The sequence below is a fragment of the Quadrisphaera setariae genome (assembly GCF_008041935.1).
Taxonomy (GTDB): Bacteria; Actinomycetota; Actinomycetes; order Actinomycetales; family Quadrisphaeraceae; genus Quadrisphaera; species Quadrisphaera setariae.
Window position 1 is genome coordinate 1 of record NZ_VKAC01000003.1, and the last position, 56,381, is coordinate 56,381.

Below are 56,381 nucleotides of genomic sequence, written 5' to 3' on the forward strand. Positions count from 1 at the left end.
GCCCCCGCGGTGAGCAGGGCCAGGGCCCCCAGCCGGCGGCGTCTGCCTCGGTGGCGCGCGCAGTCCGCAGGCCGGGTGGTCGCGGGGGTGGGCACGGGGGCGGGGTGTGGTGCGGAGGGCATCGGCTCTGTCCTTCGACGCATGTGAGCGGCACCTTGCTCCACCGCTCAACACATCCATCGACTGACGACGTGGAGTTGTTGAGTCCCCCTTCAGGGGGTACGCCCAGCTTCGCAGGGAGGCAGGCCTGGCGCGGGAGCGCTCCTCGGCGCGGAAAGGGCAGCCAACCCCTTGTCCCCGATGGCACAGCACAGGCAGCGGCTCAGGCCGGCCGTTCAGCGGCCATCGCGGTGCCCTTGACCGGTGGAGGACTGGCCACCGGCAACGCAGGCGTCCCGCAGATGCCTCTGTGGAACACGCTGACCAGCACCGCCCGTAGGACCCGCTCGCGAAACTGCCCGGTGGAGGTGCCTCGAACGACACGGTCCTCGTGCCGCTCTGGCGTAGCGCTCCCCGCTCCGGCGGATCGGTCTTGATCGCCGCCGCGGGGTGTGTCTCGATGGGGGTGTGATCGAGGTCGGGAGGCGCACCAAGAACCAGCCTGCGCCGCCCTGGGCGGTGTTCGAGGCGCTCGTCGACCCTCACCGCGACCCCGCCCGCCCGTGGCTGGCGCTGCTGCACGACGAGCTCGAGCCCGAGGTGCTCGAGCAGGACGAGCTGCGCCTCGTCGTGTGGTCGTCGCTGTGGCTGCGCCGACCTGACGCGACGGTGCGCTTCGACGTCCTCCCTGGCGGGCCGAAGGGCGGCACCGACCTGCGGTGGACGCTCCTCGTCGAGGAGCCCCCACCCGACCTCGCGCTGGTCGGCCAGCTGTGCAAGCGCCTCAACCAGATCATCAACGCCGAGCTGCGGTACTCCTTCGGCCAGTGACTGCCAGCGACCCTTCGCCGAGGGAAGCCCCCGATGTGGCGCGCGGGCGCGTGATCGTGCCAGGAGGGGGGCGGGGAGGTGACGGGGTCAGAGGCGGGGGTCCACGGGCTCGGACTCCAGGGCGAGCACCGCGAACACCGCCTCGTGCACACGCCACAGCGGCTCGCCGTCCGCGAGGCGCGCCAGCGACTCGTGCCCGAGCGCGTGCTCGCGCAGCGCCAGGCTCCGCTTGCGCCCGAGCTGGCGCTGCTTGAGCCGCTCCAGGTCAGCGGCGTAGCCCGGTCCGTAGATGAGGCGCAGGTACTCCGCGCCGCGCACCTTCACGCCCGGCTGCACCAGCCCCTTCTGCCCGCGCAGCGCCGCGCCCGCGAACGGCTTCACGACCATCCCCTCGCCGCCCGCGCCCGTCAGCTCGGTCCACCACGCGGTGCCGGCCTCGCAGGAGGCCGCGTCCGCGGCGTCCACCCGGAAGCGCCGCGTGGTGCGGAACAGCGCCGGGGCTGCCTCGACCAGCCGGTCGGCGACCGAGAGGTGCCAGCCGTGGTCGCGGTCGCCGAAGGTGGATGCGCCCCCGGCTGTGCCAGCGGCGAGCACCTGGAACGGCGCCAGCTGCACCCCGTCGAGCCGCCCCTCGCCGACGCCCGTCGGCCACACGTACCGGCGGTACGCCTCGGTGAAGGCCGCCGCGTCGACCTCGCGCCGGCGGGTCCGCTCCAGCAGCGCCCCCACGTCGAGCCCCCGGGCTGCTGACTGCTCCAGGACGACGACGGCGGCCGGCAGCGCCGCCCGCGCTGCCGCGCCGACCGCGGCGTACTGGCCGCGCAGCAGCTCCTCGGCCTTGGCCGACCACGGCAGCAGCTCGGCGTCGAGCAGCAGCCACTGGTCAGCGGCGCCGCCCTCACCCGAGGCCCCGGTGACAGTGCCGCACAGCTCGTCCCACAGCCCCGCCCGCTCGGCCGCCGCCCGCACGCCGTCGAGCAGCGCCACCGTCAGCTCGTCGCCGAAGAACGACCGCCCGGTGCGCGTGTGCACCACCCCGCCGGCCGTCGTGCCCGTCCACGCGGCGAACCCCTCCTGCGAGCGCGCCACGAGCACCACCGCACGCGAGCCCATGTGCTTCTCCTCGCACAGCAGGTCCGTGACGCCCACCTTCCGGTACGCCTCGAACGCCGCCTGCGGGTGCTCCAGCAGGTCGGGCGCCTCCGCCCAGCCGCCGGCCGGCGCCATGGTCGCCGGGAGGTACCAGAGCAGGTGCGGGTCCACCGCGAACCGGCTCATCACCTCCAGCGCCCCCGCCGCCTGCTCCGCCGCGACGGCCACCCGCCCCGCCAGGCGCGTCTCCACGCCGCGGCCCGCGCCGTCCACCGAGACGACATCGGTCAGCGCCAGGTCGTCGTCGTCCCGCACGGCCTGCTCCGACGCCTGCGGCACCAGCGGCTTCACCGGCTCGTAGTGCACGGCCTCCGCCGGCACCTGCACGGTCTCGCGCTCCGGCCACCGCAGCGCCGACAGCTTCCCGCCGAACACCACGCCCGTGTCCAGGCACAGCGTGTTGTTGACCCACTCCAGCTCCGGCGTCGGGACGTGTCCGTAGAGCACCGTCGCCCGGCCGCGGTAGTCGCGCGCCCAGTCGAGCCGCACCGGCAGCCCGAACTCGTCGGACTCGCCCGTGGTGTCGCCGTACAGCGCGAAGCTGCGCACCCGACCCGAGGCCCGGTTGTGGTACGCCTCCTTCAGCCCCGCGTGGGCCACGACGAGCTTCCCCTCGTCCAGCACCAGGTGGCTCACCAGACCGTCGGCGAAGCCGCGGACGCGCTCGCGGAAGGCGCGGCGCTCGTCGTCGTCCTCGATGGCGGCGATCTGGGCGAGCGTGGTCTCCAGGCCGTGGCTGACGGTGACGTCGCGCCCGTCGAGGGCGCGGACGAGCTTGGCCTCGTGGTTGCCGGGCACGGCGAGCGCGTGCCCCGCCTCGACCATGCCCATGACGAGGCGCAGCACGCCGGGGGAGTCCGGCCCGCGGTCGACGAGGTCGCCGAGGAACACCGCGCGGCGCCCCTCGGGGTGGGTGGCGTCGACGGGACGGCCGCGCTCGTCGCGGACCACCTCGTAGCCCAGCCCGCCGAGCAGGGTCTCCAGCTCCGAGAGGCAGCCGTGGACGTCACCGACGACGTCGAAGGGCCCGTGCTCGTCGCGCCTGTCGGAGCGCAGCGGCGTCCGCACGACGCGCGCGGCCGCCACCTCCTCCACCGAGCTCAGCACGTGCACCGTGCGGAAGCCCTCCCGGCGCAGCGACCTCAGCGACCGGCGCAGCGCGTCGCGCTGGCGCTTCACCACGTGCCCGCCGAAGTCGCGGTCGGCGCGGGCGGCGTTGCGGTCCAGGCAGACCCGCTCGGGCAGGTCCAGCACGACCGCCACCGGCAGCACGTCGTGCTCGCGCGCCAGCGCCACCAGCTGGCGGCGCGCGTCGGGCTGGACGTTGGTCGCGTCCACCACCGTCAGGTTGCCGCGGCGCAGCCGGACCCCGGCGATGTGGTGGAGGACGTCGAAGGCGTCCGCGGTGGCGGCCTGGTCGTTGACGTCGTCGGCGACGAGCCCGCGGCAGTGGTCGGAGGAGACCACCTCGAACGGCCCGAAGTGCTGCGCCGCGAACGTCGACTTGCCGGAGCCGCTGGCCCCGACGAGCACCACGAGGCTGAGGTCCGGGACCTCGAGGAGCGTCGAGCTCATGCCGCTCCCTCCGTGACGTCGCTGGTCTCGCGCCGGGTGAACACGGCCATCTGCGTGGGTGGGCCCACCTCGCCGTCGTCCTGCCCCACCGGGCTGACGACGACGACGTAGCCGTGGCGCCCGGCCACCTCCGACGCCCACGCGGCGAACTCGGAGCGCGTCCACTCGAAGCGGTGGTCCGGGTGCCGGAAGGCGCCCGCGGCCAGGGCCGGGTAGCGCACGTTGTGCTCCGCGTTGGGAGTGGTGACGACGACGGTGCGCGGGCGAGCGTGCGCGAAGACGCTGCGCTCCAGCGCGGGCAGCCGCGGCGGGTCGAGGTGCTCGACCACCTCCACGAGCGTCACGGCGTCGACGCCGGCGAGGCGCTCGTCGCGGTAGGTGGCGGACGTCTGCAGCAGCTCCAGCCGGGCGGCCACGGTGTCGGGGAGCCGGTCCGTGCCGATGCGGCGGGCGGCCTTGTCCAGCTCGCGGGCGGAGACGTCCGCGCCGACCACGCGCGTGAAGCGCGGGTCCCGCAGCAGCTCGCGCACGAGCCCGCCCTCGCCGCAGCCGAGGTCGACGACGCTGGCCGCACCGGCCTCGCGCAGCACCGCCAGCACCGCCTCGCGGCGCAGCACCGCCAGCGGCTCCGCCCGTCCTGCGCCGGCCGTCGTGGAGGCGGCGGCGGTGTCGTCGACGAGGGCGGGGCAGGGGAGGCCCTCGACGTCGTCGAGGCGGGCGACGGCGTCGCGCACCAGGGAGCGCTGGTGGCGCAGGTAGCGCGTCATGACGAGCTCGCGGTCGGGGTGGGACGGCAGCCAGTCGCCGCCGGCGCGGACGAGCTTGTCCACCTCGTCGAAGCTCACCCAGTAGTGCTTGGCGTCGTCGAGGACGGGCAGCAGCACGTACAGCTGGCCCAGCGCGTCGGCCAGGCGCAGCGTCCCGCGCAGGTGGACGTCGACGACGCGGGACTCGCCCCACTCCGGCACCTGCGGGTCCAGCGGCTCGGTGCGCGCCTCGACGTCCCAGCCCAGCGGCTCGAAGAGGCGCCGCACGAGCGCGGCGCCGCCGCGGCTCACCAGCGACGGCACGTGCACCTCCAGCGGGAAGGGCTCGCCGGGCAGCTCGGGGCGGGCGTCGCAGCGCCCGGCGAGCGCCGTCCTGAACACCTTGCCGAGCGCCACCGACAGCAGCGACGACGCCGCGTACGGCCGGTCGTTGACGTGGTCGGCCAGCGCGAACCCCTCGGGGGTCTCCCGGCGGCCGCGGCTGCGCTGCAGGGCGGCGGTGTCGACGTCGAGCAGGAGCGCCGCGGTGGCTCGGGCCTCGTCCGCCTCCGGCCACAGCACGTGCGCGGTGCCGCCGAACACCTCGCTGGACTGCGCCCGGTCGGGGTGCTTGTGCAGCAGGAAGCCGAGGTCTCGCGCCACCGGCATCGCCGGCGACGCCGTCACGGTGATCGTGAGGAGCACCCGCCCATCCTGGCGGGCGGCCCGGCCTGGGCGGCACCGGGTTTCCCGTCGGCGTCGCTGGGCCTTGAGGGTGAAGCCACACAGCGCGTGCAGCCCGCTCCCAGCATCGCTGACGACTATCACCGTCGTAGTAGTTGAGATCCTGACGAGGAGCCGCGCGTGACCGCGACCGCCGATCCCGCCACGCGGCGCACCCGGCGCGACGCCGTCCCGTCACCGGCCCCCGTCCGCGCCGGCCGCAGCTGGGGCGGTGACGCCGCCGGCGCCGCAGCGCTCGGCAGCCTCGTCGTCGTCACCGCGCTGTGGCTGCACGACGGCGGCCTGCAGCAGCTGCTCGCCACCGGCTCGTACGGCACCGCCGACTCCCTCACCTCCGCCGGTCGCCTGCTGGGCCTGCTCGCTTCCGACCTGCTCCTGCTGCAGTGCCTGCTGCTGGCCCGCATCCCGTGGGTGGAGCGCACGTGGGGACAGGACCGGCTGGTCAGGTGGCACCGCTGGACCGGCTTCACCTCGTTCTGGGGGATGGTCGCCCACATCGGCGTCATCACCCTCGGCTACTCCTGGGCCGGTGACGCTGGCGCCGGTGCGCGCCTGCGGGCCCTGGCGGCCGAGGGGTGGGACCTCCTCGTCAGCTACCCCGGCATGCTCCTGGCTGCCGCCGGCACCGCCTGCCTCGTCATGGTGGTGGTCACCTCCGTGCGCGCCGCCCGCCGCCGCCTGCGCTACGAGTCCTGGCACCTGCTGCACCTGTACGCCTACCTCGGCGTGGCCCTCGCGCTGCCGCACCAGCTGTGGACCGGCAGCGACTTCGTCGGGAACCCGGTCGCCACCGCCTACTGGTGGGCCCTGTGGGCTGCGGCCGCCACGGCGCTGCTCGTCTTCCGCCTCGGCGTGCCCGCCTGGCACACCTGGCACCGCCGCCTGCGCGTGGCGGGCGTGGTGCAGGAGGCCCCCGGCGTCGTCTCCGTGGCCGTGCGCGGGCACCGCCTCGACCGGCTCGGCTGGCAGGCCGGGCAGTTCGCCGTGCTCCGCTTCCGGGACGGACCGGGCTGGACCCGCGGCAACCCCTACTCCCTCTCCGCCGCGCCCCACCCCGAGTGGATGCGCGTCACCGTGCGCGACGCGGGCGACGGCAGCGCCCGCGCGGCCCACCTGCGCCCCGGCACGCGCGTGCTGCTCGAGGGGCCGTTCGGGCGGCTGACCCTCCAGGCTCGCGAGGACCCGACGCGTCCCGTGCTGCTGGTCGGCGCGGGGGTCGGCACCGCCCCGCTGCGCGCCCTCTTCGAGGCCGTCCCACCCGCCGTGCCCGCCCTGCTCGTGCAGCGCGCCAGCCGCGAGGCCGACGTCCTGCACGGACAGGAGCTGCACGAGATCGCCGCGGCCTCCGGCGGCAGCAAGCGGGCCGCGGCGCTCGTCGGACCCCGCGCCGCCGGCTCCTGGCTCCCGCAGGAGTGGGCCCACCTCGACGACGCCGGAGCCCTGCTGCACCTCGCCCCCTGGGTGGCCGGCGCCGACGTCTACGTCTGCGGCCCCGGTCCCTGGGCGCAGGCCGTCGAGCGCGCCGCCCGGCGCGCCGGGGTACCGCGCTCGCGGGTGCACGTGGAGGGGTTCGCGTGGTGACGGTGCGAGGCGAGGAGGAGGACGCACGATGAGGCGGATCACGCTGTGGCTGGTGTCGACGCTCAGCGCCCTGGTGCTGCTGCTGTCCTACCGGACCAGCACGGCGGGCACCGGCGCTGACGAGGCGGCCGCCCAGCCGGCCCCAGGGACGACGACGTCGAGCGCGCCCCCGTCCACGTCGACGGGTGCAGGCGCTGAGCCGTCGGCGAGCGCCGCCTCGGAGCCGCCGTCGTCGTCCTCCTCCTCGAGCAGCAGCGGCACGTACACCGGCCAGAGCGCGGACACCCGCTGGGGCCCGGTCCAGGTGCGGATCACCGTGACGGACGGGAGGATCACCGACGTCGAGGCCGTCGAGTACCCGCAGGAGAACCACCACGACGTCGAGATCAACTCCTGGGCGCTCCCGCGGCTGCAGCAGGAGGTGCTCGCCGCTCAGAGCGCCCAGGTCGACGCGGTCAGCGGCGCCACGGTCACCAGCGACGGGTACCTGACGTCGCTGCAGTCCGCGATCGACCAGGCGCACCTGTGAGCGAGCTGCCCCGCCGCGCCTGGGTGCAGCAGGTGATGGGCCTGCCCGTCAGCGTGCACGTCCGCGGCGCCGCCCTGGAGGACGACGACGGCGCGCGCAGCGACGTGGAGGCCGCCGTGGCGGAGCTCTTCGCCGAGCTGCGCCGCCTGGATGCGCGCTTCAGCACGTACCGGCCCGACAGCGAGGTCAGCCTCCTGCGCACCCGTGCCGGTGCGCTGGGTGGCGACGGTTCGCCGGGGGAGCCGTCGCCGCTGCTGGCCGAGGTGCAGCACCTGTGCGCCGTCGCCCGAGGTGCCACGGGCGGCGCCTTCGACGCCGACCTGCCCGGCGGCTGGGACCCGTCCGGTCTGGTCAAGGGGTGGGCCGTGGAGCGGGCGGTGCGGCCGCTGCGGGCGGTGTGCTCCGAGCGCGGGCTCGACTGGCTGGTCGACGCCGGCGGTGACGTGCTGCTCCGCGCCGTGGACGGGCGCACGTGGTCGGTGGGCGTCGAAGACCCGGCCGACCCCTCCCGCCTGCTCGGCGCCCTGCGCCTGCGCGACGGTGCGGTGGCGACGTCGGGGTCGGTGCACCGGGGTGCGCACGTCGTCGACCCGGAGACGGGGCGGCCGGCGAGCACGTCCGCGCAGGCGACGGTGGTGGGACCGTCGCTGCTGTGGGCGGACGTGTTCGCCACCGCAGCCGTCGTCAAGGCCGGCGGGGGAGCGGAGGTGGCCAGGGCGTGGCTGGACACCCTCTCCGGCTACCGCGGCTCCCTGGCCTCCTCGCCGTGATCATGGGCGTCACGCCCATGATCACGGAGAGGGGTCAGTCGCCCTTGACGTTGACGACCTGACGCAGCTCGTGCCGGACCTCCACGAGGTCCGCCGCGTCGGCCATGACGACGTCGATGGGCTTGTACGCACCCGGGTGCTCGTCGAGGAACGCCGGCGAGGAGGCGTCCCACTCGACCCCGGCCATGCGCTCGACGAGGTCCTCCTGGGTGAAGGTCCGCCGCGCCTTCGCCCGCGACAGCGCCCGGCCGGCACCGTGCGGCGCACTGCTCAGCGCCACCCGGTTGCCCAAGCCCGCGACGACGTACGACCTGTCGCCCATCGACCCCGGGATGAGCCCCAGCTCGCCCGCCTTCGCGGAGATCGCCCCCTTGCGGGAGAGCCAGACCTGCCGGCCGAAGTGGCGCTCCTGCTCGGTGTAGTTGTGGTGGCAGGAGACCTCCTCGAGGCGCTCCAGGTCACGACCGACGAACTCCTCCACGCACGTCATCACCCGGTCGACCATCTCCGCCCGGTTGAGCCGCGCGAACTCCTGGGCCCACCGCAGCTCGCGGACGTAGGCCCAGAACTCGTCGGTGCCCTCCACGAGGTAGGCGAGGTCCGGGTGGGGCAGGCTGATCCACCACTTCGCGCACAGGTCGGCCGCGACGGCGATGTGCCGCTGGGCGATCTTGTTGCCGACGCCGCGCGAGCCGGAGTGGAGGAACACCCACACCCGCTCGGCCTCGTCGAGGGAGACCTCGATGAAGTGGTTGCCGGACCCGAGCGAGCCGAGCTGGAGGCGCCAGTTGCCGGTCGTCGCGCCCGGGTCGAAGCGGGCCTGCTCGGCGAGCGCCTCCAGGGCGGTGACGCGCGCGGCCGCCGTCGTCGTCAGCTGGTCGTTGTAGCGACCCGCCGACAGGGGGACGGCGGCGGCGATCGCCTCGCGCAGCGGCGCGAGGGATCCACGGGCGCGCAGGTCGTCAGCCACCAGCGGCGTGAGCACGGCACTCATCCCGCAGCCGATGTCCACTCCCACGGCGGCCGGGATGAGCGAGCGCTCGGTCGGGATGACGGAGCCGACGGTGGCTCCCTTGCCGAGGTGCGCGTCGGGCATGAGGGCCACGTGCGGGAACACGAAGGGCATGCGGGACGTCGCGAGGGCCTGCTTCCTGGTCTCCTCCTCGAGGATCGAGGCCCAGGACAGCAGCCGGTCGTTGATCTTCTCCACCCCTCCATCGTGCGCAGGGGTGCAACCGGATTGATCTCCCCCGCTCACCCGCTCCGCACTTTCCGGGGCAAGTGTGAGAAGGGGGTGCCCCTTCACGCACTCGCCGCGGAAAGTGCGTGAAAGGGGGTCAGGCGACGCGGGACAGGCTGCGCAGCAGCTGCGCCTCGAGGGAGGCGAGGTCGCCCTCGGACAGGCGGCGGGCCACGGCCACGAGGGCGGGCGGCAGGGCCTGGGCGGCCTCCCCGCGGCAGGCGGTGGCCAGGCCCGCGCCGTGGCGGGGGCCGGCCTCCAGCACGGTGCCGGACTCGGCCATCTGACGGGCCCAGTGCTCGACGTGGGTGGCGAGGGTGGCGGTCATGCCAGCGAGCATCGGCACCCGGCGGGGCGACCTTGACCGGCGCGGTGGGCCGATCCGGTGCACCTTGGTACCGGCAGCGCCTCCCAGGACCTCCACAGGTCGACGGGCTCGACGGGGAAGGCGCCGCCACCCTACGGTTGTCAAAGTTTCCACTACTACCTGACGTGTCGTCGAGATCGCCCGCCGGGCGACGCCGAGAGGGGCCACCCGTGAGCTCGAGCACCACCAGCACCCGTCGCGCCAGTCCCCGGTCCGCCGCACCGAGCGGCGCCCTGCGCCTGCTCCAGGCCGCCACCGCCCTGTCCGTCCTCGTGGTGCTGGCGCAGTTCGTCACCGCTGGCCAGCTGCTCAGCGGCGCACCCGGCGCCGAGGGGCTCCACGCCGCCGGGGCGATCGCTCTGCACGTCGTCCAGGGCCTGGTCGTGGTGGCCGCGCTGCTGCTGCAGCGCGCCACGCGCGGGCCGGTGTGGCCGACCGCCCTGGCGGCGCTCTCCTTCCTGGTGGGGTTCGCGCAGGCGTGGACCGGTGACCACGCGGGTCTCGCGGTGCACGTGCCCGGGGCCGTCATCACCACCGTCGTCACCGTCTGGCTCACCGCCTGGGCCTTCAGCGGCGCGCGCCGCACCGCCTGAGCCCCGGCTCGACGCCCGGCGCCGCCCGCGCCGCGCCCACCACCCCCGTCGCGCACGGCGGCGGGGGTGGTGCGGCGTGAGGTGGATCTCGGTGGCCGGGCCCGGTGTTCGAGCCACGGGGTCCGCCCGTGGTAGGACTCGAGGCGATCCGCCGACCGCACCGCCGCGCCCGTCCGCGCCGCCGACCCTCCGAGGAGCACCCCTCATGCCCACCACCCGTGGCGTGGACGCCCAGATCGCCCGCTCGTGGCTGCTCGTCAACGCCGGTCGCCCCGACGACTTCGAGCCCGCCGCTCGCTCGCGCGCCGACCAGGTCATCCTCGACGTCGAGGACGCCGTCGACCCGGCCAACAAGGCCGAGGCCCGCAAGGGCGTCATCGAGTGGCTGGAGACCAGCGGGCACAGCGCCTGGGTGCGCATCAACGACCACACGACCCCCTTCTGGGCGGACGACGTCCGCGAGCTCGCTGTCGCTGCCGCCTCCGGTGGGGGACTGGCTGGCGTCATGCTCGCCAAGACGGAGGCCCCCGAGCACGTCACCGAGACCTTCGACCGGCTCGGCGGCCACCTCCCGGTCATCGCCCTGGTCGAGTCGGCGCTCGGCATCGAGGAGGCCGTGCGCATCGCTCGCGCCCGCGGCGCCTTCCGCCTGGCCTTCGGCAGCGGCGACTACCGCCGCGACACCGGCACCGCCGCCGACGACCTCGCGATGGCGTACCCGCGCTCCCGCCTGGTCGTGGCCAGCCGCATCGGCGGACTGCCCGGCCCCATCGACGGACCCACCGTCGGTTCCAGCCACGCCGTGCTGCGCGAGCAGTCGGCGCTCACGGTGGCGCTGGGCCTGACCGGCAAGCTCTGCCTGCAGACCGAGCAGGTGCCGGTCATCAACGAGGTCATCAGCCCGACGCAGTCCGACATCGCGTGGGCGCAGGACTTCCTCGCCGACTTCGAGGCCCGCGGTCGCGTGGTCCGGGACGGCTCGGACCTGCCCCGCCTGGGCCGGGCCCGCAAGATCATGACCCTCGCGACCGCGCTGGGCATCGTCCCGTCCGTCTGACGCCCGCCCCGCGACCACCCGCCCCGGCCGCCACGGGCTGTCGGTGGCGGGTGCCACCGTGGGGACCGTGGACGACGACGACGGCGACCTGCCTGTTGCGCGGGGAGAGCTCCGCCTGGTGACGGTGCTGCTGACCCTGGCCGTCCCGGCGTCGGCCGACGCCGAGGACGCCGCCGCGCTCGCCGCCGACGCGGCGGCGTCCACCGCGCTGCACGTCGTGCACGCCACCGGCGTGGAGGGGCACCTGCCGGCGCCCGGCGCCACCGTGGTGCGCGCCGGGCGGCAGCAGCCGTGGACCGCGGAGTCGGTGGGGGTGCGCTCGGTGCGCCTGCGCGACATCGCGGGGGACGTGGTCGAAGCGCCGCGCGCCAGCGTGCTGCCCGACCCGCTCGACGCGGGTGCGCTCGCCGAGGGCGCCTGACCGGCGTGCCCGAGGGGGCCGGCCCGTCGCGGCCGCGCTGGGCGGTGTGGGCCTCTGAGGTGATGGCCCCGACCGTCCTCGCCGCCGTGGTGCCCGTCGTCGTCGGCTCCGCTGCCGACGGGTGGCGGGGTGCCGGCCTCGCGGCGGCGGGCGCGGTGGTGGCCGTGGTGCCCGGCCTGCTGCTGGTGCTGCACCTCGTGCGGCGGGGGCGCGTGGTCGACCACCACCTGCCCGACCGCGCCGACAGGCCCCGCGTGCTCGGCGCGGCGGGAGTGGGCGTGGTCGCCGCCGCGGCGCTCGTGGCGTCGCTGGGAGCCCCGCCGGCCCTGCGCGTGTTGTTCGCGGCGATGGTCGTGCTCCTCGCCGTGGTCGTGGTGGTGTCGTCGCGCTGGAAGGTGTCGCTGCACGCGGCGGCGGCCGCCGCCTCGCTCGGCGCGCTGCTGGCGGCGCTGGGGCCGTGGGCGCTGGTGGGCCTGCCGCTGCTGGTGGTGCTGGCCGCGTCGCGCGTGGTGCTGGGAGCGCACACGCCGGCGCAGGTGCTGGTGGGGCTGGCGCTGGGGGCTGCCGCGGCAGCGGTGGCGGCCCGGCTCGCCGGCTGACCGGCTGCCTCGCAGCCTCCGGGGCGTCCACGTGGGCGACGCGCTCTGCGCGGTCGTTGCGCTGAGCATCTTTCAGTACGATACTGTCTCGTACTGAAAGATGCTCCAAGTCCCGAGGAGGGTCGCGTGCCCGAAGACCCGAGGGTGGTGCGCTCCCGCGCCGCCGTCGTGACCGGAGCCGCCGAGCTGCTGCTCGAGGACGGCCCCGGGGCGGTCACCGTCGACGCCGTCGTCCAGCGGACCGGCGTCGCCAGGTCCACCATCTACCGCCACTTCCCCACGAGCACGGACGTGCTGCGCGCCGCCGTCGACGCGGTGCTGCCCGTCGCCGTGCCGCTGGAGGAGCTCGTCCCGCAGGGCGCAGCGGCCGCCCCCCAGCAGCTGCGCGCCGCGCTGGGGCGCCGTCTGCACGTCACCGCCGACCAGCTGTCCACCGCCGCCTGGACGCGCGCGCTGCCGGCGCTGCTGGAGCTGGTGGCCCGCGACCCCTCCCTGGAGGAGCACCGGGCGCAGATCGTCGCCCGCCACCGCGAGCCCCTCGAGGAGCTGCTGCGCGCCGTGCGCGACGCCGGGCTGCTCCCCGCGGACGCCGACCTCGCCGTCGTCGCCGCCCGCCTGCTCGGCCCGCTCTTCTACCGCCGCCTCATCAGCGGCGAGCCCCTCACCCACGAGCTCTGCGACCACCTGGTCGACGCCGTCCTCACCTCCGGAGACCCCCGATGAGCCACCAGCACGCCCACCGCCTCGAGCCCGAGCGCCCCACGCTGCGCGCCGAGCTGCGCGACGCCATCGCACCCCGCACGGTCGCCCTCGTCGTCGCCGTCCTCCTGCTGCAGCTGGGCTTCGTGCTGAGCTACGTGGGGGCCTTCCACGACCCGAAGCCGCACGACGTCGCCGTGACGGTGGTCGGCCCCACCCAGCAGGTGGCGGACCAGACCGCCGCCGCGCTCAACGGCATCGACGGCAGCCCGCTGGACGCCACCGCCTCCACCGACGCCGCCGCCGCGCGCGCCGACCTCACCGACGACGCCACCAGCGCCGTCCTCGTCATCAGCCCCACCTCCACGCAGGACCAGCTGCTCGTGACCACCGCGGGCGGAGCGTCCACCGCTACCGCCGTCCAGACCGTGCTCACCCGCGCCGAGGCCACGCAGGGCCGCACGGTGGCGGTGGAGGACGTCGTGCCCGCCGCCGGCGGCGACGCCCGCGGCCTGTCGGGCTTCTATCTCGTCACCGGCTGGGTGGTCGGCGGGTACCTGCTGGCCGCGCTGCTGGGCGTGGCCCGCGGTGCCCGGCCCGCGACCCTGCGCCGCGCGGTGATCCGTCTGAGCGCGGTGCTCCCGTACGCCGTGGTGTCGGGGATCGGGGGAGCGGTGGTGGTCGGCCCGGTGCTCGGGGCGCTCCCCGACGACGCGGCCACGTTCTGGGGCCTCGCCGGGACGGGTGCGCTCGTCGTCGTCGCTGCTGCGACCGTGACCATGGCGCTGCAGGTGCTCGCGGGCACGATCGGCATCGGCCTGGCGGTGCTGCTGTTCGTCGTCCTGGGCAACCCCAGCGCCGGGGGTGCGTACCCGCCGGCGCTGCTGCCGCCGTTCTGGGCGTGGCTGTCGGGCGTGCTGCCCAACGGGGCGGCCGTGGACGCGGTCCGCCGGATCGCCTACTTCGACGGCGCGGACGTCGGCCAGCGGTTGCTCGTGGTGCTCGCGTGGGCCGTGGTCGGTGCAGCGGTCGCCCTGGTGGCTGCGCGCTGGCACCAGCTCCGCACCGACGGCCGCGCCCGTGCCCGCACCGCCGACGCGGCCAGCGCGCCCGAGCCCTCCGCCGCCTGACCCCCGGCCCCACCCTCCATGATCACGGACGGGAAGGAGGGGGGACCCCCTACCTGGGGAGGGGGTCCCCGGGCGCGCCCGGCCACCACATCGGGCCCGCAGGAGGGCGCGCCCCGGGTGTGACGCGCCTAGCGTCGACGCTGTGATCGAAGCCCGGAACCTCGTCAAGCGCTACGGCGCCAAGACCGCCGTCAACGACCTCAGCTTCACCGTGACCCCCGGCCACGTCACCGGCTTCCTCGGCCCGAACGGCGCCGGCAAGTCGACCACCATGCGGATGGTCGTCGGTCTCGACCGGCCGACCAGCGGCGCGGTCACGGTCAACGGCAAGCGCTACACCGAGCACCGCACCCCGCTCGCCGAGGTCGGCACGCTGCTCGAGGCCAAGGCGGTGCACAAGGGCCGCAGCGCCCACGACCACCTCCTCGCCCTCGCCCAGAGCCAGGGCATCGGCCGCAAGCGCGTGGCCGAGGTCATCGACCTCGTCGGCCTGCACGACGTGGCCCGCAAGCGCGCCGGCGGCTTCTCCCTGGGCATGGGGCAGCGTCTCGGCATCGCCTCGGCCCTGCTGGGGGACCCGTCCACGATCATCCTCGACGAGCCCGTCAACGGCCTCGACCCCGACGGCGTGCTGTGGATCCGCACCCTGCTGCGGGGCCTGGCGGCCGAGGGCCGCACGGTCTTCGTCAGCTCCCACCTCATGAGCGAGATGGCGCTGACCGCCGAGAAGCTGGTCATCGTGGGCCGCGGGCGGCTGCTGGCCGACACCACCGTCGAGGACCTCATCGCCACCGCCACCGACCGGCCCGTGGTGGTCCGGTCGCCGCAGGCCGGCGAGCTGGGCCGGCTGCTGGTCAGCACCGGCGCCAGCGTCACCGACGTCGAGGTGGGGGAGCTGTCCGTGACCGGCACCACCGCCGAGCGCATCGGGGAGGTCGCCGCCGAGCGCGGCATCGTGCTGCACGAGCTGCACACCGAGCGCGCGTCGCTGGAGCAGGTCTACATGGCCCTCACCCGCGACTCCCGCGAGTACACCACCGACGACGACACCGACGCTGCCGACCAGCGCGCGCAGCAGGAGCAGGAGGTGGCGGCATGACCACCAACCCCTTGACCGACGGCACCAGGACGACGACGAGCGAGCAGCGCAGCGTCCCCGCTCCGCGCGAGCACCGCTCGAGCCACCGCGTCGACGCCGCCCCCTCCGGCGCCACGCTGCCGCGGGCCGTGCTGGCCGAGTGGACCAAGCTCCGCTCGCTGCGCTCGACGTGGTGGACGCTGCTCATCGCCCTCGGCCTGGCCATCGGCTTCGCTGCGCTCATCGCCGCGGTCCTGTCCAACCCCGAGAACGCGCAGCCGCGCGGCGGGCCGGGCGCACGGGGTCTGGCCGACCCCGTGGCCGCGGCGCTGGGCGCCACCGGCTTCTCCGCGCTCGTCCTCGGCGTGCTCGGTGCGCTGGTGGCCTCGGGGGAGTACGCCACCGGGTCGATCTCCTCCAGCCTGATGGCTCTGCCGCGCCGCTGGCCGCTCGTGGTGGCCAAGGCCTCGGTGCTGCTGGCGGTGCTCGTGCCGTTCACGCTCGTGCTCTCCCTCGGCGCCCTGTGGATCGCCCAGGTGGTCTACGGCGACAAGGCCACCATCGACTGGACGGCCAGCGAGACGGTCTTCGCCGTGCTCGGCAACAGCGCCTACCTCGTGGCCGTGGCGCTGTTCGGCCTCGGCCTCGGACTGCTGCTGAGGGCGACCGCCGGCGCCATCACGTTCCTCGTGGCGGTGGTGTTCGTGGCGCCGCCGCTGCTGCAGCTGGTGACGTGGGACTGGGTGCAGGCCATCGCGCACCGCTTCCCCGACGTCGCCGCGGCCTCGCTGCAGTCGACCACCGCGACCGGTGTGCTGTCCGACGTGGCCGCCTGGCTGACCCTGCTGGGCTGGGCCGTGGTGCCGGTGGCGCTGGGAGCCCTCGCCCTGCAGCGCCGCGACGCCTGACCCCGCTGCCGGAGCTCGGCATCGACCTGCGCGCGACGCTCGCCGCCCACCCCCGTCTCCGAGACGCGGGGTGGGCGGCGCTCGTGCTGCTCCCGCTGGTCCCCGACGCCTACCTCAGCGCCGGACCCCACGCCGTCCCGGTCGTGCTCGTCTCCGCCCTGCCGCTGTGGTGGCACCGCCGGGCTCCGCTGGCCGCGCTGCTGCTCACCTGCCTCCTCGTCGCTCCGGCCTGGGGCGCGCTCGGTGGTCGGCCGGCCTTCCCCGCGGTGCTGGTGCTGGCCGGCGTGGTCTCGCTCGCCCTGCACCGGCGCGGAGCGCAGCTGCGGGTCGGTGTGGCGGCCGCCGTCGTCGTCGTCCTCGTGCTGGCCGCCACCGACCGCCTGGCCCGGGGCGACGGCGCGGCGCCCACCTCCGTGTGGGCCTCGCCGGTGGTGGTGGGCCCGATGCTCGTGGCGGCGGTGCTGCTCGGCACCACGGTGCGGGCCCGGCGAGAGCAGGTGCGCCTGCTGCGCGAGCGCGCCGAGCAGCTGCGGGCCGAGCGCGACCAGCGCGCTCAGATCGCCGTGGCCGCCGAGCGCGCCCGCATCGCCCACGAGCTGCACGACGTCGTCGCGCACGCCCTCACCGTGGTGGTCAGGCTCGGCGACGGCATGACCGCCCGCGCCCGCCGCGACCCCACCGCCCCGCCCGACGCCGGCGCCCTCGACGCCATGACCGCCACCTCCCGCCAGGCCCTCGGCGAGATGCGCCGCCTGCTCGGCGTGCTGGAGCAGCCGGCCCAGGAGTCCGGCGCTGCACCGGAGCGGGCTCCCCTCCCCGCCGGTGAGGACGACGACGACGGCCTGGACGCCGTCGTCGCCGCGGTCCGCGCCGCGGGCGTGCCCGTCCGGCTCACCCGCACCGGCTCGCAGGACGGGTGGAGCCGCGCCACGCGGCTGGCGGTGCACCGCATCGTCACCGGGGCGCTCACCAACGTGCTCGACCACGCCGGTCTGGGGGCGCGCGCTGAGGTGTCCGTCCGCTGCGTCGACGGGCGCGTGGAGGTGGTGGTCGAGGACGACGGCGTGGGCGTCGGCGTGCCGCCCACCGACGGTGGCGGCGCTCCTGGCCGACGCCCGGGACGCGGACGCGGTCTGCCCGGCATGCGCGAGCGCGCCGAGGCCTTCGGCGGGGAGTTCTCGGCCGGCCCGCGCCCCGCGGGCGGGTGGCGCGTGAGGGCGGTGCTGCCCGTCCAGCCCCTGCAGCCCCGGCAGCCGGCGCCGCCGGTGCAGGGTGGTGCCCCGTGAGCGAGGAGCAGCCTGTGCTGCGCGTGCTGCTGGTGGACGACCAGGCGCTGGTGCGGCTGGGGTTCCGCATGCTGCTGGAGGCCACCGGGGCCGAGGACGGCGTGGAGGTCGTGGGGGAGGCCGGGGACGGCGCGACCGCCGTGCGCATGGTGTCCGCGCTGCAGCCCGACGTGGTGCTCATGGACGTGCGCATGCCGGGTGTCGACGGCATCGAGGCGACGCGGCGGATCGTGGAGTCCGGCTCGGCGGCGCGGGTGCTGGTGCTCACCACCTTCGACCTCGACGAGCTGGCGTTCGCCGCGCTGCGGGCAGGGGCCAGCGGGTTCCTCCTCAAGGACGTCCAGCCCGACGAGCTGGTGCGCGCCCTGCGCGCGGTGGCCGCCGGGGACGCCGTGCTGACGCCGAGGCTGACGCGCCACCTGCTGCAGCTGGCGGAGGAGCGCCTGCCCGGGCCTGCTGCCGGTGGGGCGGAGGTCGCGGTGGTCCGCCCCGAGCGGGCGCAGCTGGAGCAGCTGACCCCGCGCGAGCGCGACGTGCTGGTGGAGGTCGCCAAGGGCCTGTCGAACGCCGAGATCGCGGCGCAGCTGGTGCTGTCCGAGCCGACCGTGAAGGGCCACGTGGGCCGCTTGCTCGCCAAGCTCGGTCTGCGCGACCGGGTGCAGGTGGTGGTGTGGGCCTACCGCGCGGGAGTCAGCACCCCCGACGGCCCCGCCCCCCTCCGTGATCATGGGAGCTACCGCCACGACCGGCGGTGATCATGGGGGTCGCCGACGTCCGGTGGTGGCGACGTCCATGATCACGGTGGGTCCTGCTGGTGGAGTCCATGACCACGGCCAGGGTGGGGAGAGGGGGGGAGCGGGCGCCGCGTAGCGTCGTCGCCCGTGCCCGCGCTGCTCGTCGTCGCCGTCTCCGCTGAGGGCCGCGCGCCCGCCGTCGTCGGGGTCGACGAGCCCGTGGTCGCCGCTGACGACCTCGGCCTCACCCGCGGCGACGGCTGCTTCGAGGGCCTGCGCCTCGTGCGCGGCGGCTCGGGCGACGCCGCGAGCGAGGGCGCCGTGACGGTCCCCAACCTCTCGGCGCACCTCGCGCGGCTGCAGCGCTCTGCCCGCTCCCTGGAGCTCCCCGACGACGCCGCCGGCTGGGCGCGCCTGCTCGACGTCGCCGCGCGGGAGTGGGCGACGGGCTTCCCGGACGACGACGAGGCGGCGGTGAAGCTCTCCGTGACCCGCGGGCGTCCGGTGCCCGCGGGTCAGGTCCCGCGACCGACCGCGGTGGTGACGGTCAGCGCGATGGACGCCGGTTCGCTGCGCGCGCGCCGCGAGGGGATCGCCGTGGCGTCGATGACGCGCGGCTACGGGCCCGAGTCCTTCGCCGACGCGCCCTGGCTGCTCGGCGGTGTCAAGACGCTGTCCTACGCCATCCACACCGCTGCCCAGCGCGAGGCGGCCCGCCGCGGCGCTGACGACGCGCTGTTCACCGCCGCCGACGGCGCGCTGCTCGAGGCGCCGACCGCGTCCGTCCTGTGGGTGCCCGAGCCCGGCCTGCTGCGCACCGTGGCCCAGGGGGCCAACGGCATCCTGGGGAGCACCACCCAGCACCTGCTCTTCGACAGCGCCCGCCGCGCCGGGTGGCGCGCCGAGGAGGCCAGCGGCACCCTCGCAGACCTGCGCGCGGCCCAGCTGGTGCTGCTCACCAGCGCGGTGCGCGGGCCGGTGCGCGTGGTGCAGCTCGACGGCGAGCCGGTCAGCCAGCACCCGTCCGCCGCCGGGCTCACCGCCGAGCTGCAGGCCCTCGCCGGCTTCTGACGCAGCCGACCGGGTTGGATGGGGCGATGCCGCACCTGCTGCACCTCGACTCCTCCATCGGCCCCGCCTCCGGCCCGGGCGCCTCGCGCTCGCGCGAGATCACCGCGACCTTCGCCCGGGAGTGGCAGGCGGCCGCGGGCGCCGGCGCCACGGTCACGCACCGCGACCTCGTCGCCGACCCGCTCCCGCACCTGCTCGACCCGGACCTGCACTGGGCGCCGGCGCTGCGCCCGGAGGGGTCGACCCCCGACCCCGGCGCCGAGGCGCTGCAGGCCCGGCTGCTCGAGGAGCTGCTCGCCGCGGACGTGCTGCTGGTGGGTGCGCCCCTCTACAACTACTCGCTGCCGTCCACCCTGAAGGTGTGGCTCGACAACGTCCACGTGCCGGGCACCACCACGCCGTTCCCCGGCCACGAGGCGCAGCCGCTGGCCGGGCGCACCGCCGTCGTCGTCACCAGCCGCGGCGGCACCTACGACCCCGGGACGCCCACCGCTGACTGGGACCACGCCGTGCCGCCGCTGCAGATCGTGCTCGGGGACGCCTTCGGCATGGACGTCCGCGTCATCACCACCAGCGCCACGCTGTCCGAGCACGTCGAGGCGCTCAGCGCCGGGGCGGACCGCGCCAGGGCCGACCGCGCGGCCGCCCACGAGCAGGCCGCGGCCCTCGCGCACGAGCTCGCCGCCGCGAACCTGTAGGATCCTGCTCAGTCGCGTTCGCGCGGCGAGATGGTGGGCGTAGCTCAGCTGGTAGAGCGCCGCGTTGTGGTCGCGGATGTCGCGGGTTCAAGTCCCGTCGCTCACCCCACCGAACAGGCCCGGGCGGTCCCGCCCGGGCCTGTTCTGCGTTCGGCCCCCGGGTGCGCAGTGCGGTGCCTGCGCCGAGCGGGTGGTGCCCGAAAGTTCTGACCCGCTCCTGCCGATGATCCCTTCGACGAAGCACCGCACGGAGGCGGACTCCTGGAGGGAGCACACAGTGCAGCAGCGGCCGCGCCCGGACCTCGTGGTGGAACTGTCACCGGAGGCGAGCGTGATGCACCTCCTCAGGCAGGGCGTCCCCCTGTCGCTCCTCATGGACCTGTCGCTGCCCGGCGGGCCCGACTCCGAGGAGATCCTCGACCAGGAGCGCTGGCAGGCCGAGGGCTCCTGGGCCGATCGGCGCTGAGCCTCAGCCGCGGGTGACGCGCTCGGCGGCGGCCTTGGCCGTCGCCGAGTCGGGCCCGGGGTCGGGCACGAAGACGGCCTGGCGGTAGTACCTCAGCTCGGTGATGGACTCGCGGATGTCCGCGAGCGCCCGGTGGCCGCCGTTCTTGGCGGGAGCCGCGAAGTACGCGCGGGGGTACCAGCGCCGCGCCAGCTCCTTGATGGAGCTCACGTCGATGATCCGGTAGTGCAGGTGGTCGTCGAGCTCGGGCATGTCGCGCGCGAGGAAGCCGCGGTCGGTGCCGACCGAGTTGCCGGCCAGCGGCGCCTTGCGGGCCTCGGGGACGTGGCCGCGCACGTACTCCAGCACGAGGCGGTTGGCCTCCTCCAGCGTGACGCCGTTCGGCAGCTCCTCCAGCAGCCCGGAGGTGGTGTGCATGGTGCGCACCACCTCGCGCATCTGCGCCAGGGACTCGTCCGAGGGCTTGATGACGACGTCGATCCCCTCGTCGATGATCTCCAGGTCGGAGTCGGTGACGAGGACGGCCACCTCGACCAGGGCGTCGACGCCGAGGTCGAGGCCGGTCATCTCGCAGTCGATCCAGACGATGCGCTCGGCGGAGGGGCTCACCACCGGCGTCACTGTAGTGAGTGCTCCCGACGGTCCGCCGCGTCCTCCCGCGGAGGGGGACCCGGAGCCGACGCCGAGCCGGCCCCGGCACGGCCCGTCGCGGGGCCGCGAGACCGGGTCGCGGCTAGCGTGGCGGTCGTGGAGCCAGCCCCCGCCGTCGTCCTCCGCGGTGAGGGTGAGCCGCACCTGCACCTGCCCCAGCGGCGGGCGCGCCGCACAGGCCTCGGCCGGGTGCTCCTGCGGATCGCGCTCGTCGTCGTCATCGCCGGCTGCGGCCTGCTCACCGTGCTGCTCGTGGCCACCGACACCGGCATCACCGGCTTCGGGGTGGGGACGCTGCTGGCGCTGCTGCCCGTGGTGCCGGTGGTCGCGGCGATCCTCTGGCTGGACCGGTACGAGCACGAGCCGCCCCGCCAGCTGGTGTTCGCCTTCGCCTGGGGCGCCTTCGTGGCGACCTTCGTCTCGCTGGTGCTGAACACCTCCTCGATGGAGCTCATCCGCGCTGCCGGGGGGAACCCCGACTCCGCCGCCGTGCTCGTGGCGCCGGTCGTGGAGGAGACCACCAAGGGCCTGGCGGTGCTGCTGCTGTTCCTGTTCCGCCGCCGCGAGTTCGACGGCGTGGTGGACGGCATCGTCTACGCGGCCCTCGCCGGCGTCGGCTTCGCCTTCGTGGAGAACGTGCTCTACCTGGGGCGCAGCTTCTCCGAGGACGGCGGCGGGGTGACCGCCGTGACGTTCGTGGTGCGCTGCCTGTTCAGCCCCTTCGCGCACCCGCTGTTCACCGCGGCCATCGGCGTGGGCATCGGTGTGGCGGCCTCCCGGCGCAACCCCGCGGTGCGGGTCTTCGCTCCGATCCTGGGGTGGTGCGTGGCGGTGGCGCTGCACGCGCTGTGGAACCTCACCGCCTCGCAGGGCCTGCAGGGCTTCATCGGCACCTACGTGGCGCTGCAGGTGCCGATCTTCGCCGCCGCGGTGGCCGTGGCCGTGGTGGCCCGCACCCGCGAGGGCCGCGTCCTGCGCCGCCACCTGGCCGGCTACGCGCAGGCCGGGTGGATCACCCCGGCGGAGGCGGCGATGCTCGCGTCCCTGTCGGAGCGGTCGCGCGCTCGCGACTGGGCCGGGCGCGCCCTCGGGCCGCAGGCCAAGGGAGCCATGCGCGACTTCCAGGAGCTGGCCAGCGAGGTGGCGTTCCTGAGGGACCGCATGGAGCGGGGCACAGCGCCCGCCGGGGCCGCCGACGCGGAGCTGGCGGGCCTGCAGTCGATGTGGCGGCTGCGGCGCGCGTTCGTCCCCACCGGTGCCTGAGCGCCGGAGGTCCTGACGGCCCGGAGCGGCCGGTCAGGGGGCGGTCAGGGGGTGGTGCTCAGGCGCCGACGGACCACAGGTCGCGGGCCGCGCGCCACACCGGCAGCCACGACCCGCCCTCGGTGACGAGCGTCGCGAGGACCAGCGGCTGCGTGAGGCGCAGGTGCAGCAGCACCGCGCACGTCGCCAGCAGCGCCGCCTTGCCGGCCGAGGGGGTCGCCCCCGGGGGCGTGCGCACGCGGAACGCCGCGGTCCCGGCATCCAGGTCCAGGACGACGCCGACCCCGGCGTCCTCGAGCAGCGCGTCGATGCTGCGCGACAGCGCCGCCACGCACTCGCGCGCGCCCGGCGTCGTCGTCGTGGGCAGCGCGGCGAGCGGCACGGCGTAGCGGCCGAGCACGTCTCCCGCGAGCACCGCTGCGAGCGCCACCACGGTGCCCCAGTCGGTGGTGCCGACGCGCAGGTGCGGGAAGGCGGACTCCACCAGCTCCGCCAGGCTCGCCCGCAGCCGCTCCGGGACGGCCTCGCCGGCCTGCCCGGGCAGCTGGCCGTAGCGGGAGGCGTCGGCCAGCTGGGCCTGCACCTCGCGGGCCACGGCCTCCGGGCTGCGGCGCCGCGGCTGACCGCTGGGGGCGGAGCGGGGGAAGGTGGACGCCTCGGCGGAGCGGGGCGCGGGAACGCGGGGGGAGGCGGTGCGGTGCAGCGACGCCGCGGCTCCCCGGCCGAGGGCCGCGGGGGGAGCGGTGGGCGTCATGAGGGGCACCCCCCGAGGCTAGGCGGCACCGGCGCCGCAGCCCCGCGTTCGGCCCGCGACGCGCCGGAACCGGACGCCCGCGGCTGCCGGGGAGCCGGCTGGGAGGCGTCTGGACGAGGCAGCGGCCCGCAGCCGAAGGGCTGCGGGGCCGCTGCGCCGCGCTGCGGCGGGTGGTCCAGGTGCAGGGATCAGGCGTTCGACGGCGAGGTCTGCGCGTCGACGTCGAAGGACCCGTCGCGCTGCTGCTCGCCGGAGGACCCCGCGGGGTCGGTCGTGGGGCTGGAGCCGGCGTCGCCACCGGCTGCAGCAGCGGTGCGCGCGCGGGCGGCGCGGCGGGCGGGCGTGCGGGGCGACGTGCCCGACGCGCTGCCCGACGCGCCGCCCGACGCGCTGCCCGACGCGCCGCCCGACGCGCTGCTCGAGCCGCTGGAGCGGCGGCCGCGGGCCGAGCCCTGGGTGCGAGCCGCGGCGTCGTCCGCCTTCTGCTCCAGGTCGTTGGCGGCGTCCGCGATGCGGTCGGTGGCCTTCTCCGCGACGTCAGCGGCCTTGGCCGCCACACCGCCCCTGCGGCCGGCGGTGCGGGTGGCGCCGGCGTCCGCGGTGGTCCCCCCAGCGGCGCTGGCCTCCGCCTGGCGCCCGCCCTCGGCGCGGGCTGCGTCCTCGCCGTGCGCCAGCCGCTCCCGCTGGTCGCGGGACTCCTTCGACTTCCTGGCCTTCTTGGACGCGGTCTTCAGCGCGTCGTTGTGGTCGCGCTCGGCCCTCTCGGCGTCCTCGCCCACCGCGTCGGCGTGCTTCGCGGCGATCTTCAGCTGCTTCTCCAGCGCCTCCACCCCCTTGCGCGCGGTGACGACGTCGCGGTCGGCCAGCGCCAGCTGCGCGCGGGCGGCGCGGCGGACGGCCTTGGCGGCCTTGCGGACCTGCTTCGCCTCGTCGACCTTGCGGGCGAGGGCCTCGCGCTGGTCGCCGGCGTCGTGCGCGGCGCGGGCTGCGCGCTCCAGGGCGACGCGCGTGAAGTCAGCGTGGCCGGAGGCCTTGTCCGAGGCGGCGGCGGTGGTGCCGCCCTGGTGGCGGTCGGTGTTCTCGGGCGTGCGGGAGGGCCCGGCGGTGTTCTCAGCCATCGATCCAGTCTCGGACGACCGATCTCCCGTCGCCACCCGGCGACGGGGCTGCGACCGGTCGGCGGACGCCCGCGGGCCGGGGCCGCCCGCACCGCGCAGGATGGGGTCATGACCACCTGGCTCATCACCGGCTGCTCCAGCGGCCTCGGGCGCGCCCTGGCCACCGCCGTCCTCGAGCGCGGCTGGAACGCCGTCGTCACCGCCCGGGACCCGCAGACCGTCAGCGACCTCGCGGACGCGCACCCGGACACCGCCCTCGCGCTGCCCCTGGACGTCACCGACGGCGCGCAGGTGCAGGCGGCCGTGCAGGCGGCCGTCGAGCGCTTCGGCGCCGTGGACGTCCTGGTCAACAACGCCGGCTACGGCTACCGCTCCGCCGTCGAGGAGGGCGAGGACGACGCCGTGCGCGCCCTCTTCGACACCAACGTGCACGGCGCCGTCGCGATGACCAAGGCGGTGCTCCCCGGCATGCGCGCCCGCCGCAGCGGCGCCGTCGTGAACATCTCCTCCATCGGCGCCCAGCTCTGCCCGCCCGGCTCGGGCTACTACGCGGCGACCAAGCTGGCGCTGGAGGGCATCACCGGCTCGCTGCGCGCGGAGCTGGCGCCGCTGGGGATCTGCGCGGTGTGCGTGGAGCCCGGCGGCTTCCGCACCGACTTCGCGGGCAGGTCCCTCACCGGCACCTCCACCGTCATCGACGACTACGCCGAGACCGTCGACGCCCGCCGCAAGGAGAACGACAGGGTCCACGGCACGCAGCTGGGAGACCCGGCGCTCGCCGCCCGCGCCATCATCGACGCCGTCAGGTCTCCCGAGCCTCCGGCGATGCTCCTGCTCGGCAGCGACGCCCTCGACGCGGCGCGGAAGACCAACGAGGCCCGGCGCCGCGAGCTGGAGTCGTGGGCCGCGGTCTCGACCAGCACGGACGTCCGCGCCCAGGACGGCGCAGAGGGCAGCGCGGGCTGACCTCGGGCGGCGCCGGCGGGGGGTCGCCACGGCTTACGATCGTGGGGTGGTGGCGATCAACCGGGTGGCGCGCGTCGTCCTGGTGCTCGCCCTCCTCTGGTCGCTGGTCGCCCTGCTGGCGGCGGTCAACTGGCACGTCAACTGGACGACCCTCCAGCGCGCCGGCGGGGGCGGCTCCGACTTCGCCGTCCACGCCCAGGAGCGCTGGCAGCTCTGGGTGGACCTGACGCTCGTGGGCGTGGTGGTGGCGGTGCTGGCGCTGGTCGGGGCCGTCTGGCCCCTGGTGCGCTCCGCGGGGGCCCTCGCCCAGCGGCGCGGCGAGGCGGACGCTGACCTCGAGATCGACCTGCGAGGGCCCGCGGGCTTCGGCGGCGGCTCGGAGGAGGTCCGCCGGCACGCGGGGGAGAGCGATGCCCGCTGAGGGGTCCGGGCAGCCCGTCGAGCACCTCGTGCGCCAGGGCCGCGGTGCCCGAGGGCTGCGCTGGGCGGTCGTGGCGTTCGGCACGTACAACCTCCTCGTGCACGCCGTGGAGGGCCGCCTCTGGCTGGCGCTCGCCTGGGCGGGCCTGACCGGCGCCCTGCTGGCCGTGCAGCTGGCGCCCCGCCGGCTCGGCACGCGGGTGGAGCGAGACGGCCTGCGCGTGGGCACCGGCACTCGCTGGGGCCGCCTCATCACCTGGGACCAGGTGGAGCGCCTGCGCGTCCAGGGCCCCTACGACAGGTCCAGCGCACTGGTCCTGTCCGAGGGCCACCGCCTGCTCCTGCTGCGCGGGATGGACGCCGACGCCGTCCGCGCGCTCGCCGCCGCCCGCGGCCTGCCCCTCGACGACCCGGCCCGCCGCCGCTCGGCCACCGACCCCGTCCAGGACGTCGACGACGAGAGCGGCTCGGCTGACCGGTCCGCCCCGGCCGCCGGACCCGACCTGGACGCCCAGACCGAGCCCCTCGACGACGGTCCGCTCGACGGTCCGTTCCGCGCGTCGAGCCGCAGGGGCGCCCCGCCGGCCTGAGCGCTCCCGCCGGACCGGTCTCCTCGGGAGCCCGGCTCAGAGCAGACCGGCGAACCGCCTGCCGGCGTCCACGAGCTCGACCCGGTCGAGCGCTCCGACGTCCTTCAGGGGCACCCACGCAGCGCGGTCGGTGCTGCCGCCGACCTCGTCGCGGAGCGCCCCGCCGACCACCCGCGCGCGGTAGACGATCCGCAGCGCGTGCATCGGCCCGCGGTCCGCGCCCACTCGGTGCTCCGGCGCCACCACCGCGGAGTCCACGCCGAGGAGCGCCTCGAGCTCCGCCGCGTACCCGTTCTCCTCGAGCACCTCGCGCACCGCGGCGTCCGCCAGGTCCTCCCCGGGGTCGATGCCGCCCCCGGGCAGCGTCCACCCCGAGCGCCCGTGCTCGTTCCAGTGCGCCAGCAGCATGCACGGCCGCCCCTCGTGCTCGGCGACGACGACGGCGTACGCGGCGACCCGGGTGTCCACGGATGGACGCTAGAACGGCAGTGACCGGCCCGGTCAGCCCGGTCAGCCCGGTCAGCCCGGTCAGCCCGGTCAGCCCGGTCAGCCCGGTCAGTCCAGGTCGACCGGCAGGGAGGGGTCGCGGTGGTGCTCGAGCGCCCGCCGCAGCTGGCGCTCGGTCACGCGCGCCGCCGACAGCGGCGGCAGCGCGTCGAGGGAGAACCAGCCCACGTCGAGGGTCTCCAGCTCCTGCGCCGGCCTGACGTCCCCGGTGGCCCGGCACAGGAAGAACAGCTTGAACACGGCCACCGGCAGCGGCGGGACGTGCCCCTGGACGTCGCGCTCCCAGCAGGCGAAGAGCTTGACCACCTCGGCGGCGTAGCCGCTCTCCTCGCGGACCTCGCGCAGCACCGCGGTGCGCGGGGTGTCCAGCGGGTCGGCCCAGCCGCCGGGAGGGCACCACCTGCCGTCCGAGCGCTCCTGCATGAGCAGCACGCGCTCGTCGTCGTCGAAGAGCACGCCGCGCACGTCCACCTTGGGGGTGGCGTACCCGCTGTCGCGCCCGAGCTCGGCGTGCAGGTCGTCCGCGGGCCGGGCCGTCAGGACGGCGAAGAGCTCGGCGGCCAGACGGCTGGCCTGCGCGTAGCGCACCTGGTCGTAGCGGTCCTGCGCGAAGGTCGCGCCGTCCTGGGCGAGGGCCGCCAGCTCCACCGCCACCCTGCGCACCCGCTCCGCCGCGCTGGTCGTCGGGTCGCTGGGTGCCTCGCTGCTGGTCGCTCCGCCGTCCACGCCGGCCACCGTACGGCTGTCCGCACGGGCTGTGAGGTCCACAGCCGTCGCACAGCCGGCGCCGGGCGTGCGGAGAGCCGGTGCGTGCACCGTGCGGAGGACGGACGGACAGGCTCGCCCGCCAGGACACCGCAGGAGGCGCCCCGTGACCGCGACCGCTGGCATCCCCGTCGTGGCGCCGGTCGAGGAGCCGGCCGTCGACCCGGCTCCTGCAGCCGCGTCCACGAGGCACAGGCCGTCCCGCGACTGGGCCCCTCCGGTCGCCGTGCTCGCGGCCGTCGGTGCGGTGTCCCTGGTGCCGTGGGTGGTCTACCTGGGCGCGACCCTGCCTGCCGACTACACGACCACCGACTGGGTCGGCACCTGGCAGGGCCTCGACGCGGCGCTGGCGGTGGTGCTGGCCGTGACCGCGCTGAGCACCTGGCGCCGCTGGCCCAGCGCCGCGCTGTGGGCCTGCGCCGCCGGGGTGCTCATGCTGGCCGACGCCTGGTTCGACCTGTCGATCAGCACCGAGGGCTCCGACCGCGTCTGGTCGGTGGTGTGCGCGTGCGTGGAGGTGCCGGTGGCGCTGCTCGTGGTGCGCCACGGCCACCGCGAGCTGCGCCGGCTGCTGCGTCGTGTGACGCCCGACGTGCAGAACCCCTCCGACGTCCCCTGATCCGGGCCCACCGCGGACTTCTGCCCGTCCGGCGTCACAGCTCCCGTGGGCGCGGCTGTCCCGCCGGACGTGCAGGACCCGGCTCAGGTGCCCCTGGGGGGTGCTGTCGGGCACTTCTGCATGCTCGGCGGGACGCCGACCGCGCCGGGAGCAGTCCTGCTGCTCGTCACACTCCGTGGCGGTCACCCAGCGTGGCGAACGGCTGTGACGGGTGGTGCTCACGAGACGATGGGGATGTGCTTGCGCCTGAGCTGACCCTGGCCGACGTCGTCCCGGGGAGGCCGCTCGAGGCGCTCCTGCGCACCCTGCGCCCCAGCGCGGACGGCTCGCTCGCCGTGCTCGTCGCCCTCACCGAGCACCCCCACCCGGCGGTGCGCGCCGCCCTGGCCCAGCGCCTGCCGCTCCTGCCCCACGGCCCCGCCGGGCCCGCGCCCGAGCTCGTCAGCGCCCTCGCCCGCCTCACCGGCGACGACGACGCCCGCGCCCGTGAGGCCGCCTGCTTCGCCCTGGCCACCATGTGGCGAGACCACGACGTCCCGGGTCTGTGCGACGCCCTGGCCGCCCGGCTGCACGACGCCGACGCCGACGTGCGCGACGAGGCGCTGCTCGGCCTGGCGCACCGCCGCGACCCGCGGGCGCTGGCCGCGGTCGACGTCGCTCTGGCCGGGGCCGAGGGGCCGGCGTCGCGCCTGGTGCTGGAGGCCGCTGGCGCGCTGGGGGACCCCTCGCTGCACGAGGCGGTGCGCACCCACGCCGAGGCGTGGCTCGCGGACGAGGACGCCGACCCGGCCGACCTCGACGTGGTCGAGGCCGTGGTGCGGCTGACAGACCCCGACGGCGTGGGGGACGACCTGCTCGACGGTGTGGCCGACCTGTGCCGGGCCCGCGCGCACGCCCGCCCCGCCGGCCGTGCGGTGGCCGCGTGGGAGCAGCTCGACGCGGTGCTCGACGTGGCCCCGCACCGCGCCCGCCAGGCGCTGGAGGAGGTGGCGGCGCGGCTGCACGGCGACGCGGCCGCGCTGGAGCACCTGAGGGAGCGCTCCGCGCTCGGCCAGCTCGCTGCCGCCCTGCCGATCGGGTGACCGCACGACCGCCCGGAGACCGTGGCGGGCACCCGCGCTCGGTCGGGCGCGCGAGCGCCCTCGGGCGGTGCGGCGCTCGCTAGAGTCCTCGTGTGGAACGTTCCCGATCTGCTGTCCAGGCCGTGGTGTTCGACATCGGCGGTGTGCTGTCCGCCCCTGAGGGCGCCGTCCCCCAGGTCGCCGAGGCGCTCGGCCTCCCCGTCGACGCGGTGGGCCCCGCGTACTGGGGGCCGCGAGAGGCCTACGACCGCGGTGGCGCCCTGGCCGACTACTGGCGGGCCGTGGGCGAGGCGCTCGGTCTGGACCTCGTCGGTGCGCGCGCCGCCGAGCTGGACGACCTCGACGCCCGTCGCTGGGGCGCCCTCGCCCCCCGCTCCGCCGACCTGCTCGCCGAGGTCTCGCAGGTGGCGGCCAGGGGAGCTGTCAGGTTGGCGGTGCTGTCCAACGCCCCCGCGTCGCTGGCCGGCGTGGTGAGGGCGTCGGAGTGGTCGGAGCCCTTCGAGGCGCTGCTGTTCTCCGCCGAGCTGCGCGCCGCCAAGCCCGGACCGGCCGTCTACGCCGCCGTCGAGCAGGCGCTCGACCTGCCCGGTGACCAGCTCGCCTTCTTCGACGACAGGCCGGTCAACGTCGAGGCGGCGCGGGCCCGCGGCTGGCGCGCGCACCTGTGGACCGGCGCCGACGAGGCGCGCGCCCAGCTGGTGCGGCTGGGAGTGCTCGATGGCTGACCGGCAGGCCGAGGGGCGGGGCGAGGTCGAGCGCGCCTCGGCCAGGCCGGCGACCATCCTCGACGTCGCGGCGCGGGCCGGGGTCTCCAAGTCGGTGGTGTCCCGGGTGCTCACCCAGGCCCCGGGCGTGGCGGCGGCGACGCGCGAACGCGTGCTGCACGCCGCCGGCGAGCTCGGCTACGTGCCCAACACCATGGCGCAGGCGATGGTCGCCCGGCGCACAGGAGCGCTCGGCGCCTTCGTGCGCGACGCCTCCACCCCGTTCTACGGCCACCTGCTCACGCTCATGCAGGACCGCGCCGCCGAGCTCGGCTACCGCGTGGTGACCGCCACCGGGTCGGGGCGCTTCTCCGTGGCCGACGAGCGTCGGGCCCTCGACGTCATGACCGGGCTGCGGGTGGAGGGGCTGGTCATCTGCAGCGGCCTGCTCCCTGAGCGGGACGTCGAGGAGGTGGCCGCCAAGGTGCCGACCGTGGTGGCCGGCCGGCCGCTCGTCAGCGACGCCTGCGGCAGCGTCTTCTGCGACGAGGCGGGTGGCGGCCGGGGCGTCGCGGAGCACGTGCACGCGCTCGGGCACCGCCGCGTGGCGGTGCTCGTCCACTCCCCGGACCTGTCCCTCACGCTCTCTCCTCGCAGTCGTGCGGCGGCCGACCACCTCACAGAGCTCGGTGCGGACGTGGTGCGCCTGCCGGTGCACGACTTCTGGCGGACCACCCACGAGGACGTCGACGCCGTGGTCGCGGCCGCGCTCGACGCCGGCGCCACGGCGCTCGTGCTGCCCTCGGACCGGTTGGCCCTGCGAGCCCTCGAGGCGCTGCGCGTGCGCGGCCTGGAGGCCCCCGGTGACCTGTCGGTGACCGGGTACGACGGCTTCGGGGAGCTGGCCAGCCCGTTCCTCGGGCTCACCACGTGGCGCCAGCCGCTGCCCACCATCGCGCGGATGGCCGTCGACTCCCTCGTCGGTCTCGTGCAGGGGCGGGTCGACGGCCGCGGCGCCACCGCCCTGGCCGGCGAGCTGGTGGTCGGGCGCACCGCGTCGACCCCCGCCTGATCTCGCCCGCACCCGGCTCGTCCGCCACCTGACACCAGCCGTTCACCCGATCTCTTGACGAGGGACATCTGGCACTGGGAACGTTCCCTGCATGACAGGGAACGTTCCCTTCACTTGCCCAGGACGCCGGTCAGGACCAGCGCTCGTCGCGCCAGCGCTGGTGCTCCTGCTCGTCTTCGCCTACTGGCCGGTGCTGCGCAGCGCCTGGCTCAGCCTCCACGGGTCCGACCTCCTGGGCCGTCCCACGCGCTTCGTCGGCCTCGACAACGTCGCGCAGCTGGTGCTCGACCCCGCCCTGCGCTCCGTGCTCCTCACCACCGTCGTCATGGCCGCGGCCTCCACGGCGCTCGCCACCTCGGCCGCGGTGCTCGCGGCCCTCCTGCTGCGCCGAGCCGCCGCGCGCGCCCGCGGCGCGGTCTCCCTCGTCCTGTCGCTGCCCTTCGCCTACTCCGCAGCCGCAGCCTCGGCCACCTTCGCCGGGCTGCTGGCGCCCTCCAGCGGCATCGCCGACCGCCTCCTCGCCGCGGCCGGGGTGAGCGGACCGGGCTGGCTCACCGAACCCGCCTGGGCCGTGGCCAGCGTCTCGGTCACCACCGCCTGGTACGAGTTCGGCTTCGCCTTCCTCGTCGTGCTCGCGGCCGTCAGCCAGCTCGACCCGGCCCCGCTGGAGGCCGCAGCGCTCGACGGCGCGGGGGAGTGGCGCAGCAACCTGGCGATCGTCCTTCCGGCGCTGCGGCCGAGCATCCTCTTCGTGGTGGTCACGCAGACCATCTCCGGGTTGCAGGTCTTCACGCAGGTGGCCGTGCTCACCGGCGGCGGACCGGGCAGCTCCACGCACACGCTGGTCTACGAGCTCTACCAGCGCGCCTTCGGCGGCGGCCTGCCCCAGTACGGCGTCGCCTCCGCGCTGGGGCTGCTGCTGCTCGTGCTGGTCGGGCTGGTCAGCGCCGCGCAGATGCGCCTGGGCAGGGAGCGCTGATGACCGGCCCCTCGACGTCACGCGCCCTCCTGCGGCCCCGGCCGCTCGACTCCGCCCTGCGGTGGACGGGCCTGGCGGTGCTCGTCGTCGTCGTCGCGGGTCCGGTGTACCTGACCGTCGCCACCGCGCTCCTCACGCCGGCCGACATCGCCGCTGGTCGCCTGCTGCCCGACCCGCGCCACCTCACGCTGGCCAACGTCCGCGAGGCGCTGGCGAGCATCCCGCTGGGCCGGCAGTACCTCACCAGCGTGGCCGTCACCGCGATCCAGGCCACCTGCCAGGTGGTGCTCGGTGCGATGGCCGCCTACGCCCTGGTCTTCCCGGCCTGGAAGGGCCGCCGCCTCGTCTTCGCGCTGCTCATCGGCACCCTGGCCATCCCTGGCGAGACCACGGTGCTGCCCAACTACGAGCTGGTGTCCGGGCTGGGCCTGCGCGACACCGTCATCGCCGTCGCCCTGCCCTTCCTGGCCGCCGCCTACCCGGTCTTCCTGCTGCGCCAGGCGTTCTCCGACCTGCCCCGGGAGGTGTGGGAGGCGGCCTCGCTCGACGGCGCCGGCCACCTGCGCACCCTCGTCAGCGTCATCCTCCCGATGGCGCGACCGCAGCTGGTCACCGCCGCGCTCTGGTCGGCGCTGGCCGCCTGGAACGGCTACTTCTGGCCGCTGCTGATCACCGACTCGCCGCAGAACCGCACCGTGCAGGTCGGGCTCGCCCAGCTCGTGGCCAGCGAGTCCTCCACCCCCGGCGTCGTCTACGCCGGAACGCTCCTCGTCCTCGCACCGACGCTGCTGCTGGTGCTCCTCGGCCAGCGCTTCCTCGTCAACGGCCTGGCCGCCCGCTCCTCCTGAGCTCCCCGCGCACCCAGCGCGTCCCCCGCACGTCTCCGCACCCCACACCACCGCCCTTGGAGGTCCGTCATGCCCGCTCCCTCGCGTCGCAGCCCCCGCCCTCGCCGTCGTGCCGTCGTGGTGGCCATCGCCCTCGGCGCCACGGCGCTGACCGGTGCCTGCAGCAGCAGCGCCAGCACGCCCGGCGCCGTCAGCACCAGCGCCCTCGCCTCCGCCGGGCCGGTGACGATCACGCTCTGGCACGGCTTGGGCGGAGCCCCCGGAGACGCCTTCGCGAAGGTCGTGAGCGAGTTCAACGCCACCAACCCGCAGCACATCACCGTGGACGCCGTCTTCCAGGGCTCCTACGACGACGCCCTCACCAAGTACACGGCAGCCGCCCGCGACGGCAGCACCCCCGACGTCATGCTCACCAACGACATCTCCACCGGCTTCATGCACGACCTCGGCCAGACCGTGCCCGCCGGCGACCTCGCGAAGGCCAACCCCGGCAGCCTCGACCTCGAGCACCTCTCCCCGGCGGCTCGCAACTACTACACCGCCGACGGCACGCTCCTCGCCGTCCCCTTCAACACCTCGGTGCCGCTCCTCTACGTCAACACCGACCTGCTCGCGAAGGCAGGCGTCGACACCTCCACCCTCGGCACGACGGACGGCCTGGACGCAGCCGCCCGCAAGGTCGCTGCTGCGCTGCCAGGGGTCAAGGGCTTCGCGCTGCCCCAGGCCGGCGGCTGGTGGTACGAGCAGATGACCGCCGCGGCCGGCGAGCCGTACTGCACCCCCGACAACGGGCGCAGCGGCGGCGGTGCCACGGCGCTCTCGCTCACCGGCCCCGCGCAGCAGCAGGCCTTCGCCACCGTGGCCGGCCTCGCGCGCGACGGCGTCTCCCTGAGCACCGGCTCCGACGACAACGCCCTGCTCAACGCCTTCGCCTCCGGCCAGGCGGCCATGATGTTCAACTCCTCCGGCGCGTACAGCGGTCTGGTGAAGGCCGGCATGAAGGACGTCACCGCCGTGCCGCTGCCGCTCAGCGGCCCCGCGGCCTCCAGCGGGCCGCTCATCGGCGGTGCGGCCCTGTGGGTCAGCGGCCAGGGGCACTCCGAGGCGCAGCAGGCGGCCGCGTGGACCTTCATCAGCTACCTCAGCTCCGCGGAGGTCCAGGAGGAGTTCTCCCAGGCCTCCGGCTACGTGCCCGTCAACACGCAGGTCGCCTCCAGCAGCACCGAGCAGAGCTACCTCGCGGCCAACCCGGTCGCGGCCGTCGCCGCGAAGGAGCTGGCGGAGGCCCCGGTGGTCCCCGCGACCGCCGGCTGCCTCACCGGCGCGCTGCCCACCGTGCGCAAGACCGTCGTCGCGGACCTCTCCCAGGCCATCAACGGCCAGGGCGACCTGGCCGCCGCGCTCGCCAAGGCCGAGGCCGACGCCACGAGGAACATCACCGACTACCGCGCCCAGGCGGGGAAGTGAGCCCGGACATGACGACCACGACGACGACGCCGGCCATCGCGACCGAGCACCTGCGCTGGAGCCGGTCGGAGGGCGACCCGTACCGCTACGGCGTCTACCTCATGCCCGATCCGCGCACCGCCCTCGCCGTCACCACCGCCACCACGGCGGTGCGCGCCCAGTACGGGCTGCTGTCCGCCGGGGCGTTCCCGCCGCACGTGACGCTGGTGGGCAGCCAGCACTGGGGCCTCGACGAGGCGCGGGCCGTCGAGGTGCTCGACGCCGCGCTGTCCTCCCGGCCCGCCGTGCGCGTGCACAGCAGCGGGGTGCAGCGCCTGGGGGCGGGGTGGGTCGTCGACTGGCACCTGCTGCCGGACGGTTCGCCCAACCCCGAGCTCGTGGCGCTCGCGGACGCCGTGGAGGCTGCCGTCACGCCGCTGCGCCGGCCGGCCTCCAGCCCGCCCAGCAACGACGTGCACCACGAGACCTGGCACGCGCACCTCTCGCTCGCCTCCCACGACCTGCACGACCGCGCCGACCTGCGCGAGGAGGTGGGCGATTTCCTGCGGGGCCTGCCGCTCGACCTGCCGGGGGCGGTGGTGGCGGATCGCGTGGCGCTGTACCGCACCGCCAGTGACGACTGGTCGGGCCGCTGGTGGCGCTCCCTCACCTGGGAGCACCTGCGCACCTGGCGCCTGGCCCGCCCGTGATGAGGGACCGGTGGAGCACCTGAGGACGTCGACCGGCCTCGCGCCGTGGGCGGGGGCTGACCGCCCGTCGGTGGACCAGGGGCTGCAACGGCCGCGAGGCCCCGCGCGTCGTGGGGGCGTGAGCACCCGGAGCGCGGCTGCCGCCGTCGTCCTCGTGGCCCTGCTGACGACGGGGTGCGGGGCCCGCGGCCGTGGTCCGGTCGAGGAGCCGCTGCCGTCCTCGACCGTGGCGCCGGTGCCGGCGTCCGCGGGGGAGTGGGAGGCGATGAGCGCGGCTCCCCTGGAGCCGCGCGGCGGGGCGCTGACCGCGTGCACGGGTGAGCGGCTGCTGCTGCTCGGCGGGCACCGGAGCGACGAGCAGCAGCCGCCCTGCCCGCCTGGCGCCAGCTGCGCCGGCGTCGAGCCGACCCGGTTCGACGACGGCGCCGCGTGGGACCCGGCCACCGACGCCTGGACCCACCTCGTGGATCCGACCGGCGCCGAGACCGGCCTGTCGCAGGACGGCGACGGCGCGGTGTGGTCGGGGGAGTCCCTGTTCACCCGCTCGCAGCGGTTCACGCCGGACCTGGCTGCGGGCACGCTCACCCGTGCCCCCTTCGACGCCGGACCCGCGCTCGTCTACTCCGACCCCGTCTGGACCGGTGACCGCCTGGTCGCGGTCGGATGGGACTGCGGGGGCGCAGCCTCCGGCGTGGACGGGCAGCTCGTGGCGCAGGTCGTCGACCCTGCCACCGGGACCGCGACGGCGGTGCCCTGGCCGTACGACCCGCCGGGCGCCGAGAGCGTGCGCACCGCGTGGACGGGGAGCGAGGTGGTCGCGCTCGTCGCCACGGACGGCGCCTCGGAGACCGGTGAGGGCACCTGGCGCGCGGTCGCCTTCGACCCGGCCACCTCGACCTGGCGCTCGGTCGCCGACCGTGCCGACGGGCCCCGCGAGCTCGCGTGGGACGGGCGGCGCCTCCTGCTCCAGGACCAGGACCGGGTCGGCGCCCTCGACGTCACCACGGGGGAGAGCACCGACGTGGTGCAGCTGCCCGACCGCACGAGCGGCGGGCTGGAGCTCAGCGCCTCGGGGCGCGTGCTGCTCCACACCTGGCGCGGTGCCTACCTGCTCGACGACGGCGACGGCGACGCCGGCTGGCTGCGGGTGCCCGACCCGCCGGGAGCGGACCGGACCACGGCGAGCACGGTCGCCTGGGCCGGCGACGACCTCGTCGTCTGGGGCGGCACCCAGGCGTACGAGGAGGACGGGGGAGCCACCCGCAGCAGCGCTGACGGCTGGGTCTGGCGAGACCTGGGAGCCTGGCCGTCCACGTCCAGGAGCGGCTCGTGAGCGGCTCCTGGCCCGGGCCCTCCCGCGAGTCGCGGGTCGGTCAGCGACGGCCGGTGCGCATGCTGGACGCCCAGCACGCCGACGACCACGCCGACGACCACGCCGCCGACCACGCCGCCGACCACGCCAGGAGCCCGCATGAGCACTCCGGAGCCTGCGGCGCCCCAGCCCGCGGCGCGGCAGCGGGTCGCAGCGGTCGACGTCGTGCGGGGGCTGCTCCTGGTGGTGATCGTGGTCAGCGGGAGCCTGGTGGAGCCGCCCGCCTGGTTCGACCACGCCCCGTGGGCCGGCGCGCACCCCCTGGACCTCGTCTTCCCGTCCTTCGTCCTGCTGATGGGCGTGGGCCTGGGGTTCGCCTGCTCCCGGGGCGTGCAGCTGTCGCGACTGCCCCGGCGGGTGCTGGTGCTGCTGGCTGCCGGGCTGGTCTACAACGCCGCGGTGCAGTGGGCCCGCCTGGGGACCGTCGACCTCGACCAGCTGCGGTGGACCGGGGTCCTGCAGGTGTTCGCGCTGGTGACGCTGGTCATCAGCCTGGTCCACCTCGTGGTGCGGGGGTGGGTGGCGTGGACCGCCGTGGCGCTGGCCTTCGCGGCCGGCCACACCTGGCTGCTCGCCCGCTGGGCCGCCGCGTGCCCGGGCGGTGAGCTGGCTCCCGCGTGCAACCCCTCCCTGGGTCTCGACACCGCCCTGCTGCCGGCGCGGCACCTGTACTGGCAGATGGACGCCGGGCACGATCCCGAGGGCCTCGTCGCGGTGCTGGGCGCCTGCGTCACCGCGGCCGCCGGAGTGGCTGCGGCCCACGCCCTGCGCGGTCGTCGGGCCACCCCCGACGACCAGGCCCCGGGGGAACCCCCCGCCGCCGGGCCGGTCGGTGGGGGACTGGTCGGCCGGGGACTGGCCGCGGCGGGACTGGTGGGGTCGGGAGTGGTGCCCGCTGCGGCGCGGCTGGTGGTGGTCGCCGCGGTGCTGGCGGGGGCCGGGCGGGCCGCCTCCCTGTGGGTGCCACCCGTGAAGCGGCTGTGGACGGCTCCCTTCGGCCTGTCCGTCGCCGCACTCGTCATCGCGCTGGTCGCGGTGGTGCACCTCCTCGTCGACGCGCCGTGGGTCGAGCAACGGCGAGCGCGAGGTCCAGCGGCGGCGGCCGTGGCGGCGGGCGCCCTCCGAGCGCTCCGCGAGCCGTTCGTGGCGCTGGGGCGCAACAGCCTGCTGGTCTACGTGGGCAGCGAGGTGCTCGCCGCCGTCCTCCTGCTGCGCCCGCTGCGCGCCGACCCGGCGATCGAGCCCAGCCACGCCCAGTCGCTGGCGGACCGCCTGGCGTGGCTGGGGAGCCCGCAGATCGGGCTCAGCGCCGCGCTGCTGGCGGCCTGGTGGCTGCTCGCAGTCCTGCTGCACCGGCGCCGCTGGTACCTGCGCGCCTGATGCCTCAGGCGCCGCCCGCCTCGCCGTCGTCGTCCGCGTCGTCGTAGCGGCGGTACATCGCCGCCATCCCGCCGCCGCTGTCGAGGTTCCGCAGCAGCGCGTCGGCGATGCCGGTGAGCTGGGCCAGCTGCGCAGGGCTCAGGACGTCGACGACGTGCTCGCGCACCGCGCGCACGTGACCAGGTGCCGCCTGCTCGATCCGCTCGAGTCCGCCGTCGGTGAGCTCGGCCACGGTGGCGCGCCGGTCGTCGGCGTCCGGTCGGCGTTCCACGAGGCCGCGGGACTCCATGCGCTTCACCACGTGCGACAGGCGGGGCAGGGTGGCGCTGGTCTGGGCCGCCAGCTCGCTCATGCGCAGGGCGCGCCCGGGGGCCTCGGAGAGCATCGCGAGGACGAAGTACTCGAAGAGCGTGACGTCGGCGTCGCGCCTCAGCTGGCTGTCCAGGGTGCCGGGCAGCACCTCGAGCAGTGCCGCCACGCGCACCCACGCGGCGAGCTGGGTCTGGTCGAGCCAGGGGACGTCCACACCCCCATGGTGCGGCACGGATGGTTGTAGGGACAACTTCCGAGTGCTACGGTCTCAGCAGGAAGTTGAAGCGACAACTACTGAGGAGGGTCATCAGTGGAGCCCGTCGTCCTGCGCCGCGGCGCCTGCGGTGCCGCAGGCGCCGGAGCCGCGCCGCTCGTCGTGCTGCTGCACGGTCGCGGCGCCACCGAGGCCGACCTCGTCGGCCTGGCTGACCACCTGCCCTCCGGTGAGGGCGGCCCTGAGTACGTCGCCCTGCGCGCCCCGATCGCCGAGGGGGGCGGCTACGCGTGGTTCGCCAACGCCGGCATCGGCCGCCCGCTGCCCGGCTCCCTCACCGCCTCGACCGCCTGGTTCCGCACCTGGCTCGACGCCGAGGCGCCCCTCGACGTCGAGCGCCCGCGCCCGGTGCTCCTCGTCGGGTTCAGCGGGGGAGCGACCTTCGCCGGTGGCGCCCTCCTCGCCGACCCCGCGCGCTACGCCGGGCTCGCCACCCTCTTCGCCACCCTGCCGTTCGACGCCGGAGTGCCCACCACGCCCGGCCACCTCGCCGGCGTGCCGGTGTTCGTGGCCCAGGGCGACGCCGACACCGTGATCCCGCCCGAGCTCCAGCGCCGCACCTGGACCTACCTCCACGAGACCTCCGGCGCCGACCTCACCGCCGTGCGCACGCCCGGCGGCCACGGCCTGACGGCCGACGTCGTCGTCGCCCTGCACCGCTGGGTGGCAGACGTGCTCACCGCACAGCGGACCGGCAGGCTCGCCTGATGGACCTCGGACTCTCAGGCCGCGTCGCCGTCGTCACCGCCGCCTCCAAGGGCCTCGGCCGCTCCAGCGCGCTGGCCCTCGCCGGCGAGGGTGCGCGGGTGCTCGTCTCCGCCCGCTCCGCCGACCTGCTCGACGGGCTGGTGGACGAGGTCGCCGCCTCCGGCGGCGAGGCGCTCGCGGTGCCCGGCGACATGACCGACCCCGCGCTGCCGTCCCGGCTCGTGGCCGCCGCGCTCGAGCGGTGGGGGCGCCTCGACGCCGTGGTCGGCAACGCCGGAGGTCCGCCCACCGGGCGTGCTCTGGACGTCGACGACGACGCGCTGCTCGCCGCCTTCCAGGCCAACGCCCTGGCGTCGATCCGGCTGGCCCGCGCGGCCGTGCCGCACATGACCGAGCGCGGCTGGGGGCGGGTCGTCTTCATCGCGTCGGCCAGCGTCAAGCAGCCCATCCGCGACCTGGCCCTGTCCAACACCGCGCGCACCGCGCTGTGGGCGTGGACCAAGACGGCCGCCGCCGACGTCGCCGCCAGCGGCGTGACCATCAACATCGCCGCGCCCGGCCTGCACGCCACCGACCGGCTCCTCGAGCGCGGCGTCCCCGCTGGCGCGCGCACCGGGACGCCAGAGGACTTCGGGAAGGTCGTCGCCTTCCTCTGCTCCGAGCCCGCCGCCTTCGTCAACGGCACCGCCGTGGCCGTCGACGGCGGAGCCACCCTCGGCCTGCTCTGACCCGCCAGGTGCTGGTGACGTCCCGGATCACGTCCGGTGGTGCCGGCAGCTCCCACGACCACGGTCAGGAGACCGTCCGTGATCGTGCGAGCCACCAGCAGCACCCGTCGTGATCATGGGAGTCACCAGCACCTCCACCACTGCTCGACGTCCCGGAGGACCCGCCATGACCACCCCGTCCAGCACCAGCGAGCTGCTCCTGCCCGGCGCCACCACCATGGACGCCGTCACCCTGCACGTGGCTGACCTGCCCGGCACGACCGCCTACTACCGCGACGCCCTCGGCCTGGTGGAGCTGGACGGAGCGGTCGCCCGGACCGCCGTCGACCTCGCGACCCCGGGCGCAGCGGGCGCGCAGCACGCCGTGCTCGGGCGGGGCGGCACGCCGCTCGTCGTCCTCGTCCACACGCCGGGACTGCCCGCGCCGAAGCGGGGCGAGGCCGGGCTGTTCCACACCGCGCTGCTCTTCCCCGACCGCGCCGGCCTCGCCGACGCCGTGGCCCGCGCCGCGCAGCACCCCCGCTCGCGCTACGTCGGCTCCGCCGACCACCTCGTGTCGAACGCCTTCTACTTCACCGACCCCGAGGACAACGGCATCGAGCTGTACTGGGACCGCCCGCGCGAGCAGTGGGACTGGAAGGCCGGCCAGGTGGTCATGGACAACGCGCCGCTCGACCCCGACGCGTTCCTGCGCGAGCACGTCTCCGCACCCCTCGACCAGCCCGCGCGCAGCGACGCCGAGGTCGGCCACGTGCACCTCAAGGTCGGAGACGTCGAGGTCGCCCGCGCCTTCTACGTCGACACCCTCGGCTTCGAGGTGACCGCGGAGTGGCACGGCGCGCTGTTCGTCGCCGCCGGCGGCTACCACCACCACATGGCCATGAACACCTGGTCGAGCCGCGGCGCCGGTGCCCGCGCCGCGACCCTCGGGCTGGGGCAGGTCTCGCTCGTGCTGCCGGCGCGCTCCGACCTCGACGCCCTGGCCGACAGGCTGCGCGCCGCCCGGGTCGACGTCCGCGACGACGGCCGCACGCTGCGCTTCGAGGACCCGTGGAAGAGCCTCCTGGAGGTCAGCGCCGCCGCCTGACCACCGGTCCCCGTTGGCACGGGGCGCCCCTGTGCCAGACCCACTGGCACGGGGGCGCCCCGTGCCGGTGGGGAGACGGCGCCGCAGGGTGGGCGCCTCGCTCAGGAGGCGCGGCGCAGGCGCTCGGGGACCACGGCCTCGCGCGGCGCGGTCGGTGCGAACGCGTACGAGTCCACGCCGAGCCCGCGCAGCACGGCCCGCTCGACGGGGGAGTGCCCGCCCGCGCTGGCCCCCGTGCCGTCAGAAGGGCGGTCGAAGCGCATCGGCTCCGCCAGCGCGATCGGCGGGTTGGTGATGAGCCGCTGCGCGCGCAGCACGTTCTGCGACGTCGCGTGCAGCGTGAAGGGGTGCATGAGCACCACGTCACCAGCCTTCCCCGTCACCTCGGTGAACTCGCGGCACCTGCTGATGAGCGGCGTCTCCTGCAGCTCGGTCGGCAGGAGCCCCTCGGGGTGCTCGGCGAGGTGGCGCGCCACCACCCCGACCGAGTCGGTCGCCACGAACGTGCCGCCGCCCGTGGACAGCACGTCGGTCCACAGCACGATCGTCAGCAGCCCCTGCTCGGGGGAGTCGAGGAAGTGCCGGAAGAAGTCGCCGTCCTTGTGCCATCCGGGCACCTGCGGTGACGGGGGGTCGAACGGCCGGTCCGCGCCCACCCCGAGGTTGGCGATGAACCCGTCGCCCCACTCCCAGGGCAGGTCCACCCGCGGGTCGGCCCCGGTGTGCCCGAGCAGCTGCAGCGCCGCCGCGTGGGCGCGCGGGGCCAGCTGCGCCGCGTCGACGCGCTGCTCGGTGGGCAGGTGCACGCGCGGCCGCGTCCAGGTCGCCGGGTCGTCCGGGTCCACGCCGAGCCGTTCCCACCCCCGGTCCACCCAGCCCGGGGGCTGGGTGGAGGGGTCGAAGGCGCCCTCGACGACGACGACGCCGGTGGCCAGGAACTGCTCGACCTGCTCCGCCGACAGCGGTGCGTTCTCGCTCATGGTGGTGCTCCGTGGTGGTGCGTCTGCGGGGCCGCCGCGGTGCTGCAGCGACGGGTGCGGGGTCAGCCCTTGAACGCGCCGTCCATGATCCCGGACACCATCTGGCGGCCGAAGAACGCGAACAGCACGAGCAGGGGCACGGTCACGAGGAACGAGCCGGCCATCGCCAGGCCCAGGTCGACCGTGAGGTTGGACTGCAGGGCCTTGATGGCGATCTGCGCGGTGTAGACCTCCGGCGACTTCAGCACGATGAACGGCCACAGGAAGTCGTTCCAGGCGTTGACGAAGCCGAGCAGCCCCAGCACGAACGCCGCGGGCCTCACGATGGGGAAGGCGATCTTCGAGAAGATCTGCCAGCTGCTGGCGCCGTCCACGCGGGCGGCCTGCAGCAGCTGGTCGTCGATGGTGGCCGAGATGTGCTGGCGCATCCAGAAGATGCCGAAGGCGCTGACGAGCCCGGGGACGACGAGCGCCTGCAGCGAGTCGACCCACCCCAGCTGCGCGATGATCATGTACTGCGGGATGACCGACAGCGACGCCGGCACGGTCATCGTCAGCACCAGCAGCAGGAACAGCGCGTCGCGCCCCTTGAAGGCCAGCTTGGCGAAGGCGAACCCCGCCAGCGCGCACAGGAACGCCTGCCCGACGGCGATCAGCCCGGCCACCACGAGGCTGTTGAACAGCGACCGCAGGAAGGGGATGGTGTCGAAGACCAGCTGCGTCACCACGAGCAGCCGCCCACCGGGCACGACGCGCGGGGGCATCTCGGCGGCGGCCTCGGTGCCGGCGGAGGCCACCACGAACATCCAGTACAGCGGGAACAGGCACGCCAGCACGGCGAGGGTGAGGACGGCGTAGGTGTACCAGCGCACCCGCCCCACCTGGCGCCCGCGCGGCACCCGGTCCAGGCGCGGCTCCCGTCGTCGTCCTGGGCCCTTCGACCGCCCGGCGGCCGACGAGCGGTCCGGAGCGTCCACGAGCTGGGCCATCAGGCACGCCTCCCCACACGGCTGGACAGCAGGTAGTTGATCAGCGCGACCACCACGATGATGGCGAACAGGGCCACGCCGATCGCGGAGCCGTAGCCGAAGTTGAAGACCCCGAAGCCCTGCTCGAACTGGAACAGGGAGAGGGTCTGGCACTGCCGCTCGGCGCCGCAGGTGGTGCCCGAGGTGGGCTGCAGCAGCAGCGGCTCGGTGAAGATCTGCAGCCCGCCGATGGTCGAGGTGATGACCGTGAAGATGATCACCGGGCGCAGCGAGGGCAGCGTGATGTTGAAGAACTGCTTGACCTCGCCAGCGCCGTCCACGGAGGCGGCCTCGTACAGGTCGCGCGGCACCGCCTGCAGCGACGCCAGGTACAGCAGCGTCGTGTACCCGAACCAGCGCCAGGTCACCATGACGGCGATGAGCACGTGGCTGCCCAGCACGGTGTTCTTGAAGTCGACGTGCTCGAAGCCGAGCAGGCCGATGAAGAAGTTCAGCAGGCCGTAGTCGCGGTCGAAGAGCTGCGCGAAGACGATCGTCGTCGCCGCCACCGAGGTGATGTACGGGACGAGCATCGACATCCGCCAGAAGCTGGCGAACCGCAGCCGGGCCTTGTTGAGCACCTGCGCCAGCACGAGCGCGATGACCAGCTGCGGGACCGTCGACAGGATCCAGATGCTGAAGGTGTTGCGCAGCGCGTTCCAGAACCTCGGGTCCTCGCCGAGCCGGACGAAGTTGTCCAGCCCCACGAACGTGCGGTCGCCGATGGGGTTCCAGTCGAACAGCGCCACCACGAAGGTGAACACCAGCGGGAACAGCCCGAAGACGGCGAAGAGCAGGTAGAACGGCGCGACGTAGCCGTAGGGCGCCAGGCGCTCCCAGCGGCTCTCGACGGGCTTGGTGGCGGTCGTCCCGCGGGTGGCGCGGCCGGCCTGCGGGGTGAGGGTGGCGCTCACAGGTCACCCACCACGATCTCGACGTTGCGCACGCCCTTGGCCCACGCCTGCGCCGGGTCGGCGGCGCTGAGCTCGACCGCCTTGATGGCGTTCTGCAGCTCGGTGCCGATCTCGGCCGTGTACCGGCCGACGGGGAACGGGGTGATGTCGAGCACCGCCTTCGTGAAGATCGCGCCGGTGGGTGCGTTCGAGAAGTAGGGGTCGGTGAAGTCCGCCAGCTCGGGCTCGGAGTAGTTCTCCGGGGTGGTGGGCAGCGAGCCGGCGTCGACGAAGTGCTGCAGCTGGGACGCCGGCGACTGCACGCTGCGCACGTACTCCCAGGCGGCCTCCTTGCGCTCGGCCGCGGCGGGGATGGCGAGGTAGCTGCCGCCCCAGTTGCCGATGCCGTTGGGGATGGTGGCGAGGTCCCACTGGCCCTCCAGGTCGGGCGCCTGGGACTTGATGGTGCCGAGCATCCAGCTGGGGGAGCAGGTGACGGCGAACGCGCCGCGGCCGATGCCCGCGTTCCAGGCGCTGCCGAAGGAGTCGACCCGGGCGGAGATGCCCGCCGCCAGCGCGTCGAGGGACCAGTCGAACGCCTGCCTGACCTGCGGGTTGGTGTAGGCGTACCCGCCGTCGGCGTCGTAGAACTGCTCGCTGACCTGCCCGAGCGCCTGGTAGAAGACCGACGTCGCGGCGTTGTCCACGAACGCGTTCCCCGTGGCCTCGGTGTAGCGGCGGCCCGTCTCGATGAAGCTCGGCCAGTCCGGCCACAGCGCGCTGACCTCGTCGCGGTCGGTGGGCAGGCCCGCCGCGGCGAAGAGGTCCTTGCGGTAGGCGACGGCCAGGCCGCCGACGTCGGTGGGGATGCCGATCACCTGGCCGCCCCGGGTGGTCGCCTGGGCGATGACCCAGTCGAGGTAGGGCGCGCCGACGTCGTCGCCGCCGAGGCGCCGGTAGTCGACGAAGTTGTCGGGGGACAGGGCGAACTTGGGCAGGTCGGCGGCCTGCACGAGCGCGAGGTCGGGCACCTTGCCGCCGGCGATGGCGGTGGTGAGCGCCTGCGCGGTCTCCTGGGAGCTGCCGACCTCGGTGAGCTTGATGGTGACGCCGGGGTTGGCGCTCATGTACCGCTCGACGTCGGCCTTCTGCCCGATGCCCGTGAAGGACCAGAACGTGAAGTCCCGCGGGCCGGTGGGCGCCGAGGGTGAGCACGCGCTGGTGGCGGCCGCCGCTCCGAGGCCGGCGAGCGCGTACGAGAGGACCTGCCGGCGCGACGGCGCGCGCCGTCCGGGGGAGTGGGCGAGGGGTGGGGCGGTGGTTCTCACGGGGCTCCCCTGTCGTCAGGGGCACCTCGAGCGCCGTGCGGGTGGGGCGGGGCCGGTGGGCCGCGTCGTCGTCGCCGGGCCGGGTGCTCGTCGTCGAGCGGTCTTGATCTGCTGGTCAAGGACGTGTATCGATATAGGTTCTGTATCGATATAGAACCGCACGCCCGGCCCGTCGTCAAGGCGCGGACGGGGGTGTCGAGGACGACGACGACAGGGGAGGCTCTGCAGGTGGTCACCATCCGCGACGTCGCCGCAGCAGCTGGTGTGTCGCCCATGTCCGTGTCCAACGCGCTCTCGGGGACCCGGCCGGTCTCGGAGGTCACGCGCGTCAAGGTGATGTCCGCGGTCGAGCGGCTCGGCTACCAGGTGAACACCGCCGCCCGCAGCCTCCGGCAGGGCCGCACCGGGGTCGTCGGCGTGGTGGTGCCGACCCTCGAGAGCCAGTACTACGCCCAGCTGTGCGGCCGCCTCGTGCGCCGCTTCGCCGAGGCCGGGCTGTCCGCCGTGGTCGAGGACACCGGCGCCACGTGGGAGCGGCAGGCATCGGTCTTCCGCGACAGCCGCGTGGCCGCCTACGACGGCCTCGTGCTCTCCCCGATCGGCCTGTCCGAGGCGGAGCTGCGCAGCTTCGCCGGCCGCCTGCCGCTCGTCGTCCTCGGGGAGCAGCAGCTGCACCGCAGCGTGGACAGGGTCGGCATGGCCAACGCCGCCGGCGCCGCCGCAGCCACCCGCGTGCTGCTCGCGCGCGGCTGCCGCAGGCTCGCCGTGGTCGGCGCACCGCCGCTCGACCAGCTCGGCGAGCGCGCCGAGACCTCGCTGACCGAGGGGGCCGCCTTCGTGGAGCGCGCCCGCGGCTTCCTGGCCGCCACGCGCGAGGTGCCCGGCGTCACCACCACCTCGCTCTACACCGGGTCCACCCTCGCCGACGGCCGGCGGGCCGGGCACGACCTGCTCGCCGCCCACCCCGACGTCGACGGCGTGCTGTGCGCCACGGACACCCTCGCCTTCGGCGTGCTGCGGGCGCTGGCCGACCGGGGCGTGCGCGTCCCCGACGACGTGCGCGTCATCGGCTTCGACGACGTCGAGGAGGCCAGCTTCAGCGTGCCGTCGCTGTCCAGCGTCGACCCCGGCCACGAGGCCATGGCCGCGGCCGCGGTGGAGCTGCTCGTGCGCCGCATCACCGACCCGGGCGCCGCCCCGCGCGACGTGGTGGGCGAGGCCCGCGTGGTCGAGCGGCAGTCCACGGCCTGACGCCCCACCCAGGGGGCACACTGTCCCCGCACCACGCACCACGTCCGCTCGAACCCCCGGGAGGTGTCCTGTGGCCAGGCGCCGACTGCCGCTGCCCTCGATGGGCCGACGCGGCCTGGTCCCCTCGCGCGACCTCTCCCAGGACGGCGCCATCCCGATGGCCCGCCCGGTGCGGCGCTCCAGCCTGGTCGACAGCGGCGTCTACTGCGGCGGTGAGCGCGTCGCCTCCCCGCAGGACCTGTCCGGCACCGTCGCCGCGCTGCGCGAGGAGCCCGGGCGCACCGCGTGGATGGGTCTGTACCGCCCCGCCGCGCAGGAGCTCACCGCGCTCGCCGAGGAGTTCGACCTGCACGAGCTGGCCGTCGAGGACGCCGTCGTCGCCCACCAGCGGCCCAAGCTCGAGCGCTACGGCAGGACCCTCTTCGTCGTCCTGCGCGCCGCCCGCTACCTCGACGACGTCGAGGAGGTCGAGTTCGGCGAGCTGCACCTGTTCATCGGACCCGACTTCGTCATCACCGTCCGCCACGCCGAGAGCCCCGACCTGTCCGCGGTGCGCCGACGCCTGGAGGCCGACCCCGAGCTGCTCGCCCGCGGCACCGAGGCGGTGCTCTACGCCATCCTCGACGCCGTCGTCGACGGGTACGGCCCGGTCCTGCGCGGCCTCGGCACGGACATCGACGAGATCGAGTCGCAGGTGTTCAGCGGAGACCCGCAGGTGTCGCGGCGCATCTACGACCTCTCCCAGGAGGTGGTCGACTTCCAGCGCGCGGTCACGCCGCTGGTGTCGATCCTCGCCGGGCTCACCGCCGGCTTCGAGAAGTACGGCGTGGACGAGGAGCTGCAGCGCTACCTCCGCGACGTCGCCGACCACGTCACCGTGGCCGCCGAGCGCATCGACGCCTACCGCAACCAGCTGCGCGACATCCTCCAGGTCAACGCCATCCTCGTGGGGCAGCGCCAGAACGAGGAGATGAAGGCGATGACCGAGGCCAGCTACGCCCAGGGCGAGGAGGTCAAGAAGATCTCCTCCTGGGCGGCCATCCTCTTCACGCCCAGCCTCATCAGCGGGATCTACGGGATGAACCTCAAGATCCCCGAGACCGACACCGCCTGGGGCTACCCGTTCGCGCTGGGTCTCATGCTCGTGCTGTCCGTGGCCCTGTACGTCGCCTTCAAGCGCCGCGGCTGGCTCTGACCCGGCCCGTCCGCCGGGATGACGCGACACGCGGGACGGTCAACCCGCGGTCTGACGGCCGCGGAGCCGCCTGATCACTAGCGTGCGCTCGTGACGACGACGGGCGCCGAGGCGCTCCTGCCCTCTCCCCGGCCCCAGGGCGACGCCTCCGAGGTCCCTCAGTCCTCCGGCGGTGGTGAGAGCACCTCCCCGCCCGCGTCCGTGCAGCGTCCCCGCCTGCGCGGCGTCGACCTCGCCCGCGGGCTCGCGGTGCTCGGGATGTTCGCCGCCCACATCGGCGCGGCCCCCACCTTCCTGGCCTCCGACCCCAGCACCTGGGGCGGGGTGGCGCACGGCAGGTCGTCGATCCTGTTCGCCACCCTCGCCGGTGTCTCGGTGGCGCTCATGAGCGGTCGCACCACTCCTCCCGGTGACGAGGACGTGGTGGCCGCCCGGCTCCGGCTGCTGGTGCGCGCGGTCTGCCTCTTCCTCGTGGGCGGGCTGGTCCAGTACCTCAGCACCCCCGTCGCCGTGATCCTCGAGTTCTACGCGGTCCTCCTCGTGCTGTGCGTGCCCCTGCTGCGCTGGCGCCCCCGCCACCTGTTCCTCCTCGCCGCCGGCATCGCGCTGGTGCTCCCCGGGCTGCGGGCGCTGCTCGTCGCGGCACAGGGCACCAGCTCCTGGCTGGGCAGCGGCGGCGAGCTCGGCACGCTGGCCGTCAGCGGCATGTACCCGGCCGTGGTCTGGGCGGCCTTCGTCGTCGCCGGTCTGGGCGTGGGTCGCTGCGACCTCACCGCGGCGCGCGTCAAGGGCGCACTGGTGGCCGTCGGCGTCGCGCTCGCGGTGGTGGGCTACGGCGGCTCGTGGGCCCTCACCCAGGCCTTCCCCTCGATCGACCCGATGAGCCCGGCGAGCTCCTCGGCCGGCCCGTCGTCGAGCGGCCCGTACCCCGAGCCCCAGCAGGTGCCCGGCTCGGAGGTGGACCTCACCGGCTTCACGTGCATGGACCAGATGGACGGCACCTACTGGTGCGCCGACGACTCCGGGCCCAACGCGCTGAACGGCCCTCCGCCCGGGGCAGAGAGCGACGCCGGTGCCGGAGTCCCGCCCTTCACGTCCTCCCTGCGGGTCAGCGACTTCCTCGGCACCGCCGCCCACTCCGGGGCCACGCCCGAGGTCATCGGCTCCGGGGGCGTCGCCCTCGCCGTGCTCGGCACCTGCCTGGCCCTGGCCGACGCCCTGGGGCGCCGGCGGGCGGGTGGGCTGGTCGCGCCGCTGGTGGCGGTCGGGGCCATGCCGCTGACCGCTTACTGCGCGCACCTCGTGGCCATCGCGGTGGTCGGGCACCTCCCCGGCGGGATGATGGCCGAGGGGGAGCCGGGCTGGCTGTCGGGCAGCTGGCAGCTGTGGGCGCTGTTCGCGGGGGCCGCCCTCGTGGTGTGCACCCTGTGGGGCAGGTTCCTGGGCCGCGGGCCGCTGGAGCGCCTCATCAGCTGGACCGCACGGCGCGCCACCCGGGCGTGAAGCGGGTGTGAGCGGAGCGTGACGACGCGCCGTCCTCGGAGGCCGCTGAGGGGGGTGCCGTTGATCAGCGGAGGTGCCTAGTGCCATCCTCCGCCGTGCCCGGGTTCGACTTCACCACCGACGACGTGCCGCCGCTGCCCCTCGACGAGGGCTGGGCGCAGGCCGTGGCGCGCGAGCGCTTCGGGCTGGACGTGCGGGCGCGCTCGCTGGGGAGCCAGCAGGACGCGAACTTCCTCCTCACCCGTCACGACGACGACGCCAGCGGGCCCGCCGAGGTGGTCGCGGTGCTCAAGGCCTCCAACCCCTCGACCAGCGCCACCGAGGTGGAGGCCCATGACGAGGCCGCCGACCTGCTGGCCCGCCGCTGCCCGGACCTGAGGGTGGCGACGGTGCTGCGCGGCGACGACGGCGCGCCCCTGCGCCAGCGGGTCGCCACCCCGCACGGCGACGTCACCGTGCGGCTGATCCGCTTCCTGCCCGGAGGCACCGCCGTCGACCACGGCCTCCTGCGGCCTGCGCTCGTGGCGCGGATGGGCGAGGTGGCGGCGCGCGTCGACCTGGCCCTGGAGGGGTGGGAGCACCCCGGGCTGCAGCGCGTGCTCGAGTGGGACCCGCAGCACTCGCTGCGAGGTGTCGAGCTCATGGCGTCCTCGCTGCCCGCGGACCGGCGCGAGGGCGTGCTCGCCACCGCGCGGGCGGCGTGGGCGCGCGTGGCCGCGGTCGCCGACCACCTGCCGCAGCAGGCGGTGCACCTGGACCTCACCGACGACAACCTCGTGCTCGCCGAGCACCCTGCACCCGGCGGCGGTCGCACCCTCGACGGCCTCATCGACATCTCCGACCTCGTCTGCACGTGGACGGTCTCCGAGCTGGCCATCACGGTCTCCTCGCTGCTCCACCACGACGGCGTGCTCCACGCGGGCCCGTCGGCGGTGCTGCCCGCGGTGCGCGCCTACCACGAGGTGCGCCCGCTGTCCGGGGCCGAGGTGGCGGCGCTGTGGCCGCTGGTGGTGCTGCGCGCGGCGGTGCTCGTCACCAGCGGCAGCCACCAGGTGGAGGTCGACGGCGGCAACACCTACGCCAGCTCCCGGCTGGAGCAGAACGAGTGGCGCATCTACGAGCAGGCCACGGCTGTGCCGTGCGACGTGGTCACCGCGCTGCTGCAGCACGAGCTCGGTGCGGACGCCCCGCCGTCGTCGTCCCCAGTCAGCCCGACGACGACGGACGCAGCGGCGGCGGTCCCGGCGGCGCCGGCCGCCGTCGAGGACCTCGTGGCGGACCTGGCCGACGCCGCCGTGCTCGACCTCTCGTGGGACTCCGACGCGCTCGACGGCGGGGCGTTCCTGCGCCCGGGCCTGGTGGCGGAGCTGGCCGGGGCGCACCTGGAGCAGGGCGCCCGCGCCGTGGTGACCCGCTGGGGCGAGGCGCGCCTGGCCGGCAGCCCGGCGCTGTCCGCCCAGGCGCCCGCCACCGTCGCCACCGGCGTGGAGGTGTGGCCGGCCCGGCCGCTGGTGCTGCGCGCGCCGTGGGCGGGCGTGCTGGAGCGCACCTCCGGCGGGCTGGTGCTGACCGCCGGGGAGGACCGGCTGGTGCTGGCCCTGGACGACCCCGACCCGGCGCTCCTCACCGACCCGGGCGCCGTGGGCGCCGGCCGGGCGCTGGCGGAGCTGGCGGCGGGGGAGCGGTTCGCCGTGCAGCACCTCACCGGCGGTGCCGGTGGGGGCGTCGAGGCGGTGCCCCTGCTCGTCTCCGCCGCGGAGGCGCCGGGCTGGCTGGCGCACACGGCCGACCCGGCCCTCCTGCTCGGGCTCCCAGCAGCCCCGCCGCGGCCCTCGGCCCGCGACGCCGCGCGGGAGCTGCTCGTGCGCCGCGACGACGGCGTGCTCGCTGAGGTGCAGGAGCACTACTACTCCGGCGCCGTCGAGCCGCCGCGCGTCGAGCGCGGCTGGCGCCACCACCTCGCCACCACCGACGGCCGCGTGCTGCTCGACATGCTCAACAACGTCACGGTGGCCGGGCACGCCCACCCGCGCATCGCCGCCGCAGCCAGCCGGCAGCTGGCCCGGCTCAACACCAACTCCCGCTTCCACTACGCCGGCGTGGTCGAGCTGTCCGAGCGCCTGGCGTCGCTGCTGCCCGACCCCCTCGACACGGTGTTCCTCGTGAACTCCGGCTCGGAGGCCACCGACCTGGCCATCCGCCTCGCGACCGTGGCCACCGGGCGGCCCGACGTGGTGGCGGTGCGCGAGGCCTACCACGGGTGGACCTTCGCCTCCGACGCCGTCTCCACCTCGGTGGCCGACAACCCCGCCGCGCTGGAGACCCGCCCGGCGTGGGTGCACACCGTGGAAGCGCCCAACGCCTACCGCGGCCGCTACCGCGCTGCCCGGGGAGACGACCTGGGCCGCTACGCCGCCGACGCCGTCGCCGCGGTCGACGCCCTGGCCGCCGCGGGCCACCCGCCGGCGGGGTTCATCGCCGAGGCGTTCTACGGCAACGCCGGTGGCATGCCCCTGCCCGACGGCTACCTGGAGGCCGTCTACGCCGCCGTGCGCCGCCACGGAGGGCTGGCGATCGCCGACGAGGTGCAGGTCGGCTACGGCCGTCTCGGCTCGACGTTCTGGGGCTTCCAGCAGCAGGGTGTGGTGCCCGACGTCGTCGCCGTCGCCAAGTCGGTCGGCAACGGCCACCCCGTCGGCGCGGTCATCACCACCCGCGAGGTGGCCGCCCGCTACCGCGACGCCGGCTACTTCTTCGCCTCCACCGGAGGCAGCCCCGTCTCCTGCGCAGTGGCGATGGCGGTGCTCGACGTGCTCCAGGGCGAGCAGCTGCAGGAGAACGCCCGCGTCGTCGGGGCGCGCCTCAAGGGCGCGCTGACCTCCCTCGCCGAGCGCCACCGGCTCATCGGGGCCGTGCACGGCGAGGGCCTCTACCTCGGTGTGGAGCTCGTCCGCGACCGCGAGACCCTCGAGCCCGCCCGCGAGGAGACGGCTGCGCTGTGCGACCGCCTCCTCGACCTCGGCGTGGTCATGCAGCCCACCAGCGACCGGCAGAACGTGCTCAAGGTCAAGCCGCCGCTGTGCGTGGACGAGGCCGCCGTCGACTTCTTCGTGGCCGCCGTCGACAGGGCCCTGTCCGAGATCGCCTGACCCGCGGTGGCGGCCGACCTCCCATGATCGTCGTGGTCATGGGAGGTCGGCCGCCCGGAGGAGCCCTCAGCCGCGCAGCAGGGGGACGACGTCCTCGGTGAACTGGGTCAGGAAGCGGGTCTGGTCGTGGCCGGGCCCGTGGAAGACGAGGTGGTCGAAGCCGGCCTCGACGTAGCCCGCCACGGCGGCGGTGACCTCGGCGGGGTCGTCGGTGACGATCCACCGCTTCGCGACCTGCTCGATCGGCAGCTCGTCGGCCAGGCGCCCCATCTCCACCGGGTCGTGCACCTGGGACTTCTGCTCCGCGCTCAGCGACAGCGGCGCCCAGAAGCGGGTGTTCTCCAGCGCGCGGGTGCGGTCGCGGTCGTAGGAGACCTTGATCTCGATGGTCCGCTCGATGTCGGCCTCGGTGCGCCCGGAGGCCTCCAGCCCCTCGCGCAGCGCCGGCAGCAGCGTCTCGGAGTACAGGTCCATGCCCTTGCCGGAGGTGCAGATGTACCCGTCCCCGGCGCGCCCGGCGTACTTGGTCACCCCCGGGCCGCCGGCGGCGATGAACACCGGCACGGGCTGGTCGGGCTTGTCGTAGACGGTGGCGTCGTGCAGGCGGTAGTACTCGCCCTCGAAGGTGACCCGGTCCTCGGTCCACAGCGTGCGGATGAGGCGGACGGCTTCGCGCAGGCGGGCGAAGCGCTCACGGGTCTCGGGGAAGGCCGAGCCGACGGCGTGCTCGTTGAGGGCCTCTCCGGTGCCGACGCCGAGGATGACCCGCCCCGGGGCCAGGCAGCCCAGGGTGGCGAAGGCCTGGGCGATGACGGCGGGGTTGTAGCGCAGGGTGGGGGTCAGCACCGAGGTGCCGAGGGCGACGCGGGTGGTCTTGGCGGCCACCCACGGCAGCCAGCTCAGCGCGGAGGGGGCGTGTCCGCCCTCGTGGCGCCAGGGCTGGAAGTGGTCGGAGATCCACACGGAGTCCAGTCCTGCTTCTTCGGCCTGGACGGCGTAGTCGGCCAGCTGGGCGGGGTCGAACTGCTCCGCGGAGGCCTTGTAGCCGAGCTTCAGCTCGCGACGCTCATCACTCATGCACCGATCCTGGGCCCTGGCGCCCCGCGCTGCGAGGGCGCCCCGGCAGCGCCGGAGCTGTGGCGCACGCAGTTGCGCCCGGCGCGCTTGGCCTCGTAGAGGGCCTGGTCGGCCCGGTCGATGAGGCGGGACAGCACGTCGGAGGCGCTGCCGCCCTCGGTCTCCTCGGCTCCCGCGACCTCGCCGGCGGGAGCGGTCGCGGTGCCGATGCTGACGGTGACCGGCGGCAGTCCTGGCGCCCGCTGCTGCTCCACCGCCGCCCGCAGGCGCTCGGCGGCCGCGGCGACGGCGTGGTCGTCCTTCCAGGCACCGATCACGGCGAGCTCCTCGCCGCCGAGTCGCACCACGAGGTCACCGGCGCGCACGTCCTCCCGCAGGGCGGACGCCGTGGCCACCAGCACCTCGTCGCCGACGGCGTGGCCCCAGGTGTCGTTGACGGCCTTGAACCCGTCGACGTCGGCCAGCACCACCCCGACCACCTCCGCGCGGCGAGCCGCCCCGCTGAGCAGGGCGCCGGCGGCCTCGCCCATCCCGCGCCGGTTGAGCAGGCCCGTGAGCACGTCGGTGCGGGCCTGCAGGGCGGTCTCGGCCTGCATGGCGCGGACCGCCCGGGCCAGCACCCCGATGATGACGACCGGCACGAGCGACGCCAGGACCAGGGCGCTCACGGAGAACAGCCCCAGCGCTGCGCCTTCGTCGCGGTGGAAGGCGATCACCACCTGCCCGGCCACGACGACCGCCGTCAGCGGCGCCAGACGCGGTCCCCGCCGGAACACGATCCCGGTCACGGGCACCAGGGAGAGCACCACGGCGCACACCCACTGCCAGGTGGGGTCGCGCACGAGCACCGCCTCGACGACGAGCATGCCCGTGGCGCCGCACAGCTGCGCGAGCGCCTCGCCCTCCGTCAGGCGCCGGCGCACCGCGCCCCAGAGCGCGAGCAGCGCCCAGGTGCCCGCGACGGCGAGCAGCGTGGGCGGTGGCACGGCGAGCACCCCCGCGCGGGCGAGGCCCACGGCGACCAGGACCTCCGCCGCCGCCCCCGCGTTCATCGCCACCACGAGAGCGGTCCGCCAGTCGTAGGGCGCGGCCAGTGCGCGCAGCCGCGGACCGGGTCCCCTCACCCTCGTGTCATCGGCAGGGGGAGCAGAGCGGTCAAGTCCTCCGTGCGCCGGACGCAGCGGCTCCCGCATGCGGTCAGGTCGAGCTCCAGGAGGGGGCCGCGTCCGCGCGCGAACCGCGGCAGACCCGGTTCCTCCCCTCGCGCTTGGCCTCGTACAGCCCCTGGTCGGCCTCGTCGATGAGACGGGCCAGCGCTCCGGAGGGGCTGTCGGTGGCGACCCGGCGGGCCGGCGCGCTCGCCGTCCCGATGCTCACCGTGACGCGCGGCAGGCCCAGGACGTCCTGGTGCTCGACCGCTGCCCGCAGGCGCTCGGCGGTGACGGCGACGTCGTCGTCGTCCTTCCAGGCGCCCACGACGGCCACCTCCTCACCGCCGAGGCGGACCACGAGATCGCCATCGCGGACGTGCCGGCGCAGCGTCTGCGCGCACGCGACGAGCACCTGGTCGCCCACGCCGTGCCCCCAGGTGTCGTTGACCCTCTTGAACCAGTCGACGTCGGCGACCAGCACCCCCAGCACGCGTCCGTCCTGCGCGGCGCCGGCGACCACCTCGGCAGCGGCCTCGCCCATCCCGTGGCGGTTCAGCAGCCCGGTGAGCGCGTCCGTGCGGGCCATGTGCTCGGCCCGCTCCTGCGCCGCGCGCACCGCCGAGGCCAGCACGAAGACGACGACGACGGGCACCAGCGAGGAGAGCAGCACCGCGGAGAGCGTGTACGCGGCGAGCAGCGGGTCGGGGTGGCGGGCGAGCACCACGACCACCTGGCCCGCCACCACGAGGAGCGTGAGGAGCGCCAGCAGGGAGCGGCGCAGGAACATCACCCCCGCCACGGGCACCACGAAGAGCACCGTGGCGCACACCCACTGCCACGTCGTGTCCGGCACGAGCACCGACTCGAGCACCAGCAGCGCGCTCACCGCGCTCAGCTGCACCAGGGCCTCGCCCTCGGTGAGGCGCCGGCGCGCCAGGCACCAGGCGAACAGGACGGCCCAGACGCCGGCGACGACGAGCATGGTCGAGGTGGCGACCTCCAGCACGCCCCTGCGGCTGAGCTGCGCCCCGATGAGCACCTCGACCACCCCGGCGCCGAAGAGCACGGCGAGCAGCCCGGTGCGCCAGTCGAAGGCAGCGGTCAGACCCCGCGCGCCCTTCGAGACCCCCGCCACCCACCGGTCATCGGCACGCGGGCGTGCGCCGCACAGGTCCCCGTGCGGCAGACACCAGCGCCCCCGGTGTCAGGAGTGCTCGACCGCGGCGCGCTCCACCGGGAGGGCCGCCACGTAGCGGCGCAGGTAGGCGTCGAAGCCGGCGACGTCGCCCGCGTCCGGGTCGAGGGTCTCCAGCTGCGCGTCGGCGAAGACGGCCTCGTCGAGGTAGGTGGCCAGGTCCCGCTGCTCGGCCGCCTCACCGGCCTCTCCGGAGGCGGCGCGGGCGGCGGTGAAGGCCGCCAGGACGGCGATGCCCCACGCCCCGCCCTCGGCGGCGACGTCGCCGACCGACACGGGGGTGTCGATGGCGGCGGCGAGGTGGCGCTGCGCGACGCCCTTGGTGCCGAACACGCCGCCGTGGGCGAACATCCGGTCCAGGCGCACGCCCTCGGCGGTCAGCACGTCCATGCCGATCCGCAGCGTGGCGAACGCCGCGTAGATCTGCGTGCGCATGAACGTCGACAGGTCGAACGGGCTGCCGGGCGTGCGCAGGAAGAGAGGACGCCCCTCCTCGAGGTCGGTGATGGGCTCACCGGACAGGTAGTTGTAGGCGAGCATCCCGCCGCCGTCCGCGGCGCCGTCGAGGGAGGCCTCGAAGAGGGTGCGGAAGACTCCTGCGTCGTCGAGGGGTGAGCCGGCGGCCGCGGCGAACTGCTTGAACAGCCCCGCCCACGCGTTGAGCTCTGAGGCGCCGTTGTTGCAGTGGACCATCGCCACCGGGTCACCGGCGGGGGTGGTCACGAGGTCGAGCTCGCGGTGGACCTGCGAGAGCGGCCCCTCCAGGACGACCATCGCGAAGATCGAGGTGCCGGCGCTGACGTTGCCGGTGCGCGGGGCCACCGAGCCGGTGGCCACCATGCCGGTGCCGGCGTCGCCCTCGGGCGGGCACAGCGGGGCCCCGGCCTGCAGCGCGCCGCTGG

General features: G+C 75.3%; 56 protein-coding genes and 1 tRNA gene (1 of these 57 running past the window's edge). 39 read left to right on the forward strand and 18 right to left on the reverse strand.

Translation table 11 applies throughout. The features are described from left to right. Window positions 1–567: 567 nt before the first annotated feature. Window positions 568–930, forward strand: coding sequence for a hypothetical protein (locus FMM08_RS05315; RefSeq protein WP_147925345.1), 363 nt, complete (start codon window positions 568–570; stop codon window positions 928–930). 87 nt (window positions 931–1,017) lie between these two features. On the opposite strand, the gene FMM08_RS05320 is transcribed toward FMM08_RS05315, so the two are convergent. After that, window positions 1,018–3,657 carry a polynucleotide kinase-phosphatase gene (locus FMM08_RS05320; protein WP_147925346.1) on the reverse strand — a complete coding sequence of 880 codons (2,640 nt, stop codon included), beginning with the start codon at window positions 3,655–3,657 and terminating at the stop codon, window positions 1,018–1,020. Next, on the reverse strand, window positions 3,654–5,108 hold the full coding sequence (locus tag FMM08_RS05325; protein ID WP_147925347.1) for a 3' terminal RNA ribose 2'-O-methyltransferase Hen1: 1,455 nt from the start codon (window positions 5,106–5,108) through the stop codon (window positions 3,654–3,656). The genes FMM08_RS05320 and FMM08_RS05325 overlap by 4 nt, the downstream gene beginning before the upstream one ends. A 159-nt stretch (window positions 5,109–5,267) precedes the next feature. Here FMM08_RS05325 and FMM08_RS05330 point away from each other — a divergent pair, with 159 nt between their 5' ends. Genes FMM08_RS05330 through FMM08_RS05340 form a run of 3 tightly spaced genes read left to right on the forward strand, consistent with a single transcriptional unit; the run spans window position 5,268 to window position 8,027 of the window. After that, the gene (locus FMM08_RS05330; RefSeq protein ID WP_147925348.1) at window positions 5,268–6,728 is read left to right on the forward strand and encodes a ferredoxin reductase family protein; all 1,461 of its coding nucleotides are present in this window, start codon (window positions 5,268–5,270) and stop codon (window positions 6,726–6,728) included. 28 nt (window positions 6,729–6,756) lie between these two features. Continuing rightward, window positions 6,757–7,257 carry an FMN-binding protein gene (locus tag FMM08_RS05335; RefSeq protein ID WP_147925349.1) on the forward strand — a complete coding sequence of 167 codons (501 nt, stop codon included), beginning with the start codon at window positions 6,757–6,759 and terminating at the stop codon, window positions 7,255–7,257. Continuing rightward, window positions 7,254–8,027, forward strand: coding sequence for an FAD:protein FMN transferase (locus FMM08_RS05340; protein WP_222710448.1), 774 nt, complete (start codon window positions 7,254–7,256; stop codon window positions 8,025–8,027). The genes FMM08_RS05335 and FMM08_RS05340 overlap by 4 nt, the downstream gene beginning before the upstream one ends. Window positions 8,028–8,061: 34 nt before the next feature. On the opposite strand, the gene FMM08_RS05345 is transcribed toward FMM08_RS05340, so the two are convergent. After that, window positions 8,062–9,237, reverse strand: coding sequence for an RtcB family protein (locus FMM08_RS05345; protein ID WP_147925350.1), 1,176 nt, complete (start codon window positions 9,235–9,237; stop codon window positions 8,062–8,064). A 127-nt stretch (window positions 9,238–9,364) separates the two neighbouring features. Beyond that, entirely contained in the window at window positions 9,365–9,595 is a 231-nt protein-coding gene (locus FMM08_RS05350) for a hypothetical protein (protein ID WP_147925351.1), read from the reverse strand. 209 nt (window positions 9,596–9,804) lie between these two features. Here FMM08_RS05350 and FMM08_RS05355 point away from each other — a divergent pair, with 209 nt between their 5' ends. The 14 genes from FMM08_RS05355 to FMM08_RS23565 all read left to right on the forward strand — a co-directional run bounded on the left by FMM08_RS05355 (window position 9,805) and on the right by FMM08_RS23565 (window position 20,374). After that, window positions 9,805–10,227, forward strand: coding sequence for a hypothetical protein (locus FMM08_RS05355; RefSeq protein WP_147925352.1), 423 nt, complete (start codon window positions 9,805–9,807; stop codon window positions 10,225–10,227). Window positions 10,228–10,432: 205 nt separating this feature from the next. Continuing rightward, entirely contained in the window at window positions 10,433–11,284 is an 852-nt protein-coding gene (locus tag FMM08_RS05360) for an HpcH/HpaI aldolase/citrate lyase family protein (protein WP_147925353.1), read from the forward strand. A 67-nt stretch (window positions 11,285–11,351) separates the two neighbouring features. Then, window positions 11,352–11,705, forward strand: coding sequence for a hypothetical protein (locus FMM08_RS05365; protein ID WP_147925354.1), 354 nt, complete (start codon window positions 11,352–11,354; stop codon window positions 11,703–11,705). Window positions 11,706–11,767: 62 nt separating this feature from the next. Then, window positions 11,768–12,304, forward strand: coding sequence for a phosphatase PAP2 family protein (locus tag FMM08_RS05370; protein WP_147925355.1), 537 nt, complete (start codon window positions 11,768–11,770; stop codon window positions 12,302–12,304). A 126-nt stretch (window positions 12,305–12,430) separates the two neighbouring features. Continuing rightward, window positions 12,431–13,027: a TetR/AcrR family transcriptional regulator gene (locus FMM08_RS05375; RefSeq protein WP_187279564.1), complete on the forward strand. Its 597-nt coding sequence runs from the start codon at window positions 12,431–12,433 to the stop codon at window positions 13,025–13,027. Next, window positions 13,024–14,133, forward strand: coding sequence for an ABC-2 transporter permease (locus FMM08_RS05380; RefSeq protein ID WP_147925357.1), 1,110 nt, complete (start codon window positions 13,024–13,026; stop codon window positions 14,131–14,133). Before FMM08_RS05375 ends, FMM08_RS05380 begins: the two co-directional genes overlap by 4 nt. A gap of 142 nt (window positions 14,134–14,275) precedes the next feature. Then, a complete protein-coding gene (locus tag FMM08_RS05385) occupies window positions 14,276–15,232 on the forward strand; it encodes an ATP-binding cassette domain-containing protein (protein WP_147925358.1) in 957 nt (318 codons plus the stop codon). Next, window positions 15,229–16,119 (forward strand): ABC-2 transporter permease family protein, encoded by an 891-nt coding sequence (locus FMM08_RS05390; RefSeq protein WP_147925359.1) that lies wholly within the window; start codon window positions 15,229–15,231, stop codon window positions 16,117–16,119. The genes FMM08_RS05385 and FMM08_RS05390 overlap by 4 nt, the downstream gene beginning before the upstream one ends. Window positions 16,120–16,202: 83 nt before the next feature. Continuing rightward, window positions 16,203–17,405: a sensor histidine kinase gene (locus FMM08_RS05395; RefSeq protein WP_147925360.1), complete on the forward strand. Its 1,203-nt coding sequence runs from the start codon at window positions 16,203–16,205 to the stop codon at window positions 17,403–17,405. Next, window positions 17,402–18,160: a response regulator gene (locus FMM08_RS05400; protein ID WP_255472081.1), complete on the forward strand. Its 759-nt coding sequence runs from the start codon at window positions 17,402–17,404 to the stop codon at window positions 18,158–18,160. The genes FMM08_RS05395 and FMM08_RS05400 overlap by 4 nt, the downstream gene beginning before the upstream one ends. Before the next feature lie 126 nt (window positions 18,161–18,286). After that, window positions 18,287–19,210: an aminotransferase class IV gene (locus FMM08_RS05405; RefSeq protein WP_147925361.1), complete on the forward strand. Its 924-nt coding sequence runs from the start codon at window positions 18,287–18,289 to the stop codon at window positions 19,208–19,210. Window positions 19,211–19,236: 26 nt separating this feature from the next. After that, window positions 19,237–19,908 carry an FMN-dependent NADH-azoreductase gene (locus FMM08_RS05410; protein ID WP_147925362.1) on the forward strand — a complete coding sequence of 224 codons (672 nt, stop codon included), beginning with the start codon at window positions 19,237–19,239 and terminating at the stop codon, window positions 19,906–19,908. 33 nt (window positions 19,909–19,941) lie between these two features. Then, window positions 19,942–20,017: transfer RNA gene (locus FMM08_RS05415), tRNA-His, on the forward strand. Window positions 20,018–20,242: 225 nt separating this feature from the next. Next, window positions 20,243–20,374 carry a hypothetical protein gene (locus tag FMM08_RS23565; protein WP_255472082.1) on the forward strand — a complete coding sequence of 44 codons (132 nt, stop codon included), beginning with the start codon at window positions 20,243–20,245 and terminating at the stop codon, window positions 20,372–20,374. 3 nt (window positions 20,375–20,377) lie between these two features. Here FMM08_RS23565 and orn read toward each other — a convergent pair whose 3' ends face one another. Then, on the reverse strand, window positions 20,378–20,941 hold the full coding sequence (gene orn / locus FMM08_RS05420; RefSeq protein WP_147925640.1) for an oligoribonuclease: 564 nt from the start codon (window positions 20,939–20,941) through the stop codon (window positions 20,378–20,380). Between the two features lie 180 nt (window positions 20,942–21,121). Here orn and FMM08_RS05425 point away from each other — a divergent pair, with 180 nt between their 5' ends. Continuing rightward, complete coding sequence (locus FMM08_RS05425; RefSeq protein WP_187279565.1) at window positions 21,122–22,288, forward strand: PrsW family intramembrane metalloprotease; 1,167 nt, start codon at window positions 21,122–21,124, stop codon at window positions 22,286–22,288. A 58-nt stretch (window positions 22,289–22,346) separates the two neighbouring features. Here FMM08_RS05425 and FMM08_RS05430 read toward each other — a convergent pair whose 3' ends face one another. After that, a complete protein-coding gene (locus tag FMM08_RS05430; protein WP_147925364.1) occupies window positions 22,347–23,051 on the reverse strand; it encodes a hypothetical protein in 705 nt (234 codons plus the stop codon). Between the two features lie 179 nt (window positions 23,052–23,230). Then, on the reverse strand, window positions 23,231–24,160 hold the full coding sequence (locus tag FMM08_RS05435) for a hypothetical protein (protein WP_147925365.1): 930 nt from the start codon (window positions 24,158–24,160) through the stop codon (window positions 23,231–23,233). A gap of 108 nt (window positions 24,161–24,268) precedes the next feature. On the opposite strand from FMM08_RS05435, the gene FMM08_RS05440 reads away from it, so the two are divergent. Genes FMM08_RS05440 through FMM08_RS05450 form a run of 3 tightly spaced genes read left to right on the forward strand, consistent with a single transcriptional unit; the run spans window position 24,269 to window position 26,136 of the window. Next, a complete protein-coding gene (locus FMM08_RS05440) occupies window positions 24,269–25,126 on the forward strand; it encodes an oxidoreductase (protein WP_147925366.1) in 858 nt (285 codons plus the stop codon). A 46-nt stretch (window positions 25,127–25,172) separates the two neighbouring features. After that, window positions 25,173–25,547: a hypothetical protein gene (locus FMM08_RS05445; protein WP_147925367.1), complete on the forward strand. Its 375-nt coding sequence runs from the start codon at window positions 25,173–25,175 to the stop codon at window positions 25,545–25,547. Then, window positions 25,537–26,136, forward strand: coding sequence for a hypothetical protein (locus FMM08_RS05450; RefSeq protein ID WP_147925368.1), 600 nt, complete (start codon window positions 25,537–25,539; stop codon window positions 26,134–26,136). The genes FMM08_RS05445 and FMM08_RS05450 overlap by 11 nt, the downstream gene beginning before the upstream one ends. 36 nt (window positions 26,137–26,172) lie before the next feature. On the opposite strand, the gene FMM08_RS05455 is transcribed toward FMM08_RS05450, so the two are convergent. Further along, window positions 26,173–26,604: an NUDIX hydrolase gene (locus tag FMM08_RS05455; protein WP_147925369.1), complete on the reverse strand. Its 432-nt coding sequence runs from the start codon at window positions 26,602–26,604 to the stop codon at window positions 26,173–26,175. Between the two features lie 87 nt (window positions 26,605–26,691). Then, on the reverse strand, window positions 26,692–27,369 hold the full coding sequence (locus FMM08_RS05465; RefSeq protein ID WP_255472086.1) for an NUDIX hydrolase N-terminal domain-containing protein: 678 nt from the start codon (window positions 27,367–27,369) through the stop codon (window positions 26,692–26,694). 145 nt (window positions 27,370–27,514) lie between these two features. On the opposite strand from FMM08_RS05465, the gene FMM08_RS22875 reads away from it, so the two are divergent. The 10 genes from FMM08_RS22875 to FMM08_RS05510 all read left to right on the forward strand — a co-directional run bounded on the left by FMM08_RS22875 (window position 27,515) and on the right by FMM08_RS05510 (window position 37,620). Continuing rightward, window positions 27,515–28,027: a hypothetical protein gene (locus FMM08_RS22875; protein WP_187279566.1), complete on the forward strand. Its 513-nt coding sequence runs from the start codon at window positions 27,515–27,517 to the stop codon at window positions 28,025–28,027. Between the two features lie 236 nt (window positions 28,028–28,263). Further along, entirely contained in the window at window positions 28,264–29,109 is an 846-nt protein-coding gene (locus FMM08_RS22880; RefSeq protein WP_187279567.1) for a HEAT repeat domain-containing protein, read from the forward strand. 92 nt (window positions 29,110–29,201) lie between these two features. Then, window positions 29,202–29,834, forward strand: coding sequence for an HAD-IA family hydrolase (locus tag FMM08_RS05475; protein ID WP_147925371.1), 633 nt, complete (start codon window positions 29,202–29,204; stop codon window positions 29,832–29,834). Next, window positions 29,827–30,885, forward strand: a complete 1,059-nt coding sequence (locus FMM08_RS05480) for a LacI family DNA-binding transcriptional regulator (protein ID WP_147925372.1) — start codon at window positions 29,827–29,829, stop codon at window positions 30,883–30,885. The genes FMM08_RS05475 and FMM08_RS05480 overlap by 8 nt, the downstream gene beginning before the upstream one ends. A gap of 160 nt (window positions 30,886–31,045) precedes the next feature. Next, window positions 31,046–31,864: a carbohydrate ABC transporter permease gene (locus tag FMM08_RS05485; RefSeq protein ID WP_187279568.1), complete on the forward strand. Its 819-nt coding sequence runs from the start codon at window positions 31,046–31,048 to the stop codon at window positions 31,862–31,864. Beyond that, entirely contained in the window at window positions 31,864–32,712 is an 849-nt protein-coding gene (locus FMM08_RS05490; protein WP_147925374.1) for a carbohydrate ABC transporter permease, read from the forward strand. Before FMM08_RS05485 ends, FMM08_RS05490 begins: the two co-directional genes overlap by 1 nt. A 69-nt stretch (window positions 32,713–32,781) precedes the next feature. Continuing rightward, window positions 32,782–34,179, forward strand: a complete 1,398-nt coding sequence (locus tag FMM08_RS05495; protein ID WP_147925375.1) for an extracellular solute-binding protein — start codon at window positions 32,782–32,784, stop codon at window positions 34,177–34,179. 8 nt (window positions 34,180–34,187) lie between these two features. Next, the gene (locus tag FMM08_RS05500; RefSeq protein WP_147925376.1) at window positions 34,188–34,868 is read left to right on the forward strand and encodes a 2'-5' RNA ligase family protein; all 681 of its coding nucleotides are present in this window, start codon (window positions 34,188–34,190) and stop codon (window positions 34,866–34,868) included. A 118-nt stretch (window positions 34,869–34,986) separates the two neighbouring features. Next, a complete protein-coding gene (locus FMM08_RS05505) occupies window positions 34,987–36,201 on the forward strand; it encodes an NHL repeat-containing protein (protein WP_147925377.1) in 1,215 nt (404 codons plus the stop codon). A gap of 138 nt (window positions 36,202–36,339) precedes the next feature. Continuing rightward, the gene (locus tag FMM08_RS05510; RefSeq protein ID WP_147925378.1) at window positions 36,340–37,620 is read left to right on the forward strand and encodes a heparan-alpha-glucosaminide N-acetyltransferase domain-containing protein; all 1,281 of its coding nucleotides are present in this window, start codon (window positions 36,340–36,342) and stop codon (window positions 37,618–37,620) included. Window positions 37,621–37,624: 4 nt separating this feature from the next. Here the strand turns inward: FMM08_RS05510 and FMM08_RS05515 are convergent, their stop codons facing one another. Further along, window positions 37,625–38,146 carry a MarR family winged helix-turn-helix transcriptional regulator gene (locus FMM08_RS05515; RefSeq protein ID WP_147925379.1) on the reverse strand — a complete coding sequence of 174 codons (522 nt, stop codon included), beginning with the start codon at window positions 38,144–38,146 and terminating at the stop codon, window positions 37,625–37,627. Window positions 38,147–38,242: 96 nt separating this feature from the next. Between FMM08_RS05515 and FMM08_RS05520 the strand changes: the two genes are divergently transcribed. From FMM08_RS05520 to FMM08_RS05530, 3 genes are all read left to right on the forward strand, one after another. Beyond that, window positions 38,243–38,914, forward strand: a complete 672-nt coding sequence (locus FMM08_RS05520; RefSeq protein WP_147925380.1) for an alpha/beta hydrolase — start codon at window positions 38,243–38,245, stop codon at window positions 38,912–38,914. Beyond that, on the forward strand, window positions 38,914–39,642 hold the full coding sequence (locus FMM08_RS05525) for an SDR family oxidoreductase (protein ID WP_147925381.1): 729 nt from the start codon (window positions 38,914–38,916) through the stop codon (window positions 39,640–39,642). The genes FMM08_RS05520 and FMM08_RS05525 overlap by 1 nt, the downstream gene beginning before the upstream one ends. Before the next feature lie 166 nt (window positions 39,643–39,808). Beyond that, window positions 39,809–40,729 carry a VOC family protein gene (locus FMM08_RS05530; RefSeq protein ID WP_147925382.1) on the forward strand — a complete coding sequence of 307 codons (921 nt, stop codon included), beginning with the start codon at window positions 39,809–39,811 and terminating at the stop codon, window positions 40,727–40,729. A 101-nt stretch (window positions 40,730–40,830) separates the two neighbouring features. On the opposite strand, the gene FMM08_RS05535 is transcribed toward FMM08_RS05530, so the two are convergent. The 4 genes from FMM08_RS05535 to FMM08_RS05550 form a co-directional block, all read right to left on the reverse strand. Beyond that, on the reverse strand, window positions 40,831–41,709 hold the full coding sequence (locus FMM08_RS05535; protein ID WP_147925383.1) for a phytanoyl-CoA dioxygenase family protein: 879 nt from the start codon (window positions 41,707–41,709) through the stop codon (window positions 40,831–40,833). Between the two features lie 62 nt (window positions 41,710–41,771). After that, a complete protein-coding gene (locus FMM08_RS05540) occupies window positions 41,772–42,698 on the reverse strand; it encodes a carbohydrate ABC transporter permease (protein ID WP_147925384.1) in 927 nt (308 codons plus the stop codon). Then, entirely contained in the window at window positions 42,698–43,651 is a 954-nt protein-coding gene (locus FMM08_RS05545) for a carbohydrate ABC transporter permease (RefSeq protein WP_147925385.1), read from the reverse strand. The genes FMM08_RS05540 and FMM08_RS05545 overlap by 1 nt, the downstream gene beginning before the upstream one ends. Continuing rightward, complete coding sequence (locus FMM08_RS05550) at window positions 43,648–44,958, reverse strand: ABC transporter substrate-binding protein (protein ID WP_147925386.1); 1,311 nt, start codon at window positions 44,956–44,958, stop codon at window positions 43,648–43,650. The genes FMM08_RS05545 and FMM08_RS05550 overlap by 4 nt, the downstream gene beginning before the upstream one ends. A 228-nt stretch (window positions 44,959–45,186) precedes the next feature. Between FMM08_RS05550 and FMM08_RS05555 the strand changes: the two genes are divergently transcribed. The 4 genes from FMM08_RS05555 (at window position 45,187) to FMM08_RS05570 (ending at window position 52,056) form a co-directional block, all read left to right on the forward strand. Next, a complete protein-coding gene (locus FMM08_RS05555; protein ID WP_147925387.1) occupies window positions 45,187–46,209 on the forward strand; it encodes a LacI family DNA-binding transcriptional regulator in 1,023 nt (340 codons plus the stop codon). Between the two features lie 70 nt (window positions 46,210–46,279). After that, window positions 46,280–47,404, forward strand: a complete 1,125-nt coding sequence (locus tag FMM08_RS05560; protein ID WP_222710449.1) for a magnesium and cobalt transport protein CorA — start codon at window positions 46,280–46,282, stop codon at window positions 47,402–47,404. 90 nt (window positions 47,405–47,494) lie between these two features. Further along, window positions 47,495–48,907, forward strand: a complete 1,413-nt coding sequence (locus tag FMM08_RS05565) for a heparan-alpha-glucosaminide N-acetyltransferase domain-containing protein (RefSeq protein WP_147925388.1) — start codon at window positions 47,495–47,497, stop codon at window positions 48,905–48,907. A gap of 95 nt (window positions 48,908–49,002) precedes the next feature. Next, complete coding sequence (locus FMM08_RS05570) at window positions 49,003–52,056, forward strand: aminotransferase (protein ID WP_222710450.1); 3,054 nt, start codon at window positions 49,003–49,005, stop codon at window positions 52,054–52,056. 66 nt (window positions 52,057–52,122) lie between these two features. On the opposite strand, the gene fgd is transcribed toward FMM08_RS05570, so the two are convergent. The 4 genes from fgd to FMM08_RS05590 form a co-directional block, all read right to left on the reverse strand. Further along, window positions 52,123–53,133: a glucose-6-phosphate dehydrogenase (coenzyme-F420) gene (fgd, locus tag FMM08_RS05575; RefSeq protein ID WP_147925390.1), complete on the reverse strand. Its 1,011-nt coding sequence runs from the start codon at window positions 53,131–53,133 to the stop codon at window positions 52,123–52,125. After that, the gene (locus FMM08_RS05580) at window positions 53,130–54,257 is read right to left on the reverse strand and encodes a GGDEF domain-containing protein (protein WP_187279569.1); all 1,128 of its coding nucleotides are present in this window, start codon (window positions 54,255–54,257) and stop codon (window positions 53,130–53,132) included. The genes fgd and FMM08_RS05580 overlap by 4 nt, the downstream gene beginning before the upstream one ends. A gap of 73 nt (window positions 54,258–54,330) precedes the next feature. Further along, entirely contained in the window at window positions 54,331–55,419 is a 1,089-nt protein-coding gene (locus FMM08_RS05585; RefSeq protein WP_147925392.1) for a GGDEF domain-containing protein, read from the reverse strand. Window positions 55,420–55,488: 69 nt separating this feature from the next. Then, on the reverse strand, window positions 55,489–56,381 hold the 3' portion of the coding sequence (locus tag FMM08_RS05590) for a xylulokinase (RefSeq protein ID WP_147925393.1). Its footprint extends 727 nt past the window's final position; 893 of the gene's 1,620 nt are visible here — the last part of the coding sequence; the start codon falls outside the window, past its right edge; the stop codon is at window positions 55,489–55,491.

Excerpts from the sequence above, each read along its gene's own strand:
- FMM08_RS05435 (WP_147925365.1), bottom strand. The coding sequence starts at position 24,160 with ATGGCTGAGAACACCGCCGGGCCCTCCCGCACGCCCGAGAACACCGAC.
- orn (WP_147925640.1), bottom strand. The coding sequence starts at position 20,941 with ATGACCGGCCTCGACCTCGGCGTCGACGCCCTGGTCGAGGTGGCCGTC.
- FMM08_RS05510 (WP_147925378.1), top strand. The coding sequence starts at position 36,340 with ATGAGCACTCCGGAGCCTGCGGCGCCCCAGCCCGCGGCGCGGCAGCGG.
- FMM08_RS05440 (WP_147925366.1), top strand. The coding sequence starts at position 24,269 with ATGACCACCTGGCTCATCACCGGCTGCTCCAGCGGCCTCGGGCGCGCC.
- FMM08_RS05500 (WP_147925376.1), top strand. The coding sequence starts at position 34,188 with ATGACGACCACGACGACGACGCCGGCCATCGCGACCGAGCACCTGCGC.
- FMM08_RS05530 (WP_147925382.1), top strand. The coding sequence starts at position 39,809 with ATGACCACCCCGTCCAGCACCAGCGAGCTGCTCCTGCCCGGCGCCACC.
- FMM08_RS05370 (WP_147925355.1), top strand. The coding sequence starts at position 11,768 with ATGGCCCCGACCGTCCTCGCCGCCGTGGTGCCCGTCGTCGTCGGCTCC.
- FMM08_RS05320 (WP_147925346.1), bottom strand. The coding sequence starts at position 3,657 with ATGAGCTCGACGCTCCTCGAGGTCCCGGACCTCAGCCTCGTGGTGCTC.
- FMM08_RS05335 (WP_147925349.1), top strand. The coding sequence starts at position 6,757 with ATGAGGCGGATCACGCTGTGGCTGGTGTCGACGCTCAGCGCCCTGGTG.
- FMM08_RS05540 (WP_147925384.1), bottom strand. The coding sequence starts at position 42,698 with ATGGCCCAGCTCGTGGACGCTCCGGACCGCTCGTCGGCCGCCGGGCGG.
- FMM08_RS05350 (WP_147925351.1), bottom strand. The coding sequence starts at position 9,595 with ATGACCGCCACCCTCGCCACCCACGTCGAGCACTGGGCCCGTCAGATG.
- FMM08_RS05380 (WP_147925357.1), top strand. The coding sequence starts at position 13,024 with ATGAGCCACCAGCACGCCCACCGCCTCGAGCCCGAGCGCCCCACGCTG.
- FMM08_RS05390 (WP_147925359.1), top strand. The coding sequence starts at position 15,229 with ATGACCACCAACCCCTTGACCGACGGCACCAGGACGACGACGAGCGAG.
- FMM08_RS05360 (WP_147925353.1), top strand. The coding sequence starts at position 10,433 with ATGCCCACCACCCGTGGCGTGGACGCCCAGATCGCCCGCTCGTGGCTG.
- FMM08_RS23565 (WP_255472082.1), top strand. The coding sequence starts at position 20,243 with ATGCACCTCCTCAGGCAGGGCGTCCCCCTGTCGCTCCTCATGGACCTG.
- FMM08_RS05535 (WP_147925383.1), bottom strand. The coding sequence starts at position 41,709 with ATGAGCGAGAACGCACCGCTGTCGGCGGAGCAGGTCGAGCAGTTCCTG.
- FMM08_RS05495 (WP_147925375.1), top strand. The coding sequence starts at position 32,782 with ATGCCCGCTCCCTCGCGTCGCAGCCCCCGCCCTCGCCGTCGTGCCGTC.
- FMM08_RS05480 (WP_147925372.1), top strand. The coding sequence starts at position 29,827 with ATGGCTGACCGGCAGGCCGAGGGGCGGGGCGAGGTCGAGCGCGCCTCG.
- FMM08_RS05490 (WP_147925374.1), top strand. The coding sequence starts at position 31,864 with ATGACCGGCCCCTCGACGTCACGCGCCCTCCTGCGGCCCCGGCCGCTC.
- FMM08_RS05410 (WP_147925362.1), top strand. The coding sequence starts at position 19,237 with ATGCCGCACCTGCTGCACCTCGACTCCTCCATCGGCCCCGCCTCCGGC.
- fgd (WP_147925390.1), bottom strand. The coding sequence starts at position 53,133 with ATGAGTGATGAGCGTCGCGAGCTGAAGCTCGGCTACAAGGCCTCCGCG.
- FMM08_RS05525 (WP_147925381.1), top strand. The coding sequence starts at position 38,914 with ATGGACCTCGGACTCTCAGGCCGCGTCGCCGTCGTCACCGCCGCCTCC.
- FMM08_RS05450 (WP_147925368.1), top strand. The coding sequence starts at position 25,537 with ATGCCCGCTGAGGGGTCCGGGCAGCCCGTCGAGCACCTCGTGCGCCAG.